General features: G+C 62.9%; 58 protein-coding genes and 2 other annotated features (1 of these 60 cut by a window edge). Of the genes, 20 read left to right on the top strand and 38 right to left on the bottom strand.

All coding sequences use genetic code 11. From position 1 onward, the window contains the following. The 11 genes from E0E41_RS16585 to hemW all read right to left on the bottom strand — a co-directional run. Positions 1-82: the beginning of an efflux RND transporter periplasmic adaptor subunit gene (locus tag E0E41_RS16585; RefSeq protein WP_130871007.1), read on the bottom strand. Its footprint begins 1,904 nt before the window's first position; the window shows 82 of its 1,986 coding nt (coding positions 1-82); it begins with the start codon at positions 80-82; the stop codon falls past the left edge of the window. 261 nt (positions 83-343) lie between these two features. Continuing rightward, a complete protein-coding gene (locus E0E41_RS16580; RefSeq protein WP_242623858.1) occupies positions 344-1,147 on the bottom strand; it encodes an IS3 family transposase in 804 nt (267 codons plus the stop codon). A gap of 50 nt (positions 1,148-1,197) precedes the next feature. Next, complete coding sequence (locus tag E0E41_RS16575; RefSeq protein WP_130871005.1) at positions 1,198-1,512, bottom strand: imidazolonepropionase; 315 nt, start codon at positions 1,510-1,512, stop codon at positions 1,198-1,200. 126 nt (positions 1,513-1,638) lie between these two features. After that, on the bottom strand, positions 1,639-3,366 hold the full coding sequence (locus tag E0E41_RS16570; protein ID WP_130871004.1) for a phospho-sugar mutase: 1,728 nt from the start codon (positions 3,364-3,366) through the stop codon (positions 1,639-1,641). Positions 3,367-3,496: 130 nt separating this feature from the next. Further along, a complete protein-coding gene (gene rlmH / locus E0E41_RS16565) occupies positions 3,497-3,985 on the bottom strand; it encodes a 23S rRNA (pseudouridine(1915)-N(3))-methyltransferase RlmH (protein WP_130871003.1) in 489 nt (162 codons plus the stop codon). Then, positions 3,982-4,770 (bottom strand): MBL fold metallo-hydrolase, encoded by a 789-nt coding sequence (locus E0E41_RS16560; protein WP_130871002.1) that lies wholly within the window; start codon positions 4,768-4,770, stop codon positions 3,982-3,984. Before E0E41_RS16560 ends, rlmH begins: the two co-directional genes overlap by 4 nt. Positions 4,771-4,839: 69 nt before the next feature. Further along, complete coding sequence (locus tag E0E41_RS16555) at positions 4,840-6,132, bottom strand: UDP-N-acetylglucosamine 1-carboxyvinyltransferase (RefSeq protein ID WP_130871001.1); 1,293 nt, start codon at positions 6,130-6,132, stop codon at positions 4,840-4,842. A gap of 274 nt (positions 6,133-6,406) precedes the next feature. Continuing rightward, positions 6,407-7,393: a lipoate--protein ligase gene (locus tag E0E41_RS16550; protein ID WP_130871000.1), complete on the bottom strand. Its 987-nt coding sequence runs from the start codon at positions 7,391-7,393 to the stop codon at positions 6,407-6,409. 5 nt (positions 7,394-7,398) lie between these two features. After that, entirely contained in the window at positions 7,399-7,749 is a 351-nt protein-coding gene (locus E0E41_RS16545) for an arsenate reductase family protein (protein WP_130870999.1), read from the bottom strand. A 30-nt stretch (positions 7,750-7,779) separates the two neighbouring features. Next, positions 7,780-10,791, bottom strand: a complete 3,012-nt coding sequence (locus E0E41_RS16540) for a phosphodiester glycosidase family protein (protein WP_130870998.1) — start codon at positions 10,789-10,791, stop codon at positions 7,780-7,782. 133 nt (positions 10,792-10,924) lie between these two features. After that, entirely contained in the window at positions 10,925-12,133 is a 1,209-nt protein-coding gene (gene hemW, locus E0E41_RS16535; protein ID WP_130870997.1) for a radical SAM family heme chaperone HemW, read from the bottom strand. Positions 12,134-12,269: 136 nt separating this feature from the next. Between hemW and E0E41_RS16530 the strand changes: the two genes are divergently transcribed. Further along, positions 12,270-13,172, top strand: a complete 903-nt coding sequence (locus tag E0E41_RS16530; RefSeq protein WP_130870996.1) for an RluA family pseudouridine synthase — start codon at positions 12,270-12,272, stop codon at positions 13,170-13,172. 1 nt (position 13,173) lies between these two features. Here E0E41_RS16530 and E0E41_RS16525 read toward each other — a convergent pair whose 3' ends face one another. The 3 genes from E0E41_RS16525 to mutY all read right to left on the bottom strand — a co-directional run bounded on the left by E0E41_RS16525 (position 13,174) and on the right by mutY (position 15,728). Then, the gene (locus E0E41_RS16525) at positions 13,174-14,049 is read right to left on the bottom strand and encodes a radical SAM protein (protein ID WP_130870995.1); all 876 of its coding nucleotides are present in this window, start codon (positions 14,047-14,049) and stop codon (positions 13,174-13,176) included. Positions 14,050-14,121: 72 nt separating this feature from the next. Beyond that, positions 14,122-14,694 carry a thymidine kinase gene (locus E0E41_RS16520; protein ID WP_130870994.1) on the bottom strand — a complete coding sequence of 191 codons (573 nt, stop codon included), beginning with the start codon at positions 14,692-14,694 and terminating at the stop codon, positions 14,122-14,124. Then, complete coding sequence (gene mutY / locus E0E41_RS16515) at positions 14,664-15,728, bottom strand: A/G-specific adenine glycosylase (RefSeq protein ID WP_130870993.1); 1,065 nt, start codon at positions 15,726-15,728, stop codon at positions 14,664-14,666. The genes E0E41_RS16520 and mutY overlap by 31 nt, the downstream gene beginning before the upstream one ends. A gap of 177 nt (positions 15,729-15,905) precedes the next feature. Between mutY and E0E41_RS16510 the strand changes: the two genes are divergently transcribed. Further along, positions 15,906-17,831: an FUSC family protein gene (locus tag E0E41_RS16510; protein ID WP_242623857.1), complete on the top strand. Its 1,926-nt coding sequence runs from the start codon at positions 15,906-15,908 to the stop codon at positions 17,829-17,831. A 31-nt stretch (positions 17,832-17,862) separates the two neighbouring features. Here E0E41_RS16510 and E0E41_RS16505 read toward each other — a convergent pair whose 3' ends face one another. Beyond that, complete coding sequence (locus tag E0E41_RS16505) at positions 17,863-18,114, bottom strand: TIGR03905 family TSCPD domain-containing protein (RefSeq protein ID WP_130870992.1); 252 nt, start codon at positions 18,112-18,114, stop codon at positions 17,863-17,865. A 136-nt stretch (positions 18,115-18,250) separates the two neighbouring features. On the opposite strand from E0E41_RS16505, the gene E0E41_RS16500 reads away from it, so the two are divergent. Further along, positions 18,251-18,826, top strand: a complete 576-nt coding sequence (locus tag E0E41_RS16500) for a TetR-like C-terminal domain-containing protein (RefSeq protein ID WP_242623856.1) — start codon at positions 18,251-18,253, stop codon at positions 18,824-18,826. A gap of 61 nt (positions 18,827-18,887) precedes the next feature. Here the strand turns inward: E0E41_RS16500 and spo0A are convergent, their stop codons facing one another. The 3 genes from spo0A to spoIVB form a co-directional block, all read right to left on the bottom strand. Further along, positions 18,888-19,664, bottom strand: a complete 777-nt coding sequence (gene spo0A, locus E0E41_RS16495; RefSeq protein WP_368020031.1) for a sporulation transcription factor Spo0A — start codon at positions 19,662-19,664, stop codon at positions 18,888-18,890. A gap of 227 nt (positions 19,665-19,891) precedes the next feature. After that, positions 19,892-20,596, bottom strand: a complete 705-nt coding sequence (pnuC, locus tag E0E41_RS16490) for a nicotinamide riboside transporter PnuC (protein WP_130870990.1) — start codon at positions 20,594-20,596, stop codon at positions 19,892-19,894. Positions 20,597-20,795: 199 nt separating this feature from the next. After that, positions 20,796-21,830 carry a SpoIVB peptidase gene (spoIVB, locus tag E0E41_RS16485; RefSeq protein WP_130870989.1) on the bottom strand — a complete coding sequence of 345 codons (1,035 nt, stop codon included), beginning with the start codon at positions 21,828-21,830 and terminating at the stop codon, positions 20,796-20,798. A 243-nt stretch (positions 21,831-22,073) separates the two neighbouring features. Between spoIVB and E0E41_RS16480 the strand changes: the two genes are divergently transcribed. Next, positions 22,074-22,577, top strand: a complete 504-nt coding sequence (locus tag E0E41_RS16480) for a DUF6512 family protein (RefSeq protein ID WP_130870988.1) — start codon at positions 22,074-22,076, stop codon at positions 22,575-22,577. 94 nt (positions 22,578-22,671) lie between these two features. Here the strand turns inward: E0E41_RS16480 and E0E41_RS16475 are convergent, their stop codons facing one another. Further along, positions 22,672-23,448, bottom strand: a complete 777-nt coding sequence (locus tag E0E41_RS16475) for a hypothetical protein (RefSeq protein WP_130870987.1) — start codon at positions 23,446-23,448, stop codon at positions 22,672-22,674. Positions 23,449-23,644: 196 nt separating this feature from the next. Here E0E41_RS16475 and E0E41_RS16470 point away from each other — a divergent pair, with 196 nt between their 5' ends. From E0E41_RS16470 to E0E41_RS16445, 6 genes are all read left to right on the top strand, one after another. Next, positions 23,645-24,673 carry an FAD:protein FMN transferase gene (locus tag E0E41_RS16470; RefSeq protein WP_130870986.1) on the top strand — a complete coding sequence of 343 codons (1,029 nt, stop codon included), beginning with the start codon at positions 23,645-23,647 and terminating at the stop codon, positions 24,671-24,673. Then, positions 24,648-25,055 (top strand): NusG domain II-containing protein, encoded by a 408-nt coding sequence (locus tag E0E41_RS16465; protein WP_130870985.1) that lies wholly within the window; start codon positions 24,648-24,650, stop codon positions 25,053-25,055. The genes E0E41_RS16470 and E0E41_RS16465 overlap by 26 nt, the downstream gene beginning before the upstream one ends. 51 nt (positions 25,056-25,106) lie before the next feature. Continuing rightward, on the top strand, positions 25,107-25,622 hold the full coding sequence (locus E0E41_RS16460; protein ID WP_130870984.1) for a Gx transporter family protein: 516 nt from the start codon (positions 25,107-25,109) through the stop codon (positions 25,620-25,622). Between the two features lie 85 nt (positions 25,623-25,707). Then, a complete protein-coding gene (locus E0E41_RS16455; RefSeq protein WP_130870983.1) occupies positions 25,708-26,970 on the top strand; it encodes a polysaccharide deacetylase family protein in 1,263 nt (420 codons plus the stop codon). Between the two features lie 92 nt (positions 26,971-27,062). Continuing rightward, the gene (cdd, locus tag E0E41_RS16450) at positions 27,063-27,458 is read left to right on the top strand and encodes a cytidine deaminase (protein WP_130870982.1); all 396 of its coding nucleotides are present in this window, start codon (positions 27,063-27,065) and stop codon (positions 27,456-27,458) included. A 3-nt stretch (positions 27,459-27,461) separates the two neighbouring features. Further along, positions 27,462-28,616: a DUF362 domain-containing protein gene (locus tag E0E41_RS16445; protein WP_130870981.1), complete on the top strand. Its 1,155-nt coding sequence runs from the start codon at positions 27,462-27,464 to the stop codon at positions 28,614-28,616. Between the two features lie 41 nt (positions 28,617-28,657). Here E0E41_RS16445 and E0E41_RS16440 read toward each other — a convergent pair whose 3' ends face one another. The 9 genes from E0E41_RS16440 to pyrB all read right to left on the bottom strand — a co-directional run bounded on the left by E0E41_RS16440 (position 28,658) and on the right by pyrB (position 37,093). Next, positions 28,658-29,047 carry a serine proteinase gene (locus E0E41_RS16440; RefSeq protein WP_130870980.1) on the bottom strand — a complete coding sequence of 130 codons (390 nt, stop codon included), beginning with the start codon at positions 29,045-29,047 and terminating at the stop codon, positions 28,658-28,660. Between the two features lie 98 nt (positions 29,048-29,145). Next, the gene (locus E0E41_RS16435; RefSeq protein ID WP_130870979.1) at positions 29,146-29,559 is read right to left on the bottom strand and encodes a GtrA family protein; all 414 of its coding nucleotides are present in this window, start codon (positions 29,557-29,559) and stop codon (positions 29,146-29,148) included. Beyond that, positions 29,543-30,508, bottom strand: a complete 966-nt coding sequence (locus E0E41_RS16430) for a glycosyltransferase family 2 protein (RefSeq protein ID WP_130870978.1) — start codon at positions 30,506-30,508, stop codon at positions 29,543-29,545. Before E0E41_RS16430 ends, E0E41_RS16435 begins: the two co-directional genes overlap by 17 nt. A 102-nt stretch (positions 30,509-30,610) precedes the next feature. Then, entirely contained in the window at positions 30,611-31,321 is a 711-nt protein-coding gene (locus E0E41_RS16425; RefSeq protein WP_130870977.1) for a sigma-70 family RNA polymerase sigma factor, read from the bottom strand. Continuing rightward, on the bottom strand, positions 31,318-31,761 hold the full coding sequence (spoIIAB, locus tag E0E41_RS16420; RefSeq protein WP_130870976.1) for an anti-sigma F factor: 444 nt from the start codon (positions 31,759-31,761) through the stop codon (positions 31,318-31,320). Before spoIIAB ends, E0E41_RS16425 begins: the two co-directional genes overlap by 4 nt. A 15-nt stretch (positions 31,762-31,776) precedes the next feature. After that, a complete protein-coding gene (locus E0E41_RS16415; RefSeq protein ID WP_130870975.1) occupies positions 31,777-32,082 on the bottom strand; it encodes an STAS domain-containing protein in 306 nt (101 codons plus the stop codon). 110 nt (positions 32,083-32,192) lie between these two features. Further along, positions 32,193-32,933, bottom strand: a complete 741-nt coding sequence (locus tag E0E41_RS16410) for a hypothetical protein (RefSeq protein WP_242623854.1) — start codon at positions 32,931-32,933, stop codon at positions 32,193-32,195. A 159-nt stretch (positions 32,934-33,092) separates the two neighbouring features. Next, the gene (locus E0E41_RS16405; protein WP_130870973.1) at positions 33,093-35,729 is read right to left on the bottom strand and encodes a valine--tRNA ligase; all 2,637 of its coding nucleotides are present in this window, start codon (positions 35,727-35,729) and stop codon (positions 33,093-33,095) included. A 49-nt stretch (positions 35,730-35,778) separates the two neighbouring features. Further along, positions 35,779-35,990 (bottom strand) — a binding site (T-box leader). A 44-nt stretch (positions 35,991-36,034) separates the two neighbouring features. Beyond that, entirely contained in the window at positions 36,035-37,093 is a 1,059-nt protein-coding gene (pyrB, locus tag E0E41_RS16400) for an aspartate carbamoyltransferase (protein ID WP_130870972.1), read from the bottom strand. A 196-nt stretch (positions 37,094-37,289) separates the two neighbouring features. On the opposite strand from pyrB, the gene E0E41_RS16395 reads away from it, so the two are divergent. Continuing rightward, a complete protein-coding gene (locus E0E41_RS16395) occupies positions 37,290-37,832 on the top strand; it encodes a putative ABC transporter permease (RefSeq protein ID WP_130870971.1) in 543 nt (180 codons plus the stop codon). A gap of 41 nt (positions 37,833-37,873) precedes the next feature. Here the strand turns inward: E0E41_RS16395 and E0E41_RS16390 are convergent, their stop codons facing one another. Further along, a complete protein-coding gene (locus tag E0E41_RS16390; RefSeq protein WP_130870970.1) occupies positions 37,874-38,086 on the bottom strand; it encodes a hypothetical protein in 213 nt (70 codons plus the stop codon). Positions 38,087-38,210: 124 nt separating this feature from the next. Here E0E41_RS16390 and E0E41_RS16385 point away from each other — a divergent pair, with 124 nt between their 5' ends. From E0E41_RS16385 to E0E41_RS16375, 3 genes are read left to right on the top strand one after another with little or no spacing between them, the layout of a single operon-like run. Then, entirely contained in the window at positions 38,211-38,729 is a 519-nt protein-coding gene (locus tag E0E41_RS16385; protein WP_130870969.1) for a gamma carbonic anhydrase family protein, read from the top strand. Positions 38,730-38,742: 13 nt separating this feature from the next. Next, complete coding sequence (locus tag E0E41_RS16380) at positions 38,743-39,594, top strand: hypothetical protein (RefSeq protein ID WP_130870968.1); 852 nt, start codon at positions 38,743-38,745, stop codon at positions 39,592-39,594. Positions 39,595-39,652: 58 nt separating this feature from the next. Next, positions 39,653-39,823 (top strand): DUF1540 domain-containing protein, encoded by a 171-nt coding sequence (locus E0E41_RS16375; RefSeq protein ID WP_130870967.1) that lies wholly within the window; start codon positions 39,653-39,655, stop codon positions 39,821-39,823. 60 nt (positions 39,824-39,883) lie between these two features. On the opposite strand, the gene E0E41_RS16370 is transcribed toward E0E41_RS16375, so the two are convergent. Genes E0E41_RS16370 through rsxC form a run of 6 tightly spaced genes read right to left on the bottom strand, consistent with a single transcriptional unit; the run spans position 39,884 to position 45,040 of the window. After that, positions 39,884-40,807 (bottom strand): RnfABCDGE type electron transport complex subunit B, encoded by a 924-nt coding sequence (locus tag E0E41_RS16370; RefSeq protein ID WP_130870966.1) that lies wholly within the window; start codon positions 40,805-40,807, stop codon positions 39,884-39,886. Between the two features lie 15 nt (positions 40,808-40,822). Then, on the bottom strand, positions 40,823-41,413 hold the full coding sequence (rsxA, locus tag E0E41_RS16365; RefSeq protein ID WP_130870965.1) for an electron transport complex subunit RsxA: 591 nt from the start codon (positions 41,411-41,413) through the stop codon (positions 40,823-40,825). After that, positions 41,413-42,060, bottom strand: a complete 648-nt coding sequence (gene rsxE / locus E0E41_RS16360; protein WP_130870964.1) for an electron transport complex subunit RsxE — start codon at positions 42,058-42,060, stop codon at positions 41,413-41,415. The genes rsxA and rsxE overlap by 1 nt, the downstream gene beginning before the upstream one ends. Before the next feature lie 14 nt (positions 42,061-42,074). Further along, entirely contained in the window at positions 42,075-42,632 is a 558-nt protein-coding gene (locus E0E41_RS16355; RefSeq protein ID WP_130870963.1) for an RnfABCDGE type electron transport complex subunit G, read from the bottom strand. 3 nt (positions 42,633-42,635) lie between these two features. Continuing rightward, entirely contained in the window at positions 42,636-43,697 is a 1,062-nt protein-coding gene (locus E0E41_RS16350) for an RnfABCDGE type electron transport complex subunit D (protein WP_130870962.1), read from the bottom strand. Then, positions 43,694-45,040, bottom strand: coding sequence for an electron transport complex subunit RsxC (rsxC, locus tag E0E41_RS16345; protein WP_130870961.1), 1,347 nt, complete (start codon positions 45,038-45,040; stop codon positions 43,694-43,696). Before rsxC ends, E0E41_RS16350 begins: the two co-directional genes overlap by 4 nt. 367 nt (positions 45,041-45,407) lie before the next feature. Continuing rightward, positions 45,408-45,629, top strand: a binding site (T-box leader). A 52-nt stretch (positions 45,630-45,681) separates the two neighbouring features. Between rsxC and ilvB the strand changes: the two genes are divergently transcribed. From ilvB to ilvD, 6 genes are all read left to right on the top strand, one after another. After that, positions 45,682-47,391, top strand: coding sequence for a biosynthetic-type acetolactate synthase large subunit (ilvB, locus tag E0E41_RS16340; protein ID WP_130870960.1), 1,710 nt, complete (start codon positions 45,682-45,684; stop codon positions 47,389-47,391). Positions 47,392-47,406: 15 nt separating this feature from the next. Next, a complete protein-coding gene (ilvN, locus tag E0E41_RS16335) occupies positions 47,407-47,964 on the top strand; it encodes an acetolactate synthase small subunit (RefSeq protein WP_130870959.1) in 558 nt (185 codons plus the stop codon). 113 nt (positions 47,965-48,077) lie between these two features. Beyond that, positions 48,078-49,097 carry a ketol-acid reductoisomerase gene (ilvC, locus tag E0E41_RS16330; RefSeq protein ID WP_130870958.1) on the top strand — a complete coding sequence of 340 codons (1,020 nt, stop codon included), beginning with the start codon at positions 48,078-48,080 and terminating at the stop codon, positions 49,095-49,097. Positions 49,098-49,235: 138 nt separating this feature from the next. Further along, on the top strand, positions 49,236-49,688 hold the full coding sequence (locus tag E0E41_RS16325; protein ID WP_130870957.1) for a hypothetical protein: 453 nt from the start codon (positions 49,236-49,238) through the stop codon (positions 49,686-49,688). Positions 49,689-49,704: 16 nt separating this feature from the next. Continuing rightward, the gene (locus tag E0E41_RS16320) at positions 49,705-50,115 is read left to right on the top strand and encodes a DUF3997 domain-containing protein (RefSeq protein WP_130870956.1); all 411 of its coding nucleotides are present in this window, start codon (positions 49,705-49,707) and stop codon (positions 50,113-50,115) included. Between the two features lie 140 nt (positions 50,116-50,255). Further along, a complete protein-coding gene (gene ilvD, locus E0E41_RS16315; RefSeq protein ID WP_130870955.1) occupies positions 50,256-51,917 on the top strand; it encodes a dihydroxy-acid dehydratase in 1,662 nt (553 codons plus the stop codon). A 53-nt stretch (positions 51,918-51,970) separates the two neighbouring features. Here ilvD and E0E41_RS16310 read toward each other — a convergent pair whose 3' ends face one another. Genes E0E41_RS16310 through E0E41_RS16300 form a run of 3 tightly spaced genes read right to left on the bottom strand, consistent with a single transcriptional unit; the run spans position 51,971 to position 55,189 of the window. Next, complete coding sequence (locus tag E0E41_RS16310) at positions 51,971-52,840, bottom strand: DUF975 family protein (RefSeq protein WP_130870954.1); 870 nt, start codon at positions 52,838-52,840, stop codon at positions 51,971-51,973. Positions 52,841-52,884: 44 nt separating this feature from the next. Then, a complete protein-coding gene (locus E0E41_RS19190) occupies positions 52,885-54,519 on the bottom strand; it encodes a sensor histidine kinase (protein ID WP_130870953.1) in 1,635 nt (544 codons plus the stop codon). Position 54,520: 1 nt separating this feature from the next. Next, positions 54,521-55,189 (bottom strand): response regulator transcription factor, encoded by a 669-nt coding sequence (locus tag E0E41_RS16300; RefSeq protein ID WP_130870952.1) that lies wholly within the window; start codon positions 55,187-55,189, stop codon positions 54,521-54,523. Between the last annotated feature and the right edge of the window lie 476 nt (positions 55,190-55,665).

Genomic DNA, 55,665 nt, shown 5'->3' with positions numbered 1-55,665 from the left:
TCTTGGGCCCCTTGGGGACAGCGGGCGTGCTGCCGCCGGCCTGCGGGACCTGCTCCATCACGGGCGTCTGCTGTTGAGCCATGTCGATATCCTCCTTGTTTTACAATGACCTCAGCTTGATTTTATCACAGTGGGCACCGGTTAGATTTACAAACCAATGACAAGTTCTTAAGGAAACCTTAAATTTTTTTGCCTGCCCTTTAGACGGGCAATCTCGGCAAAAAGTTTCCAATCTCACCCAAAAATGTTTCCACACGATCTGACAAAAAGCCCCCGCCGCATTTGAACTGCCCCAGATTGTGCGGACAGTACAAAAAAGAGCCCTGGTAGGAAAGATGAAGTTTTAGGAGGAGAGGCGTCGCGCAAGCGGCGCCTCTCCAGTTTTCAACTGGATGCGCTCATGCTTGTAAAACTGGATGTAACGGTCAATCATCTCGTTAGCCTCAGAGAAAGAGGCAGGTTTGTGTCGGTAAATACATTCTGTTTTGAGGATAGAGAAAAAATTCTCTGCCATGGCATTGTCATAAGGGTTTCCGCATCTTGACATAGACGGCGTAATGCCGTATGTTTGAGTCAGCTCAAAATATGCTTGTGAGGCGTACTGAGCACCCTGGTCGCTGTGGAGTTGCAGCTCCGCAGCGACCTTCTTTTTCTCTCGCCTCATGGCAAGATGAATGGTGTCCAGAACCAGATTCACCGTTTGTTCCGTTCCGGTTTTGTAGGCCACAATGCTGTTGTCATAGAGATCCCGGATCATGGACAGGTATAGTACGCCCTGGTTGGTGTGGATATAGGAGATGTCCGTTACCCATTTGCTGTTGGGCTTGTCCGCATAAAACTGCCGGTTGAGAAGATTTTTGTACCTGTGAACCTGCTGCCCCATTTGCTGCCATTTCCTGCGGCGGCGGATTTCAGACAGCAGATCGTACTTTTTCATAATTCGCAGCACAGTTTTGGGATTACAGAAAATATTCTGACTTTTCAGCCATATCCACATCCGCCGGTACCCGTAGGTACGCAAGGTGCGTTCCCGCTGCCGTGCAATCATTTCCGCAAGAGTGGCATCCTTTTCTGGTCTGCCCAGGCGATAGACAAAGGCGTAGTAGCCGCTTCTGGATACTACAAAGAATTTACACATGACTGCCACTGGATGCTCGGTTCTGTGACGATATATGACATGGTATTTTACCCTTGCCCTCACTTCCTTCCTGTGAAGCACAGAAAATCCTGCAGCAGCTTATTCTCCATACGAAGCCGCTGGATTTCATAGGCCTGCTCTGACACAATGTCTCTTGGTGCGACGCCTTTCCTCGGCCGTCCTTTGGGCCGCGGGAGAATGCCGGCTTCCAACTTGCGTTCTTTTCTTCGCTCACGCTTAAGCAGCCTTTTTACCACCTGTTTATCCTGAAAGCCGTAGTATTCTGCAACTTCCCGCTGGGTTTTCCCCTCTGCTATCATTGCCTTGATTTCAGGCAGAAGTACTTGAACGTGTGTGTAATTTCGTTTTCCCATGACAAGACCCCCTGATGTAGTCTATTTTCCTACATCAGGGGGTCTTTTGTCACTGTCCGTTTTTACTGGACCTGTTCAATTCTGTGATGCGGCGGGGGCTTTCTTTCCTTTTTCTCGTTTGATCCGTTACTTTTTCAGGCTCTCCGCCCAGGCGGCATACTTGGCCACCTTCTCGTCGCACTCGGACTTGGAGGCGCCGTTGGCCAGGATGTAGACCTTGACCTTGGGCTCGGTGCCGGAGGGCCGGACGATGAGGCTGGTGCCGTCGGCCATCTCGTAGCGCAGCACGTTGGAGCCGGAGAGCTCCATGGTGCCCTTGCTGCCGTCCGCCACGGTGACCACAGAGCCGTCCTGATAATCCTTCTGCTGAAGCACGCCCACGCCGGCGATCTCCACCGGGGGCTTGGACCGCAGATTGGCCATCAGGTCCGCCATCTTCTTCAGGCCGTCCAGGCCGGGCATCACCAGGTTCAGGGTCTTCTCGCCGTAGAAGCCGTACTTCTCATAGCACTTCTGGAGGGCGTCGTACAGGGTCATGCCCTGTCCGGCGTACCAAGCCGCCATCTCGGTGAGGGCCAGGGAGGCAGTGACGGCGTCCTTGTCCCGGACATAGTCGCCCAGCATATAGCCGTAGCTCTCCTCGTAGGCGAAGATCACCTTGCCCTCCCCGGCGTTCTCCAGCTTGTCCTTCTTCTCCGCCAGGAACTTGAAGCCGGTGAAGGTATCATAGCACTTCAGGCCGTTGGTCTCGGCCACCTTACGGGCCATCTCGGTGGTGACGATGGTCTTGAGGGCCACGGGATTGGCGGGCATCTTGCCGGTGCGGTTCTTGGCGCCGATCAGGTAGTCCAGCAGCAGCACGCCGGTCTGGTTGCCCGAAATGGTGATGTACTCGCCCTGATCGTTGCGCACCATGATGCCCACACGGTCGGCGTCGGGGTCGGAGCCCAGGATGAAGTCGGCTCCCTCCTTCTTGGCCAGGTCCACCGCCAGATAGAAGCCCTCGGGGTTCTCCGGGTTGGGAGAGACCACAGTGGGGAAGTTGCCGTCCACCACCATCTGCTCGGGCACGCAGATCACGTGCTTCATGCCCAGACGCCTGAGGGCCTCGGGGATCAGCTTGTAGCCGGTGCCGTGGAAGGGGGTGTACACCATCTTGAAGGTGTCGGCCACCTTCTCCACGGCGGCCTCGTCATTGACCTGGCCCATCACGTTGGCCAGGAACTTCTCGTCGGTCTCCGCCCCCATCAGGGTGATCATGCCGCTCTTCAGAGCCTCGTCATAGTCCATCCGCTGGATGGAGTCGAACATGTCCAGCTCCTCCATCTTCTTGGCGATGGCGGAGGCGTGGTGGGGGGGCAGCTGCGCGCCGTCCTGCCAGTAGACCTTATAGCCGTTGTACTCCTTGGGATTGTGGCTGGCGGTGACATTGACGCCGGCGATGCAGTGGTACTCCCGCACGGCGAAGGACACCTCGGGGGTGGGGCGCAGGGATTCAAACAGGCGCACCTTGATGCCGTTGCCCGCCATGACGCAGGCGGTCTCCTTAGCGAAGGCGTCGGAGTTGTTGCGGCAGTCAAAGCACACCGCCACGCCCCGCTCCATGGCTTCTGGCCCCTCGGCCTTGATGACCTCGGCAAAGGCCTGGGTGGCGTGCCGGATCACATGAATATTCATCTGGTGCAGGCCCACACACATGGTGCCCCGCAGACCGGCGGTACCGAACTCCAGGGGGGCGAAGAAGCGGCTCTCGATCTCCTTCTCGTCGCCGGAGATGGAGCGGAGCTCGTCCTTTTCCGCCTCGCTGAGGGCGGGACTGTTGAGCCATTTTTCATATACGTCACGATAGGACATGGGAATTACCTCCAATACCTCAATTTCACAGATCAGCGCATTGCTGCTTTGGTTATTATAGCACAAAGCCTCCCGCATATCCACCCTGTCTTCCGGCATTTCGCAGGCAACTGTGAAATTTTCCCTGTTTTTACTTGTGGTACCCGGAGCCCTCCTGGATCTTGAAGCAGCGGTAGATCTGCTCCAGCAGCATGACCCTGGCCAGGTGGTGGGGGAAGGTCATGGGGGACATGGACAGCTTCAGCTTGGCCTGGGCCTTGAGGGAGGGGTGCATGCCATAGGAGGAGCCGATGAGAAAGACCAGGCTGCCGGTACCCCCTGCCGACCACTGCTCCAGCCTGGCCGCCAGCTTCTCGCTGGAGAGGAGGGTCCCCTCCACACACAGGGCGATGACCGCCGCCCCTTTGGGGATCTTACCCCGGACGGCCTGGGCCTCCTTCTCCAGGGCGGCATCGATCTGGGCCTGGGAGGGGTTCTGGGGCAGCCGCTCCTCGGGCAGTTCGGTGAGCTGGAGCTTGCAGTAGGCGCCCAGCCGCTTGACGTACTCCGCCGCGGCGTCGGTGTAGAACTTCTCCTTCAGCTTGCCCACGCAGATGATATGTACGCCGATCCCCTTCATATGTAATACCGCTCCCCGATCTCCGCCCGGGGCGCCACCGCCAGGGTCACGTCCCGGCCGATCTGAGCGCCCCGCCCCTCCAGGGTGGAGCGCACCACGTCATAGGCCCGCTGGGGGGTGTTGTTTTCCCGGGAAAGGTGGGCCAACACCACGGTGCGGGCGCCCCCCTCCACCGCCTGCCACACCAGCTCGGCTCCATCCTCGTTGGACAGGTGGCCGTGGTCCCCCAGAATGCGGCTCTTCAAAAAGTAGGGGTAGGGCCCGGACTGGAGCCACTCCACATCGTGGTTGGCCTCGGCCACCAGCAGCTCCGCACCCCGGATGCCGTCGGACACCGCCGGGGTCACCTGGCCCAGGTCGGTGACCACCGCCGCCTTCCTGCCGCCGGCGCTGAGGGCGTAGCCGTTGCTCTCGGCGGCATCGTGGGAGGTGGGAAAGGTCTCCACGTCGATGCCTCCCAGGGAAAAGCTGTCCCCCGGCGTAAAGGTGTGAAGCAGGTCCTCCAGGAAGGGGATCCGGTAGCTCAGCTGCCGGGCGGTGCCCCGGCTGGCGTACACCGGCACCGCCAGCTGCTTGGTCATGGTGGCCAGACCGGCGATGTGGTCGGTGTGCTCATGGGTCACCAGCACGCCGGCCAGCTCTTTGGGGTCTACCCCCAGGGCTTTCAGAGAATTGGTGATCCGCCGGCAGGAGATGCCCGCATCCACCAGGATATGGGTGGCCCCGTCGCTCACCAGCAGGCAGTTGCCGCTGGAGCCGCTGGCCAGGGTACATAGTTCCAGCACAAGATCGCTCCTTTTTACGCAAAACAGGCGGGGGAAAGGCCCCCGCCTGAAGCATGTCATTCAGATGAATCAGCCCACCTGGGCCTGTTTGTCCTCATCGGGGGTGACTACCACCCGGATGTCCGCCCCCACGCCGGAGAGCTTGCGGACGATATCCTCATAGCCCCGCTCGATGTGGTGGATGCAGCCGATCTCGGTGGTGCCGCGGGCGGCCAGCCCGGCGATGACCATGGCGGCCCCGGCCCGCAGGTCGCAGGCCTGGATGCGGGCACCGGTCAGGTGGTCCACGCCCTCAATGACGGCGATCTTGCCGTCCACCTGGATCTGGGCGCCCATCCGCCGGAACTCATCCACATAGCGGTAGCGGTTGTCCCACACGCCCTCGGTGAGCACGCTGGTGCCCTCCGCCAGGCAGAGCACGGCGGCAATCTGGGGCTGCATGTCCGTGGGGAAGCCGGGATAGGGCAGGGTCTTGACGTTGGTGCGGGTCAGCTTGCCGGTGCGGCGCACCAGAACGGCGTCGTCCCGCTCCTCCACCTCCACGCCCATCTCCAGCAGCTTGGCGGTGATGCACTCCAGATGCTTGGGGATCACGTTCTTGATCAGGACCTCTCCCCCGGCGGCGGCCACGGCGGCCATGTAGGTGCCTGCCTCGATCTGGTCGGGGATGATGGAGTAGGTGCCGCCGGTCAGGCGGTCCACGCCCCGGATCTTGATGACGTCGGTGCCGGCGCCCATGATATCGGCCCCCATGGAGTTGAGGAAGTTGGCCAGATCCACGATATGGGGCTCCTTGGCGGCGTTCTCAATGACGGTCAGGCCGTCGGCCAGCACGGCGGCCAGCATGATGTTCATAGTGGCGCCAACAGACACGATATCCAGATAGATGTGGGTGCCCTGCATCCGGCCCTTTTCCGCCCGGGCATGGATAAAGCCGCCCCGGACGTCCACCTCGGCCCCCATAGCCACAAAGCCCTTGATGTGCTGGTCGATGGGACGACCGCCGAAATCGCAGCCGCCCGGAGGGGGCACCTCAGCAGAGCCGAACCGGCCCAGCAGTGCGCCAATCAGATAATAAGAGGCCCGGATCTTGCGGGCCAGCTCCTCCGGCACCCGGGCATTGCGGATGTGGGAGCAATCCACGTCCACCGTGGTGCGGTTGACGGTGCGCACATCGGCGCCCAGCTCCTGGAGGATGTTGAGGATCAGCGTCACATCGCTGATCTGGGGAATATTTTCAATGCGGCAGCTACCGTCCACCAGCAGGGCGGCGGGAATGATAGCGACAGCGGCGTTTTTCGCGCCGCTGATGTCGATCTCACCGTACAGCGGTTTACCGCCGTGAATCACATACTTTGTCAAAGCAACAACCCTCTATTCCTTCCGCCGGAAGGGATTCCGACCTTCCGGGGTATCCAAGGGCCGGCCAGCAGGCGGCCCGGTAAACACATAACGGATCGGCACACGAAAGTTCAGTGCGCTCCTATACGCGTACATTATAACACAGATCTTTGTAAAATCAAACCTAATTCTTTCTCCGCTTTTTCTACCCTCAGCCTTTCCGTTTTTTATGCGTTTTATACAGATGAGGACGGGGCGCAGAGCCTGCGCCCCGTCCTCCCTGATCGGAATTTTTTTACTGGAGCAGCAGCCGGCAGAAGCTCTCCACGTCCATGCCCCGGAAGCAGCGCTCCAGCGCCGTATCCGCCAGCCGGCGGCGCAGGGCCTCCTCCTCCAGCGGACAGCCCAACAGCTGTTCCGCCAGCTTCTCCGGCTCCTCCATGCTGAAGTAGTCGCCGTAAAAGTGCAGGGTCCTGATAGCCCCCCGCTCCACATCCATGTGGACCTCCAGCTGCCCGCAGCCCTCGATCCGCCGTTTCTTGATGATCTGGCAGGGGGGCGAAGCGCCGAAGTTCCAGTCCCAGGTGCTGTAAAGGGTTGCCCGCAGGCGCTCCGTCTCCGCCTTCTGCTCCTCAGTCAGCTCCAGCCGCTCCATGGGATACATCTCCCACAGGGCCTGCCGCAGCCGGGCCAGAAACTCCGGCGTGGGCAGGTCCTCCTTCACATAGGGCCGCACATTGGTGACCCGGCTGCGCACCGACTGGAGGCCCTTGGAGGTGATCTTGTCCTCCGGCACCCGCAGGGCCCGGCCCACCACGCTCAGATCGGAGTCGTAGAGGATGGTGCCGTGGTGCATCACCCGGCCGTGCTTCACATACTGGGAATTGCCCGAAAATTTCTTGCCGTCTATGGTCATGTCGTTGCGGCCGCTGATCTCAGCGGTCACCCCCAGGCCGGCCAGGGCCGCCGCCACCGGCCGGCAGAAGGCGGAAAAGTCCATCCCCGCCCCCTCATGGGGGGCGATGAAGGTAAAGTTCACATTGCCCAGGTCGTGGTACACCGCGCCGCCGCCGGACAGCCGCCGGGCCACCCGGATCTGATGCTCCTCCACGTAGGCCATGTTGACCTCCTGGAGGGTGTTCTGGTGCTTGCCCACCACGATGGTGTTGTCGTTCTGCCAGAGCATGCAGCAGGTCTCCTGCTGGCCCGGGCCGTCAAAGACCACCTGCTCCAGGGCCAGGTTGTAGTAGGGGTCGGTGCTGGTGCTTTCCAGATAGAGCATGGCGCTTACCCCAGTTTTTCCGCCCACTCCGCCTCGCGGAAGCCCGTCAGGACGAAATCGTCCCCCACCAGGAGGGGCCGCTTGACCAGCATGCCGTCGGTGGCCAGCAGGGCGATCTGCTCCTCCTCGCTCATGCCGGGCAGCTTGTCCTTCAGGCCCAGGGCCTTGTACTGCAGGCCGCTGGTATTGAAGAACCGCTTCAGGGGCAGGCCGCTGAGCTGATGCCACTGCCGCAGCTCCTCCGCGGTGGGCCGCTCCTCCTTGATGTTCCGCACCTGGACCTGGATACCTTTGTCCTCCAGCCAGGCCAGGGCTTTTTTACAGGTACTGCACTTGGGATAGCAGAGAGCCAGCATAAAAATCTCCTCTTTCTATGTTATTTGGTCTCACAGCATGGCGTAGAGCAGCTTGGCCACTTCGCCCCGGGTCAGCAAACCGGTGGGACGGATCTGGCCGTTACTGCCGGCCACCACGCCCTGGCCCACCAGGACCTTGGTGTATTCCGCAGCCCAGCCGGGTACCTGGGCGGCGTCGGTAAAGGCACTCAGGTCCGCCTGGGCGTAGCCCTTGGCCTGGGTGCGGCCCAGCAGGGTGATGGCCTCCGCCCGGGTGATGGTGGCGGTGGGGTTGGACATCAGGCCGCCGGCGCTCTCCGCGCCCTGGAGCAGGCCCAGGCTGTACATGGCCTTGATCTCATTGAGGGCCCAGCTGGGGATCTTGTCCTTGTCGGCAAAGGGCAGCTCCACCCCGCTGTACTGGGTCAGGTCCAGGTCCATCCAGTGGGCCACCATGGCAAAGAATTCCGCCCGGGTGATGTTCCGGTTGGGCTGGTACTGGGGCACGTCGCCGCCGGTGCCCTGAGAGATCCCCTGGTCGTAGAGGAAGGTGGCGTAGGGCTCGGCCCAGTGGCCGGTCATGTCCCCGAAGGGGGAGGTCCGCTGGGTGGACGGAGTCATGTCGGCGGAGGCCCGGGCCAGGTTGCCGCTGGCGTCGCTCACCGTGACGGTGGCCCGGTGGTAGCTGTTGTCGGCGGCGGGCAGGGTCGCGGTCAGGGTGCCGGCACTCTCGTTCCAGGTGAACTGGACGGCCGTACCGTCATAGGTCACGGACACATTGCCCTGGGCAATGGTCTGATCCACGTCGTCCTTCACCGTGGCGGTGAGCTGGGTGCCGCTGCGCTTGACGGTGACGGTGGGGGCGGCGGTATCCGCTACCTTCTCATTGGCGGTCACCATCTGGTCCAGCCAGACGGTGCCGTTCTGCTTGTCCTCACCTCCGCCGTAGACCACTGACAGCTCGGTGATGGAGCTGACGCCGTCGGGCAGCTGGACCATCACATACTTCCAGCCGGTGAAGTCCAGAGCGGTGAGCAGGAACTGCCCGGCGTTCTGGCCGTCGGCAGTGGCCATCAGGGTGTTGCCCGATCCGTCGCCGTACACCCACATACCGATCCAGCTCTCGCCGGAGGGGATGGTCAGGTTGGTGGTCAGAGAGGCTGCGCCGGTGGCTCCCGCCTGATAGGTGAGCTTCAGGCTCTGCTTCCCGTTGTGGACGTGGTCCAGCCCGGTCTCCGCCTGGGCGGAGGCGGTGGCGGTGGAGGCAAAGCCGCTCAGGCTCCCCTCAAAGCTCTCCAGGGTCTTGATGTGTCCCGCCACGCTCACCGGGATGGTCACCGACTTTCCGCCGGCGGAGACCACGATGCTGCCGCTGCCGCTCTTGGCGCTGGCGGTAAACAGGCCGTTCTGATCAACGGTGCCCACATCCCCCTGGACCGTCCAGGTAAAGCAGGTGTCCTGGGCCGTCAGGGACAGCTTGCGGTAGACCGCGCTGGCCTTCAGGTTCACCTGTCCGCCGGGGTTCAGGTTGAGGGACTTCACGGACGCGCCGGTGGATTCGTTGGTGATGCTGATGGAGTCCGGGGTCTTGACGGTGGTCAGGTAGGCGGTGCCGGAATAGGTGCCGTCGCTGGCGGTGACCTGGGAGAAGCCGCTCTCCGTTCCGGCGGTGTACAGTCCGCTTTCACTGACGGTGCCGCCGCCGCTGGTCACCGACCAGCTCACCGGATTGCCTGTGGTGGTGTAATAGGAGGTATCCAGTCCGGCGGCAGACAGCTGGACCTGGGCGCCGGAGAGGAGCATCTGGTCGCTGGGTGTCACATAGTAGCCCGCCAGCTGGCCGGTGGGCTGGAGAGTGGTGGTGAGGAAGATGGCGGTGCTGTTGGACCGCTGGGTGCCGTCGGAGGGCTTGTTCACCACCTGCATGCCGTTCTTGTCCGGATAGGTGACGCCGATGGTGGTGGAGCCGCCGCCGTCCATGCTGATGGCGTCCACACACCCCAGCTCCACCAGACGCTTGGCCACCTGGGTGAGGTTGGCCCCCACGCTGTAGCCGGGCTGGCTGCCGTCCATGGCGTAGAACACCAGAGTGCCGTCAGCCTTGATGCCGATGGCGGAGCAGGCGGTGCGGGAGGCGTCCAGGCCGGAGGCCACCTGACCGTTGGTGACGATCTTGTACACACCGCCCAGGGCCTCGGTGGCGGTGTTCCACCGCTCATCGGCGGCGGTGATGGAGAGGGTGACTGTGTCTCCCGCCTTCAGAGCCCGGAGGGCGGCCAGAGTATTGGCGTCATCCGAGGCGTTCATGGTGAGCACCGCCTTCCCCTCAGGAATGGCGATGGGCCCGGTGGATTCCAGCACCTGGTCCACGGTGTAGGTCACCGTCTTGCCGATGGTGGGCTCCAGGGCGGAGGTTCCGGTGCCGTCATCCACAGGGGTGAGCACCACGTCCACACCGGCCTGGGTGTTCTGGGTGGTGGAGGCAAAGTCGGAGGTGAGCAGGGTCAGCCCGCCCACGCCGTTCTTATTGACCTGCCGCACCTTATTGATGGCGCCGGTCAGGGGATAGCTCTTCCCGCCGAAGGTCACCTGGGTGGTCAGGCCGGTCTGGGCAATAAAGGCGCTGCCGTCGGTCTGGAAACCGATAGCCCAGGAGGTGGTGTAGTAGGGCGTGGCCCGCACCGCGCCGTTGGTGACCACCAGGCCGGTGGTGGCGCCGGTGGCCACCACATACCAGTCGCCGTTCAGGCCGGACACCACCCGCTTGCCCTGGCTCTCCAGGGTCTGGGCCATGCCGGACAGGGTGGCCTTGGAGAGGATCTTGTTCCCGTAGGCCACCGTGGGCACCACATTCTCATTGGGTGCATAGCTGACGTAGTACTCAGTACGCAGGTCGGAATAGGTGTCGCTCCAAAAAATATTCTTTCCCATGGTGGTTCCCTGGGAGATGGGCACGCTGCTCTTATGTACGTCCCAGCCCAGGGCGTTGGAGGCAGCTGCCGCCGTTACCGTCATCACCAGGGCCAACCCCAAGGCCGTGCCCCGCCGAACTATTTTCTTCATCGCGTTCCTCCTAAGTCGTATGCAGAAAGGTCCAATCTGCGCATTATGTTAACACAAAAGCCCCCGCTTGTAAACAAGCGGGGGCTATATCCCGAGAAATCGACAAAACCTTTTCGTCTGCGCGCAAAACGGGTCAGCGCTCCTGTTCCGACCCCGGCCTGCCCTGCTTGAGCCGGGGCAGGGTCTTTTCCAGGGTGGCTTCCTCCTGGATGGCCAGCAGCTCCCCAATGAGCTGGTTGGACACCAGAAAACCCTTGGGGGTCAGGTTCCAGCGCCGGTCGTGGCGCTCCGTCCAGCCCTGGCGCTCGTACTCCTCCAGCTTCTGCTCGATGGGGTCGAAGTTCATAAAGAACTCCCGCCGGTACTCCCACTCCTCAATGCCCCGGGTGGTGCGCAGCCGGAGCATCAGGTACTCGCTGCCCCGCTCCCGCTGGGGGATCAGGTCGGACTCGTCAATGACCGCGCCGCCTCCCAGCACACCGGAGATATACTTGTCCAGATCCCGGACAAAGGAGTACCGCCGTCCGCCGAAGTCGGAGTGGGCCCCCGGCCCGAATCCGATATAGGGCCGGCCCATCCAGTACTTCAGGTTATGCCGGGACTGGAAGCCCGGCTTGGCGAAGTTGGAAATCTCATACTGCTTGTATCCGGCCTTGGCCAGCCGGTCCACCATCCACAGGTACATATCCGCCTGGGCGTCGTCATCGGGCAGCTTCTCCCCCCGGATCACCCGGTCGTCCAGGGGGGTGCCCGGCTCCACCTTCAGGCCGTAGCAGCTCAGGTGCTCCGGCTCCAGGGCCAGCACCTGCTCCACCGTGTCCTGCCAGCCAGCCATGTCCTGCTGGGGCAGGCCGTAAATCAGGTCCAGGCTCAGGTTCTTGAATTTGGCCGCCCGGACGGCCTTCACCGCCTCCTTCACCTGCTCAAAATCGTGGGGCCGGTGGAGGCTGCGCAGTTCGCAGGGGTGGGCGGACTGGACCCCCAGGGAGATCCGGTTGGCTCCCGCCTTCCGCAGGGTCTGGAGCATCTTGAGATTCACACTGTCCGGGTTGCACTCCACAGTGATCTCGGCGTCCTTGGCCAGATCGAAGCGCTTGGCGATGGTGCGCAGCAGCTCTCTCAGCCGCTTTTCCCCAAAATAACTGGGGGTACCGCCGCCGAAGTACACCGTGTCCACCTGATTGCCTCTGGTCAGAGGTCCGGTCTCCTTCATATGGGCGATCAGCGCCTTCAGGTAGTCGTCCATCCTGTCCTCTCGTCCGGCCAGGGAGTAAAAGTCGCAGTAGTCGCACTTACTGCGGCAGAAGGGGATGTGGACATATACGCCCAGTTTTTCCGCCATGGAAGCACCTCGATTCGCTGGAGCGGGCCGCGAGAGCGGCCCCTATCGTATAAGAGTTATTATACTACAAAATCCGCCGTTTGAAAAGCGGCACGGGCCATGCTATACTGGAAAAAAAGAGAAAGAGGGCGCGCCTATGGAGACGCAGGCCCCCCGCCGCCTGAGGCTCACCGTCACGCCGGAGCTGGCCGGGGAGAAAATCGACACTCTGCTCCGCCAGGAGCTCCACCTGTCGGGCACGGTGATCCGCCGGGTCAAATGGGTGGAGGACGGCATCCTGCTGGATGGGGTGCGGGCCATCACCGGCCAGCGGGCGGCGGCGGGCCAGGTGCTGTCGGTGCTGGTGTCCGACCCGGAGCCCAGGCTGGACATGATCCCCACCCCCGGGCCTCTGGATATCGTCTATGAGGACGGGGACATCCTGGTGGTCAGCAAGGCCCCCGGCCTGTCCGTCCACCCGGGACCGGGCCACTACGATGACACCCTGTGCAACCACATCGCCTGGTATTACCGGCAGTCCGGCCTTGCGGCGGACATCCACCTGGTCCACCGGCTGGACCGGGGCACCTCGGGGCTGATGGTGGTGGCCAAGCACCCCCACGCCCAGGAGCGGCTGAAATTGCAGCTCCACACCCCCGCCTTCCGCCGGATCTACCTGGCGGTGTGCGACGGGGTACCCCAGCCGTCGGAGGGAACGGTGGACGCCCCCATCGGGCAGGTGCCCGGCTCCCTCATCGCCCGGCAGGTGGACCCGGCCGGCCAGTGGGCCCGCACCAGATACCGGGTGCTGCACACCGTCAACGGCCGCAGCCTGGTGGAGCTGGAGCTGGACAGCGGCCGCACCCATCAGATCCGGGTCCATATGGCCTATCTGGGCTGCCCCCTCACCGGTGATTTTCTCTACGGCACGGAGGACAAGAGCCTCATCACCCGGCCCGCCCTCCACTCCGCCCGGCTCCACCTGACCCAGCCGGTCACCGGCGAGGCTCTGGAGTGGGAGAGCCCGCTGCCGGAGGACATGGCGGCCCTGCTGGTCTGAACTATACCCCCGTCAGGTCGAAGGGCGGGATGTAGTCCGCCTGAGCGGCCTCCACCCCCTGGGCAAAGCCCTCCAGCCCCAGGTCGGCCATATACTGCTCCGCCGCCCGGGCCTCCGAGGGGCGCACCCGCCGGTTGATCTCCGGGAATTCGCTCGCCCGTCCCCAGGGGATGTACTGGCTCATGAGGGAGAAGAGCACCGTCCCCGGCTCAAACTGCTCCCTGACCCAGTCCATCACCCGCTTGGCCTCCGCCAGCCTGCCGGGGAGGAGCAGGTGGCGGACGATGACCCCCCGCTTCAGCAGGCCGTTTTCATCATATTCGCAGGGCCCGGTCTGCCGCACCATCTCCAGAATGGCGGCCCGGGCCACTTCCGGGTAGTCCTCCGCCCCGGAGTACCGCTTTGCGTACTCCGGGGTGACGTACTTGCAGTCGGGCAGGTAGATCTGCACCTTGCCCTCCATGGCCCGGAGGATCTCCACCCGCTCGTAGCCGCCGGTGTTCCACACCACCGGCACCGGCAGCGGGTCCTTCAGCGCCTGGAGCACCACGTGGGCATAGTGGGTGGGATTGACCAGGTTGATGTTGTGGGCTCCCTGGTCAATGAGCGCAAAAAAGATCTCCCGCAGCCGGGAGACCGAAATGGCCTTGCCAAAGTCCCGGTGGCTGATCTGCTCATTCTGGCAGAACACGCACCCCAGGGAACAGCCGGAGAAAAATACCGTACCCGAGCCGTTTGTCCCGGAGACAGGCGGCTCTTCCCATTTGTGGAGGGCCGCCCGGGCCACCACCGGCACCTCAGGCATCCGGCACAGGCCGCGGCCCTCCGTCTCAGTCCGCAGCGCCCCGCACTGCCGGGGGCAGAGATTACAGATCATACCCGTTGTTCCTTTCCTGATACTCAGCGGCGGGAGCGTTACTGAGGCAAGCCCCCGCCGTCTGCGGCATATTTACTTCTTCGGCCCCAGATTGCCCTCTTTCCAGTGCTTCCGGCACAGGCCGATATACCGGTCGTTGGCCCCCAGCACCACCTGCTCGCCCTCCTTCAGCACGTGTCCGTTCTCGTCGAAGCGGGCGTTGCACAGGGCCTTCTTGCCGCACCAGCAGATGGTCTTGACCTCTTCGATCACGTCGGCGGAGGCCAGCAGCTCCGCCGAGCCGGGGAACAGCTCCCCCTTGAAGTCGGCCCGCAGGCCGTAGCAGATCACCGGGATGTTCCAGTCGTCCACCAGGTCGGTGAGGTAGCGCACCTCCTCCCGGCTGAGGAACTGGGCCTCGTCCACAATGATGCAGGCGTAGGGCTTCAGCTCCCGGGGGGTCATCTCCATCAGATCGGAAAAATAGATGCAGTCATGGCTCAGGCCCGCCCGGGAGGCCACAAACCGGGCCCCGTCCCGCTGGTCGATGGCGGGCTTCACCAGCAGGGCATCCTGTCCCCGCTCCTCATAGTTGTAGCGCACCATCAGGGCGTTGGCCGTCTTGCTGGAGCCCATCACACCATATCGAAAATAGAGCTTTGCCATCCTTCTTCTCCTCCTAACCGCCCCTCCACCGCGTTCTGAAATGCCTGAAACGCGTTGGGCACGGCGTATTCCCGTTCCAATTCCGCCCGGCCGGCCCACACCCAGCCCTCCGGCAGTTTTTCTCCTGCGGCGCCCACGATCACCGACCGCATCCGCCACTCGATGTGGGTGAAGATGTGCTTGCCAGACGGGCCGTTCTCCAGATATGCCGCCTCCACCGGGCAGGGCGCGGGGGACAGCTCATTGGGGTACTCCCACAGCCCGGCCAGCAGCCCCTTCTTCCCCCGCCGCCGCAGAGCCACCTTGTTCTGATAAAAGATGAGAAATACCGTCCGCTCCTCCACCCGCCGCTCCTTCTTGGCGGCCTTGACGGGCAGCTCCCCGGTGCGGTCGGTCAGGTGGGCCGCGCAGAATTCCCTGGCGGGACACCGGGGACACAGAGGCGCCCCGTTGGGCAGGCAGACGGTGGCGCCCAGCTCCATCAGCGCCTGGTTGAAGTCACCGGGCGCCCCGGCGGGCATGACCTTTTTCAGGGCCTCCCCCACGGCGGTCTTGGTCTGGGGCCTGGTGATATCCCGCTCATCCCCGGTGACCCGGCTCACCACCCGCAGCACGTTGCCGTCCACCGCCGGGACCGGGAGGCCGAAGGCGATGGAGGCGATGGCGCCGGCGGTATAATCCCCCACGCCGCAGAGGGCGCGGATCTCCTCATAGGTATCCGGAAAAACGCCGCCGTGCTCCTCCATGATCTGCCGGGCGGCCTTCTGCAGATTGCGGGCCCGGTTGTAATAGCCCAGTCCCTGCCACAGCTTGAGCAGCCTGTCCTCCTCCACCCGGGCCAGATCGGCCACCGTGGGCAGCTCCGCCAGAAAGCGGCGGTAGTAGTCCAGCACCGCCGCCACCCTGGTCTGCTGTAGCATGATCTCGCTGACCCACACGTGGTAGGGGGTGGGGTCGCTGCGCCAGGGCAGCACCCGGGCGTTTTCACGGTACCACCGGATCAGCGGCACCGGCAAGCGGTCAAGGGGTTCCAATATGCCATTCCTCCGTCTCAGGTTCCATGGTAAGTGACATTATATAATGTCTCCCGCCGTTTTTCAATGGAGGAAAATTTTTGGCGGCGCTTGTACTTTGCTGCGCTGTTCCGCTATAATAAAAAGTAAAGTATCTGTAAAATCGCGGCTGATCGGGCCGCGGCAGGAGGGATCCGGATGGCCGCCCTATCCACGCTCCGGGGGTTTCCTTCTCTTTTCCGCAGCCGTTTGAAGGAAGCCCTGCCTACCATACTCTTCTATATGATCCAGTTCGTGCTGGTCACGCTCATCTTCGGCCAGCGCAGTGTGATGGTGGTATCCTGCTCCACCACCCTGTTCCAGATCCGCCGCAAGCAGTACAACACAGGGATCGACTACGCGCGGATGTTTTTTGTGTCTCTGCTGCTCTGCCTCCTGGCCTACGTTGCCACCCGGAATGTGGTGCTCTGCATAGTGCTCAATATGGCGGTCCCGGTATTTCTTGTGTTTTGGAAGAGCAGCCAGTTCGCGCCCAAGGGCTATCTGGGCTTTGCCATGGCCTTTGTGTTCCTGGAACTGCGTCCCCCCACTCCGGAGGAATTTCCCACCCAGTTCCTGGCCGCGGTATTCTGCTTTGCCATGCTGATCCCGGCTCTGGCGCTGTATGCCCGCATCTTCCGGCGGGTGCCGGACCCCGTCTCCCAGATCGACGCCTCCCTGGTGCGGCTGTCCCAGCTGCTGGAGCTGCTGGCCCGGGACGGCAATGACGCCGCCGTCCGCAAGGAGCTATACGACACCGCCCAAAAATTTCACCGGCTGGGCTATGACCGGCGGCATCTGTTCCACCTGCCGGACAAGCAGAAGCGGTACTACCACCTGTTCGCCCTGCTGTTCCAGCGGGCTTCCTATCTGGTGACTGACGAGGCCGCCTGGCAGGAGGCCAGGGAGACCCCCGCCTTCCCGGAGGTGATGGACAAACTGTCCGGCCTGGTCCGCCGCCTCCACGAGGCGGGCAGCCACGCCGATCTGGAAGCCCTGGCCGGTGAAATCCAGGGCCTGCTGGATCATAGCATCCTGCCCCAGGGGCGGCTGCGCATCTTTGCCCGCAGCGTGATGCATATGCTCCTGCTCCTATGCCGGGAACCCCTCTCCCCCAGCCGCCGTTCCTCCTTCCGCGCCCACGCCTGGCGGGACTGGTGGACCGGCTTCCGCCAGCGCCTGTCGCCGGACAGCTTCGAGTTCCGCTTCGCCCTGCGTCTGGCGGTGGTGCTGACGGTGAGCTGTACCGTCAGCTTCCTCTGGGAGTTTGAGCACACCTACTGGTTCCCCCTCCACGCCTTCCTGCTGCTCCAGCCCAGCTATGAGGAGAGCACCCACCGGATGGTCACCCGGCCCATCGGCACCGCCATCGGCTGCGTGCTGGTCCATCTGGTGTATCCCTATCTGCCCGGCCTGCCGGGGGTCTTCGTCTTTTCCCTGGTGATGATCGCCCTGATGTACTGCTGCACGCCGGGCACCTGGGTCCACCCCATCTTCTCCACCTCCTTCGCCCTCACCATGGCCACCCTGACGGTGGAGGAGACCGAGGCCATCCAGCTGCGTCTGCTCTACCTGGCTATGGCTGTGGCTCTGGTGCTGGTGGTCAACCGCTTCCTGCTGCCCAGCCGGAAGGACCTGCAATTCCGCCGCAACCTCCGCGCCCTGTTCTACCTCCAGTCGGTGTACTGGGGCGTGGTACAGCGCAGCCTGCGGGAGCCGGTGGAGCCCGCCCTGTACAGCGAGCTGCTGTCCCAGTTCCACATGGTGTATCACGAGGTGTCCGCCTACATCGCCCAGCTTCCGCCGGAAGAGGGGGCGTCCTACCGCACCTTGCAGCTGACCTTGTGGAACATGTTCTCTGAGTTGGAGCAGGTGGAGTGTCTCATCCAGACCGGCGCTCTCTCCCCATCGGAGTACCCACCGCTGGACGAGCTGGCCAACCAGATCCGCACCCGCCTGGCTCCGCCCCAGGCCGGTCTGGCCCAGCTCAGTGAGGACAGCCTGACCCAGAGCGAACTGAAAGGGATGGTGGAGCGGTATCTGCAAAACGCCCGGCTGCTCCTCACCTGTCTGCCAAAGGCATAAAAGAACGGGACGCCGTCGGCGTCCCGTTCTTTTATGCCTTTACCTGCGCCTTGAGGGCCTGAGCCAGCTGATCCGGGCAGGAGGTGTTTTTGAAGCCGCACCGGATCCCATCCAGCCGCTTGATCACTTCCGCTACCGGCATGCCTTCCACCAGCCGGGAGATCCCCTGGAGGTTCCCGCTGCATCCGCCCGTCACCTTCAGACTGCGGACAATCCCGTCCTCCACCTGGATATTCATGCGCTGGGAGCAGACCCCTCTGGGTCGGAATTCAATCTCTGTCATGCTTTGGCCGCCTTTCTTCTCTGTTCGGCTTATCATAGCACATTTCCCGTGGGATTGCAATTTCTCCAGATTGTGTGCTATAATGTTCTCTAGAGCGTTTTCTCCACCCGCTCCATCCACCCATGCCGCCGAGGAGGTGAGACCATTGGCCCCCAGTACCAAGCTGGCTTTGGCAAATTCGCTGAAGAAACTGCTGCAGAAGAAATTCCTGGATGATATCACGGTAAAAGAGATCGTGGAAGACTGTGAGGTAAACCGCCAGACCTTCTATTATCATTTCCAGGATATCTATGACCTGCTGCGCTGGTTCCTGGACCACGAGACGGAACAGGCCCTCCAAGGTGCCCGCGACTGGCATGAGGGGCTGATGCTGGCCTTCCGCTACGTACAGGAAAATCACCTGACCATCTATCATGTGTTCCGCTCCAGCGGGCGGGACCACCTGGACTGTCAGTTCTTCTCCCTGTCCCGCTCCCTCATCACCACGCTGCTGACCCGCTACGCCGGCGACGTGGCTCTTTCGGAGTCCGACCGGGAGTTTTTGACCAACTTTTACATGTATGCCATCTCAGGCATCCTGATGCGCTGGATCTCGGAGGATATGAAAGACCCTCCGGAAATCATGGCCGACCGGCTGAGCCGTCTGCTGGAGCCTGAGATCCGCCGGGCGGCGGAGCGTTTCGCTTCCCCCGCTTCCGAGCCGGTGAGCTGACCCCTTTCAACACCATCAGATCCCCTGCGGCAGAGCTGATCGCTCCCGCAGGGGATCTTTTTTACTTCTCCTTCTGCTGGAGCTGGAGCCGGTCGGCGATCATGGCGATGAACTCCGAATTGGTGGGCTTGCCCTTGGCGTTGGAGACGGTATAGCCGAAATACTTCTGCAGGGTCTCCAGATCGCCCCGGTCCCAGGCCACCTCGATGGCATGGCGGATGGCACGCTCCACTCTGGAGGCGGTGGTACCGAACCGCTTGGCCACCTCCGGATACAGGATCTTGGTCACCGCATTGATGACGTCCATATCCTTCACCGCGATCAGGATGGATTCCCGCAGATATTGGTAGCCCTTGATGTGGGCGGGCACGCCGATCTCGTGGATGATGGAGGTGACCGTGCTCTCCAGATTCCGGTCCTGGAGCCCCGGCTGCTCCCCAGGCACACCGGCGGCTCCGCCGTTTGCCAGCTGGCGCACCCGCTCGATCACCGCTGTCAGGTTGCAGGGCTTTATGATATAGTAGTCCGCCCCTCTGGCTGCCGCCAGCTCCGCCACATTGCCCCGCACAAAGCTGGACAGCACCAGCACCCTGGGCCGGGACGGCAGCTCCGCCAGCTTTTGCAGCACCTCCAGCCCGTCCATCCGGGCCAGCACCAGGTCCATCACCACTACGTCCGGAGCCTCCTGCTCCGCCAGACGGACCGCCTCGGGGCCGTCCCCCGTCTCGCCCGCCACTTCCATATCGGCTTCCTCCGCCAGGCCTGCCGCAAGGATACGGCGAAATTCCTCGTTGGCGTCCGCCACCAAAATCCGCTTTCTGGTTTCCAATCTTGACACCCTTTCCGCAGGTTCCCCTGCTCTGCGTTTGCTGCCTGGCCAAGGCTTCTTACCGGTCGTCTATAATTTACCATAATCAGACAGACAGCGCAAGGGTTTTGCTGGAAATTTATGGCTATTTCTCTTCGACTTGTTTCGACTTATCCGGAGGAAAACCGCTCTTTTTCTCCACGGTTCCGCCTGTTTTCCCTCTTTATTGCATTCCATCTCCTGGAAATTACGGAAGTCTACGCATGGCTATGTTCCAGAACGGCAGCCTGGCTCCGTTTCAGTCTGAGCCAGTTCCGGTATCCGTAAAGATCATTGACCAAAAACACAGCGAAGCAGATGACTACGGAGCTGTACCCCGGATCCTTCCGGGCGGCGATCAGCCACAGGGCGATCAGGACAACATCATTGGCGGCGTAGCCGATGGCGTAAAACGGGCTGCGCCGCATGGTCAGGTAGGCCGCCGCAAAGCTGGTAAAGACCGACAGGGTGCTGAGCCAGAGCACCTGGGTATGGCAGGCCCGCAGGATGAAATAGAACACCACGGTCACCGCCAGGCTCAGCACCGCCAGGAAAAGGTACTCCCGGGCGGGCAGACGGTTGACCCTGACCTCCTTCACCCCCTGCCGGACCGGGTTCCTGGCCCAGGAGACCACGGAGGCGGCGGCAATGGGGGCGGTCATGCCCAGATAGGTGATCATCTCCCCGTAGTAGGCGGTGGACCAGGAGATCACACCGTAGAGCAGGCTGAATACCACGGTCAGGACCTGTCCCCACACATTGCCCTTGGCATTCAGGATCAGGAAGGTGGCGCCGATCAGGGAGGCCAGCAGGGTCAGGCCGCCTCCGGAGGGAAAAAGCAGATAGGCCGCCGTGATCGCTGTCACGGAGGCCAGCCACAGGCCCTTTTCAAATCCGGTAAAATAGGCATTCCCTTTTTCCATAACAATAAACCCCTAAAAAACAGCGCATCTTTATTTACGACTTCTAAGACCTAACGCCGTAAACAAAAATGCGCACGCATTTTACTACTCGGTAGCAGTATCCCTATGAAATTGCAGGGGAAATTTTATCGCAAAAGGGTCGCCATGTCAAGGAAATTTTAACCTGACGAAAAGGCGGGGGAAATCCCCCGCCTTTTTATCAGGCCCGCTCCATCATATTTTCGATGAAAATGCCATAGCCCTGGGTGGGATCGTTGACCAGTACATGGGTCACCGCGCCCACCAGCTTGCCGTCCTGGAGGATGGGGGAACCCGACATCCCCTGCACAATACCTCCTGTGGCGTCCAGCAGACGGCTGTCGGTGACTTTCAGCATCAGGTTGCGAGTATCCTGGTCATTTTCGGGAAAAATACGGGTGATCTCCACCTCGTACTCCTCCGTGGCGTCCCCCGCCACGTTGGAACGGATCACCGCCTTGCCGGTGTGCACCTCATCCCGGCCGGCCACCTCCACCGGTTGGGACGCCTGGAAGAAATCGCTGTCGCTGAGGGTGCCGAACACGCCGCCGGGCGTATTGGCATACAGGGTGCCCAGATCACGGTCCACCTGGAAGGCCCCCTTCAGCTCACCCGGCTCCCCCTTCTGGCCCTTCTTCACGTCGGCCACGTCGGAATAGAGGATGGAGCCGGACTGGAGGGGCATCAGCTGGGCGGTATCCACATCGTTGATCCCGTGGCCCAGAGCGCCGAACACGCCGGTCTCCGGGTCCCAGTAGGTGACCGTCCCGATCCCCGCCATGGAGTCCCTGATCCAGGCCCCCAGCTTATACTGGCCGTCGCTGCTGCACTGGACCGCCTGGGCGGTGAACTGGATGGGCTCGTCCTCCCGCAGGGCCCGGATGCTCATGGTCTGGCCTCCTACCTCCTGGAGCACAGACTGCACATCCTCAATGGTATCCACCTCCTCCCGGTTGATGTGGGTGATGATGTCGCCCTCCTTCAGCCCGCAGTCACGGGCCGGGGCGGAGCGGCCCTGAGCGGAGGTCACTTCGGAAAATCCTACCACCATCACGCCGTCGGAAAACAGCTTGATCCCCACCGCCCGTCCGATGGGAATGACGGTGCGGGCCGACTCCGCGGCCCTGGCGGGCTGCGTCAGTGCCAGCGACGTGAAGATCAGCGCCGCCGCCAGGGCCGCGGCCACCCAGGGCCGGACTTTTTGTTCCTCTTTCATACTACCGGCATCTCCTTTCCGCACAGAAAATCAGCGTCGATTGACGCTGTTGTTAATATGGCCGGAAAAGCCGCCGCCTTTTCTGCCAATGAAACGCTTCTTTGGCTTGGAAAACACCGCCAGGTCAGGCGGTGCGGACTTTTCCCGTTTTATGCAGGAACTTGCTGCCGCCGGCGGTATTTTTTGCATCATTTTCCGCTGACGGGCATATGCTGTGCCGAACAGTAAAAGGGGGTTGTCGCCATGTCCCGCCTGTCCCGTCCTGTCCTGCTGGCTTTTGCCGCCGCTGTGGTGGCCGGAGCCTGCCTGCATTTCCTGTACGACCTGTTTCCCTGCGCGGTTACCGCCCTGTTTGCCCCCGTGTCGGAGAGCCTCTGGGAGCATGGAAAGCTGCTGTACTGGCCCAGCCTGGTCACCGGCCTGGTACTCCGGGACCGGCCGGGAGCCCGTGCCTTCTCCCTGCTGCTGGGCACGGCGGCCATGCTGGCCGTGGGCTGGCTGTACCATATCCCGCTGGGCGGGGAGAGCCTGCTGTTTGACATCGTCCTCTACATCCTGGCCATGGGGATCTGCCTGCTCCTGCCCTACTTTCTGGACGGCGCCTTCTGGCAGAAGCAGCAGGGTCTCTTCCTCCTGCTGGGAGCGGCACTGGGCGCCGCCCTCCTGGTCTTTACCTTCCTGCCGCCGGCCGGCATCCTGTTTACCGACCTGTCCGGCGTCAACACCTGGAGCACCTACCCCTACTGACAGAAGCAGCCCCGCCGAGAACCGGCGGGGCTGCTTTTTGCAAAAAAACGCGGCGCTGCTTCCGCAGCGCCGCGCGCAAACCGTTTTTGAACTGTCACATCAGGCGCACGGTGTGGTACACCGCCAGGATCAGCAGCCAGGCCACCAGCACACCGTACAGCACAGTGAGTCCGCCCAGTACCACCGCGGCGATGGCCACCACGGCCACCAGGGCGCAGGTGACATACAGCAGGGCATAGTTGGCGTTCTTGGGCAGGATCTCGGCGGGCTTGCCCTTTACGGTCAGCATGCCCTGGTGCTTCTGCAGCACCCGGAACACCACCACGGCCGCCACCAGGATCACCGCCAGCACCGCAGCGTAGGCGTAGCCCACAGTCATGCCTCCGTTGATCCGGGGCAGCAGCTTGACCCCCAGCAGGCCCAGGGCGCTGAGCACCGCGGAACAGAAGAACTCCCGCTGATAGAGGTAGTAGATCAGGGCCAGCACCGCCACCGAGGGGACCGCCACATAGAGAAACTTGACGCCGCTGTTGTCAAAGATCCGGACCACCACCGCGCACACCGCCAGGGCCAGCACCACCAGGGTCAGGCCGCCGGTCAGCCGCACCAGCCGTCCGGACTTCCGGGCCGCCAGCCAGAGGACCAGCATCACCACGAAGCAGATGGGCAGAATAATGGCCAGCTTGGGAAATACGTCCTCCCGCAGGGCAACGGCCAGGTCAATCTGATCCACCGTATAGTTGACATATACTTTATTCAGCAAAAGCAGCAGCATCTCCAGAAGAACGGAGGCCACGATCCACCAGAGGACTTTATTGAGGATCTCGTCCTCCTGCTTCGCGCGCTGTGCCTGCTTTTCTTTTTTATCCATGCATCCATCTCCTGTGCGCGGCGTCCACCGCCAGTTTCCTGGGATAATTGATCTCTGTGAAATCATCAATCTCGTATAGTTTACCAGAATTCGCGCCATATTGCAAGTCAAGAATCCTTACCCTCTTTTCCGGGGGGAGAAAATGTGGTAAAATGTCGTCTGACCATCGACAGTCTTTTTATAACAGGAGTATACCATGAAACGTGTAATCGCTTCCCTTCTCATCCCGGTTTTTTTGCTGCTCCCCGGCTGCGGCGTTCAGGAGGCCCAGGAGCAGTTTTTCTCCATGGACACCGTCATGTCCATCACGGTCTACGGCAAAGGGGCCGCTGAGGCCGCCGCAGCAGCCCGGCAGGAGGTGGAGATGCTGAACGATCAGCTCTCCCGCACCGACGAGAACAGTCTGATCTCCCAGCTCAACGCCCACGCCGGGGACGGCACGGCGGTCCCCATGGATGCGGACACGCTGGAGCTGCTCTCCTTCTCCAAATCGGTGGCCCAGCTGCTGCCCGGCGACTTTGACATCACCATTGCCCCGGTAATGGACGCCTGGGGCTTCACCGGTGAGGACCGGCATGTGCCCGACGACGACACTCTGGCCGCCGCCATGGCCCTGGTAGACAGCAACAAGCTGCTCATTGACGAGACCGCCGGCACCGCCCAGCTCAGCGAGGCGGGCATGGCGGTGGATCTGGGGGCCGTGGCCAAGGGCTACGCCGCAGCCAAGGCGGAGGCGGTGCTGCGGGAGCAGGGGGTCACCTCCGCTCTGCTGGACCTGGGCCGCAACATCACCGCCGTAGGCCCCAAGACCAACGGCGACCCCTGGCGGGTCGGAGTAGCCGACCCGGAGGACGACAGCCAGTACCTGTGTATCCTCTCTCTGGAGGATCAGACCGCCTCCACCTCCGGCGGCTATGAGCGCTGGTTCGAGGAGAACGGGGTGCGCTACCACCACATCATCGACCCCAAAACCGGCTACCCCGCCGACTCCGGCCTGCTGTCGGTAACGGTGATCTCCTCCAACCACCTGCTGGCCGACGCCCTGTCCACATCCCTGTTTGTGGCCGGGCCGGAGGAGGCCCTGGAGTTCTGGAAAAGCCGGGACGACTTTGAGCTGGTGCTGTGCACCGACCAGAAGCAGCTCATCGTAACGGAGGGCCTGGAGGCCGGATTCGAGTTCCGGGGAGAGGAGCTGGGCTATGACTACCAGATCGCCCGCCGCTGAACGGCGGCGCCCCACGCTGTGGGACCTGCTGGTGGCGATCCTGGTGGCCGCCGCCGCCGTGGCGCTGCTTTTGGCACTCCGGCAGGAAAGCGGAAACTTTTTGACGGCCACTGTCGTCTTAGATGGTGAAACCATCGCACAGTACGACCTGACCACCCTGACCGAGCCGGTGACCCTGGAGGTGGACGGGGCGTCCTATCCTCTGACCATCCAGGCGGAGCCCGGCCGCATCCGCATTCTGGAGAGCAGCTGCCCCGGCCAGGACTGCGTCCACACCGGCTGGGCCGATCAAGCGGGTCAGCAGATCATCTGCCTGCCCAACCGGCTGGTCATCTCCCTGGAGGGCGGCACGACCGAAGATATTGACGCTGTGACAGGCTGAAAGTTCCCGCATTCCGGCCGGATTTTTCCAAATAATCGGAGGTGACCCTTCTTGTCCACATCCCTGCGGCGGCTGACCCGCTGCGCGGTCCTCACCGCCCTGGCCCTGGCCCTCTCGGTGGCGGAGGGACTGGTGCCCCTGACGGTGATCTTTCCCCTGCCCGGCCTGCGGCTGGGTCTGGCCAACCTGGTGACGGTATACGCCCTGTGCCGCATGTCCGGCCGGGACGCCCTGCTCATTCTCATCGCCCGGTGCCTGCTGGGCTCCCTGCTGGGAGGCAACCTGATGGCCCTGGCCTTCTCCCTCACCGGCGGTCTGCTGGCCCTGGCCGTCATGGCTCTGCTGCTGCGCTTCAGCTGCCTGTCCCTGTTCGGCGTGTCCATCGGCGGCGCCGCCGCCCACAACACCGGGCAGATCCTGGCCGCCATGGTGGTGCTGGGGGGACGAGCCCCGCTGGTCTACCTGCCGCCCCTGCTGTTCTGCTCCCTGGTCACCGGAGCGGTCACCGGCGGCGTGTCCATCCTGCTGGTCCATCGGGTCCCCGCTCTGGGCGACATAAAATCTTAAGGATTTGTCACCGCTTTGTAGTTGCTTTTATCGTACTGTGTCGTAAGATGGTGCCTAGACAGAAAGATGCAGGAGGTATATCCCTATGAATGGTATGTTCAAGCGGGCTGCCGCACTGGGGCTGGCAGCAGTTCTGATGCTCCCCCTGGCCGCCTGCGGCAAGGGTTCCGATACAGGCCCCAACAGCTCCCCGGCGGTGGAGGCCTCTCCCACGCCGGAACCTACCCCCACGCCCACCCCTGATCCCTACGACGCGGTGCGCAATTACTGGAGCGAGGACCAGCTCACCCAGGCCTGGGGCCCCGATCAGGTGGTGGAGCACCTGTTCTTCCACCCGGTCATCGCCTATCCGGAGTACACCTTCTCCAGCGCCATCTCCGCCGACCGGCAGAAGGGCCTGGACGACTGGATGGTCACCGCCGACGAGTTCAAGAAGATCATCCAGAGCGTGTACGACAAGGGCTACATTCTGGTGAACATGGGAGACGTGTGGAGCGAGGTCACCGACGAGAACGGCGTCACCCGGATGCAGCGCAACACCCTGATGCTCCCCGAGGGGAAAAAGCCCCTGGTCATCTCCTTTGACGATGTGAACTACTACGAATATATGCTGGAGGAGGGCTTCACCTCCAAGCTGGTGCTGGGAGACGACGGCCAGATCTGGGCCGAGACCCGGGACCCGGTCACCGGGGAGGTCTCCCTGACCCAGGATCTGGACGCTACCCCCATACTGGACAAGTTCGTGCTGGAGCACCCCGACTTCTCCCTCAACGGGGCCAAGGCCATCTACTCCCTCACCGGGTATGAGGGTATCTTCGGCTACCGCACCCAGAACGACATCGACATCGCCGCCGACGACCCGGCCCGGCCCGCCTTCGACGCCAAGCGTCAGGCGGAGATCGAGGCGGTGAAGCCCATCATCGCCCGGCTGAAGGAGACCGGCTGGACCTTCGGCTCCCACACCTGGGGCCACATCCGGCTGGACAGCCGGCCCCTGGAGTCGGTCCAGCGGGACACCGTCCGCTGGGCGGAGGAGGTGGGCAGCCTGGTGGGTCCCACCAACATCCTGTTCTACCCCCACGGCGCCCGGCCCGACGGGGACGACTGGCACAAGACCGGCCCGGTGTTCCAGTACCTCCAGAGCCAGGGCTTCCGCATCTTTGCCAGCGTGGGCATCAACTCCTTCTCCTATATCAAGGATGACATCTCCGCCGTCATCTGCGACCGGCTCCACCCCGACGGCACCACCCTGCGCAACGGCAAGGCCCTGAAGTGGTACGAACAGTTCTACGACGCCCGGGACATCATCGACCTGGACGTGCGGCCCAAGCTGGGTACCACCTGGTAACGCGGGACCGCATTGCAAACAGGCACCTTCTTGTGGTACAATGGATTTCCATCCATTGTACCACTTTTTTATTCTCAGGAGGTGTGTCCGAAATGACCGATCAGGAACTGGTTGAGCTGGCCTTTACCATGCTGGAGCGCTCCTACGTCCCCTACTCCCACTTCCCCGTGGGCGCCGCCCTGGAGTGTGCCGACGGCACCATATTCACCGGCTGCAATGTGGAGAACGCCGCCTACGGCTCCACCATCTGCGCCGAGCGCACCGCCCTGGTGAAGGCGGTGAGCGAGGGCCACCGGGATGACTTCGTCCGCCTGGCGGTGGTGGGCAACTCCACCGAGCCCTGCTGGCCCTGCGGGCCCTGCCGCCAGATGCTGTACGAATTCGCCCCCGACCTCACCGTGCTGGTGGCGCAGAAGGACCACAGCTTCGTGAAGCTGTCCCTGAAAGAGCTGCTGCCCCACGGCTTCGGCCCCAAGTCCCTGGACTGAACCATGGAGGGAAATCGGGTCTATGTGGCCTCCTGCCCCGGCTACGACGGAGCGGAGGAGGCTTTGCGGAATCTGCTGGCCAGGCTGGGCGGTATGGAGCGCTTTGTAAAACCGGGGGAGCGCATCCTGCTGAAGGTCAACCTGCTCCGCCCAGCCGCCCCGGAGTCGGCGGTGTGCACCCACCCGGCGGTGGTGGAGGCGGCGGCCAGGCTGGTGAAGGAGGCCGGGGGGCAGGCGGTCATCACCGACAGCCCCGGCGGGGCGCTCCAGAAGGAGTCCACCCTCCGGCACCTGTACGAAAAGACGGGCATGACCCAGGCCGCCGCCCGCTCGGGGGCGGAGCTGAGCTACGACGTGTCCACCCGGCTGGTGTCCCTCCCCCAGGGAAAGGCCATCCACCAGGCGGAGGTCATCTCCCCCGCGGCGGAGGCCGACGGGGTGTTCGACCTGTGCAAGATGAAAACCCACGTGCTCATGGGCATGACCGGAGCGGTAAAGAACAGCTTCGGCATCATCCCCGGCCTGTCCAAGGTGGGCTTCCACGGCAGCCACCCGGATCGGACGGACTTTGCCGACGTGGTGCTGGACCTCACCGGCTTCCTGGCGCCCCGGCTGTCCATTATGGACGGCATCCTGGCCATGGAGGGCGAGGGGCCCGGCGCGTCGGGCACCCCCAGGCAGGTGGGGCTGCTGCTGGCGGCGGAAAATCCCCTGGCCCTGGACGTGACGGCGGCGGAGATCATGGGGCTGCCCCGGGATTCCAACCCTCTCCTGCTGGCCGCCCAGCGGCGGGGGCTCACCCCCAACCGGGCGGAGGATGTGGCCCTCATCGGCGGCAGCTGGGAGGAGCTGCGCATCCCGGACTACCGGTTCCCCGCCAACGTGCGGCGGGATCTGATGGAGTTTCTGGGCCCCCTGGCCGGTCCGGCCAAGAAGCTGTGCAAGGCCCTGCTCTCCCAGACCCCCCAGATCCGCACTGACCGCTGCGTGGGCTGCGGCATCTGTCAAAAGTCCTGTCCCGGCAAGGCCATCACCCTGGAGGGAGGCAAGGCCAGAATCCACACCGGTTCCTGCATCCGCTGCTACTGCTGCCACGAGCTCTGTCCCCAGAAGGCGGTGGAGCTGAAGCGCGGCCCCCTGGGCAGGCTGCTGAAATAGGCATAAAAAAAGACCGCTGCGCCGCAGCGGTCTTTTTCTGTTTACTCCTGAGGGGGAACGTCCTCACTGCCGGAAGGCGCGTCACCGGCCACCGGCTCCTCGGGGGGCACGTTGGTCTCCACGTAGGTGGCGGCCTCAGCGTCGCTGATGTTGCCCTCCTGCTTGATGGCGGCGATGCGGTTCTTGTTCTCCTCAATATTGATCTTGGCGGAAGTGATCCGCTCGCACAGGGCCACATAGGCGGGCTCCGCCGCCATGCCCCGCTCGGCATAGTACAGCTTGCCGATCTCAATGTAGGCCTTGCGGATGGCGTCCTCCTCGCTGGCGTTGTTCAGGCTCAGCCTGGTGATCTCAGCCAGCTGCTTGGACTTGGCCACACCGGCCCGGCCCAGGTCAATGGCGCGGTCCTTCAGTTCGTCAAAAAAAGCCATATGCTTAACCTCCTTACGGCTCGTCGCTGGAATACTGGCCCTATTTTACCCCGTTCCAGTCGGAGACGCAAGGGCGTGGGAAGAGATTTCATGCAAATTTAATCCTTTTTGCCCCGTTTCTGAAAGGCAAAGAACCGCTGGCCGAAATAGTTGAGGACGGTGTACAGCGCCATGCCGCCCAGCTTGGTCAGCCGCTCCTGCCAGATGGGGGAGATGGCCGTGCGGCCCAGCACCCACTCCGCAATGGGCTGCGCCAGGGCGTAGGCCACCACGTAGCAGACCGCCACGTTGATGGCAAACTTCACCGCCGAGCGCAGGAAGGTCTCCTCGCTGTGGAAGGTAAAGTGCCGGTTGAGGAAGAAGCTCATCACCGCCCCGGCCACGTAGGCGATGGCGGTGGAGGGCCAGTAGCCCAGCCCCTCCAGCAGGAACATGAGCACCATGGACAGCAGGGTGTTGCCCACGCCCACCAGCAGGAACTTGGGGATGCTCTTATCAATCAGCCTTGCCATTTCTGTCCTCCAGTACCTCCCGGATCAGGAAGCGGGGGCGCTCCTTGGTCTCCAGGTAGATCTTGCCGATGTACTCGCCGATGACCCCCAGGGACAGCAGGATCAGGCCGCCGATGGCCCACACCGAGCAGATCAGGCTGGCCCAGCCCAGGATGGTCTCCCCCATGGCCCAGCGGACGACGGAGTAGATCAGCATGAGGATGCTGATGAGGAACACCACAAAGCCCAGGGCGGTGATCATGCGGATGGGCTTCACCGACAGGGAGGTGATGCCCTCCATGGCGAAGGACAGCATCTTTTTGAGGGGATATTTGCTCTCACCGGCGAACCGCTCCCCCCGCTCGTACTCCACCGTGCCGGTGCGGTAGCCGATCATGGGCACGATGCCCCGGAGGAACAGGTTGACCTCCTTGAACTGGGCCAGGCCCTCCAGGGCCCGCCTGGACATGAGCCGGTAGTCAGCGTGGTTGAACACCGTCTCCGCCCCCATGGCGTTCATCAGCTTATAAAACCCCTCGGCGGTGAACCGCTTGAAGAAGGTATCCTTCTTCCGGGAGGAGCGGACGCCGTACACGATGTCACACCCGGCGTAGTACTCCTCTACCATGGCGTCCACCGCGTCGATGTCGTCCTGCAGGTCGGCGTCCATGGAGATGGCCATGTCGCACCGCTCCTTGGCGGTCATCAGCCCCGCCAGCAGGGCGTTCTGGTGGCCCCGGTTCCGGGTCAGGTCCGCCCCGGAAAACAGGGGACACTGCCCGTGGAGCTGGGAGATGATCTCCCAGGTCTTGTCCTTGGAACCGTCGTTGACGAAGAGCACCCGGCTGTCCGGGGAGATCTTTCCCGCCGCCATCAGCCCCTCCAGCTTCTCCTTCAGACGCCGGGAGGTCTCGGGCAGCACTTCCTCCTCGTTGTAGCAGGGAACGACGATGTAAAGAATATCAGCCATTTTTTCAACTTCCTTGCCTTTATTCTGGTGTTGCCATTATACCCTCTTTGGACGTAAAAAGCTACCGCCCCGTTCCCTGTTTTCAAAATCTTAAGAATTGCTTCACTCCTCCAGCTTCCGCCGCAGCCGCTCCATGGTGCGCCGCTCGATGCGGGACACCTGCACCTGGCTCACCCCCAGCACCCGGGCGGTCTGCTCCTGGGTCATGCCCCGGTAGTACCGCAGCAGGATCACCTGCTTCTCCCGGTCAGGCAGGCTGCCCACCGCCGCCCGGAGGGCCTCCCGCTCCACGATGCCCTCCTCCATGCCGTCGGTGCCCAGCACGCTCTCCAGGGTCAGACCGTCCCCCGTCTCCATCTGGAGGGAGGCCACCGGCAGGTTGGCCTCCTCGGCGGCGGCGATCTCCTCCGGCTCCAGGCCGGTCTCCGCCCCCAGCTCCGACAGGGTGGGCTCCCGGCCCAGCCGGGCGGACAGCCTGTCCCGGGCGGTACGGATGGCCCCCGCCCGCTCCTTCAGCCCCCGGCTCACCTTCACCGCTCCGTCGTCCCGGAGAAACCGCCGGATCTCCCCGGCGATCTTGGGCACGGCGTAGGTGGAGAACTGGCAGCCGAAGGCGGGGTCAAATCCCCGCACCGCCTTGAGAAACCCCAGGCAGCCCAGCTGATACAGGTCCTCCGGCTCCACCCCCCGGCCGTAGTACCGGCGGACGATGGACCAGATCAGCCCGCCGTTCTCCTCAATGAGCCTGGTGCAGGCCTCGTTGTCGCCCCGGCGGGCATCCTCCAGCAGCTGGGGGGTGTCGGCCACCCTCACCCCGCCGCCCCCGCCCGGCGGGAGATCCTGCGGCGCATGGTGACCACCGTGCCCTTGCCGGGGACGGAGCGCACCTTCAGCTTGTCCATAAAGCTCTCCATGATGGTGAAGCCCATGCCGCTGCGCTCGGCGCCGCCGGTGGTGTACATGGGCTGGCGGGCCTGCTCCACATTGGGGATGCCCACACCCCTGTCCTTCACCTGGATCTCCAGGGTGTTGTCCTCAAACAGGCGCAGGCGCATGGTCACCGGCCCCAGGGTGTCCGGGTAGGCGTGGACGATGCAGTTGGTCACCGCCTCGCTCACCGCCGTGCGGATGTCGTTCACCTCGTCCAGGGTGGGGTCCAGCTGGGCGGCAAAGCAGGCCGCCGTGGTGCGGGCAAAGCCCTCGTTGGCGGACCGGCTGAGAAAGGTCACAACGGCCTCATTCATCGGTTTCATTATGTAAATTCCTCCTTATTCCAATTCCATCAGCTTGTCCAGGCCGGCCGCCCGCAGCACCTTGGCCGCCTGCTGGGGCACGTGGACCACCCGCAGCGTCCCGTCCAGCTCCTTCATCCGGCGGCTGGCCCGCAGCAGAACGGCGATGCCTGAGCTGTCCATGAAGCTGACCCCGCCCAGATCCAGGGTCAGACGGCGGGGCAGCTCCAGGTCGATCTGCCGGTCCAGCTCCGCCAGAATTTCCCTGGCCCTGTGGTGGTCCAGTTCTCCGTCAAGGACGGCATATAAGGTCCGCCCCTCACCGGTGCAGGTGATTGCCATAGCTTGTCCATCCTTTCCTCGCCCGCAAAAGGGCAAAAAAACATCGCAGCATACCGGATTCGGTATACTGCGATGTTAGCACACGGTCTATTATTAATTTGTCGAAGGGACTAACGCACCAGGGAAAAATCGGTAAAAATCCACCGGTCTCCCACTTTTTCGTAAGGGAACTCATAGGTCTCGCTGCCGGTCACCGCACCGTTCTGATCCGGGTCCACGACCTCCACCGTGACCTGCACCACCAGGCGGTTGGGGTTGTCCGCCCGCATGACCTGGGTATATTCGGCGCCCCGGTAAATGTCGGTGCCCCGGCCGCCGTCCTGCACGTAGAGCACGTTGTTGATGTCGATATACTGGGTGCCGTCATAGGGCAGCAGGGTGTCCACCAGGGCGTCGGAAAAGAGGCTCTTCAGATAGCCCCGCAGAGCGGACAGGCTGCTGATGCCGGTATAATCCACCCGGTAGTACACCACGCCGTCCACCTCCCGGCTGTCCTCCGGATCAAAGGGCATGGGCGAAACCTGGAACCAGGAAAAGGCCTCCTGGGCCTGCCGGTAGGCCTCCAGCACCTCCTCATCCGTGGGGCCCTCCGCCACGGGAGCCGGAGTGTCGGACACCGCCGGTTCGGGTGTGGGACTGGACGTGGGCGAAATCTCCGGGTCGGGGTCGGCAGAGGGGGATACGCGCTCCGTCTCCACCGGCCGGACGGAGGGAGTAGGTTCTTCACTGGCCGGGGGCGTGGGACTCTGCCCCGGCTGAGCCGTTCCGGTCACATCCCCGGTGCCGCAGGAGCCGGTGCAGCCCGCCAGCAGCAGAAACAGCGCCAGCAGGGGAATCCATTTCTTTTTCAAGGCAGCCCGCCTCCTTTTCCCATAACGCGGCATTTTCTAGTATTTTAGCTGAATCCCGCGAAAAGTACAACCACTACCGTGTTACAAAGAGTGACAATATGGACACGAAAACGCCGCCATCCGAAGGCAATGGCGGCGTTTCGCAGTTTTTCGGCTGTTTTATCCGTTCAAAGCGGCGGCAGATTCTTCCAGTTTTGCCAGCAGAGCCTTCAGCTTGCCGGCCCGCTCCCGCTCGGCCTCCACCACCTGGGCGGGGGCCTTGTTCACGAAGCCGGGGTTATTCAGCTTGGTCTCCAGCTTGTCCAGCTCCTTGCGGTTCTTGTCCAGCTCCTTGGCGATGCGGGCCTTCTCCTTCTCCAGGTCCACCAGCTCGGCCAGAGGCAGGTACAGACGGGCGGCGTGGGTGGTGACTACCACCATGCCCTGGGTATCCACCGCGTCGGTGGCCTCCACGATCTTCACGTCACTGGCGTAGGCCAGCCGCTTCAGGAAGGGGATGCCCTGGTGGAACACGGCCTGCTCCAGGGTGGAGATGGTGAGCTGTGCCTTCTTGGAGGGGGGCACGTTCATCTCGGCTCTGCGGGCCCGGATGGCCCGGATGGCGTCCATGATCAGCTCCATGGCCTTCTCCTCCTCGGGGAAGTCCAGGTTGGCATGGTGCTCCGGCCACTTCTGGAGCATCAGGTAATCGCCCTCGTGGGGCAGGGCCTGCCAGATCTCCTCGGTGATGAAGGGCATGAAGGGGTGGAGCAGCTTGAGGATCTCGGTGAGCACATAGCACAGCACCTGCTGGGCCCGCACCTTGGAGTCCTCGTCCTCGCCCTGGAGGCGGGTCTTGGTCAGCTCGATATACCAGTCGCAGTAGGAGTCCCAGATGAAGTCGTACACCTTCTGGGCCGCCACGCCCAGCTCGTACCGCTCCATGTTGTCAGTGATCTCGGGGATGACGCTGTTCAGCTTGGACAGGATCCACTTGTCCTCCAGCTCCAGCTTGTCGGGCAGCTCACACTTGTCGATGGTCAGGTTCATCATCAGGAAGCGGCTGGCGTTCCAGATCTTGTTGGCAAAGTTGCGCATGGCCTCGCACCGCTCGGTATAGAAGCGCATGTCGTTTCCGGGGGAGTTTCCGGTGACCAGGTTGAACCGCAGGGCGTCGGCGCCGTACTGGTTGGCCATCTCCAGGGGGTCGATGCCGTTGCCCAGGGATTTGCTCATCTTGCGGCCCTTGTCGTCCCGCACCAGGCCGTGGATGAACACGGTGTGGAAGGGGGGCTTGCCGGTGTGCTCACAGCCGGAGAAGATCATGCGGGCCACCCAGAAGAAGATGATGTCATAGCCGGTGACCAGCACGTCGGTGGGATAGAAGTACTTGTAGTCCTCGGTCTCCTCGGGCCAGCCCAGGGTGGAGAAGGGCCACAGGGCGGAGGAGAACCAGGTGTCCAGCACGTCCTCCTCCTGAACGATGTTTTTGGAGTGGCAGTGCTCGCACTCGGTGGGATCGGTCTCGGACACGGTGATGTGGCCGCACTCCTGGCAGGTCCAGGCGGGGATCTGGTGGCCCCACCACAGCTGGCGGGAGATGCACCAGTCATGGACGTTCTCCATCCAGTTGGTATAGGTCTTGGAGAAGCGGTCGGGGACGAACTTGACCTCCCCGTCGTTCACCACCCGCAGGGCCTCCTTGGCCAGGGGGGCCATCTTCACGAACCACTGGGCGGAGATCAGGGGCTCCACGTCGTTGTGGCAGCGGTAGCAGGTGCCCACGTTGTGCTGGTGGGGCTCCACCTTCACCAGGTAGCCCTGCTCCTCCAGGTCGGCCACGATGGCCTTCCGGGCCTCATAGCGGTCCATGCCGGAGTACTTGCCGTACCCCTCCACGATGCGGCCGTTGTCGTCCAGCACCCGGATGGTGTCCAGGTGCTGCCGCAGGCCCACCTCAAAGTCGTTGGGGTCGTGGGCGGGGGTCATCTTCACGCAGCCGGTGCCGAACTCCATGTCCACATAGTCGTCGGCCACAATGGGCATCTCCCGGCCCACCAGGGGCAGGATGCACTTCTTGCCCACGATGTCCTTGTACCGGTCGTCGTTGGGGTTGACGGCCACGCCGGTGTCGCCCAGCATGGTCTCGGGCCGGGTGGTGGCCACGATGACGTAGCGGTCCTTCTCCCCCTGGATGGGGTAGCGGATGTGCCAGAAATTGCCCGGCTTGTCCTGATACTCCACCTCGGCGTCGGACAGGGCGGTGACGCAGTGGGGGCACCAGTTGATGATACGGGAGCCCTTGTAGATCAGGCCCTTCTTGTACAGGGAGACGAACACATGGCGGACGGCCTTGGACAGGCCCTCGTCCATGGTGAACCGGGAGCGGCTCCAGTCACAGGAGGCGCCCAGCTTCTTCTGCTGCTCCACGATGCGGTTGCCGTACTTGTTCTTCCAGTCCCACACCCGCTCCAGGAATTTCTCCCGGCCCAGGTCGTAGCGGGTCAGGCCCTCGTTCTTCCGCAGCTCCTCCTCCACCTTGATCTGGGTGGCGATGCCGGCGTGGTCGGTGCCGGGCACCCACAGGGCGGCATAGCCCTGCATCCGCTTGAAGCGGGTCAGGATATCCTGGAGGGTGGAGTCCATGGCATGGCCCATATGGAGCTGGCCGGTGACGTTGGGGGGCGGCATGACGATGGTGAAGGGCTTTTTGTCGGGGTCACGGTGGCCCACAAAGCAGCCGTTCTTCTCCCACATCTCGTAGATGCGGCCCTCCACCTCCTGGGGTTCATAGACCTTGGGAAGCTCTTTCTTCATCTGATACACTCCTTTTCGGGGCAAAACAAAAGGTTCGCCCCAAGCCTTTGCTCAGGGCGAACCGAACTCAGTCCGCGGTACCACCTGAATTTCCCTTGCGGGACACTCATTGCCTCTGTAACGGGAGGATTCCGCCGCCTCTTACTCCATTCAGAAACGGGACTCCGGGACGACCTTCCCCGCGCCTTCGGAGAGCCTTGCACCACACCGGCTCCTCTCTGTACCTTTTGCGCAGGTACTCCTTCCCTTCTCAGCCTTTGGGACATAGTATATGCATTTTTCGGGCAAATGTCAAGCCCGTCCGCTTACCGCAGCTCCTTGTCGCAGTAGGCGCAGCAGTCCACGCCGCCGTTCTGCTTCACCAGAGGGGGCAGATAGTGCTCGGTCTGGGTGATGCAGTTGGGGTTGGAGCACACCGGCTTGGTGCCGATCTCCACCGGGTCGGGCTTCTTGCGCTCCTGGTTGGCCAGGTCGGTGAGCAGGGCCATCCGGGCGTACATGCCGTACCGGGCCTGCTCAAAGTACACCGCACGGGGATCGTCGTCTACATCAATGGAGATCTCGTCCACACGGGGCAGGGGATGCATCACCAGCAGATCCTTCCGGGCCCGGTCCAGCTTCCGGCGGGTGAGGACGTACACGCCCTTGCACCGCTCATACTCCAGGGGGTCCACAAAGCGCTCCCGCTGGATGCGGGTCATATAGAGCACGTCCAGCTGAGGCATGACGGTCTCCAGGCCGGTGACCTCCACGAACCACAGGTCGTTCTCCTTCATGAAGGAGCGGATATACTCGGGCACTGCCAGCTCACGGGGGGCGATGAGGTAGAACTTGACCCCCTTGAACTTGGCCAGGGCCTTGATGAGGGAGTGGACGGTACGGCCGTTCTTCAGATCGCCGCACAGGCCCACGGACAGGCCGTCCACACCGCCCCGCAGGCGGGTGATGGTGGTCAGGTCAGCGGTGGTCTGGGTGGGATGCATGTGGCCGCCGTCGCCGGCGTTGATCACCGGCACGTCGGAGTAGAGGGAAGCGGCCTTGGCGGCGCCCTCCTTGGGATTGCGCATGACCACCACGTCGGCGTAGCCGGACACCATCTTGATGGTGTCCTTCAGGGTCTCGCCCTTGGCGGTGGAGGTGGATTTGGGATCGGCAAAGCCGAACACCGAGCCGCCTACCCGCAGCATGGCGGTCTGGAAGGAAAAATTGGTACGGGTGGAGGGTTCATAGAACAGGCTGGCCATAACCCGCCCCCGGCAGGCGTCCATAAAATCGGCGGGGTGGTCCATAATATCACTGCACCGCTGGTACAGGGACTCCCACTCCGCCCTCGTCAGGTCTCCAAAGTCGATCAGATGCCGCATGACGCTTCATTACCCCTTTTGAATTTTTTCTATCGTATCATATTTCCCCACCTTCCGGCAAGAGCAGAATGGACAAATTTCCGTGCTTTTTCCCCCTGCCCATTGGTGGGTCCAGGAGACAATGATCCCTGCTAAAAACTGCATCGCATGTTTTCCCCTTTCCGGCCCATGCTAAGGCAGAAAAGGGGGCGGTCACATGGCCTGGTTCTGGTATTTTTTCATCTACAGCTTTTTGGGGTTCCTGTTGGAAGTGGTGTATGTGCGCATCCGCAGGGAGGGCAAACGGGACCGCAAGTGCCGGCTGATCCTGCCGGTCTGTCCGGTATATGGTCTGGGGGCTCTGGCCATTCTGCTGATGCCGGAGGTCGTCCGGCAGCACCCGCTGCTTCTCTTCCCCGCCGCCGCCCTGGCCTGCACCGGGGTGGAATACTTTACCGGCCTCTTTTATGAAAAGGTGTTTCGGGTGGCTTTCTGGGATTACTCTCACCTGCCCCTGAACCTGAGCGGGCGGGTGTGCCCCCTGTTCAGCCTGTTCTGGGGCTCACTGGCGGTTCTGGTGCTGGGGGTCCTCCACCCCCGGGTGACCCTGCTGGTTTCCTTCCTTCCGGCCTGGCTTCTGCCGCCGGTACTGGCTCTGTGGGGCCTGGACACCCTGCTCACCGCGCTGGTCCTCCGGCGGACGGAGGACACCAACGCCCTGCGCTGGTATGTCCGGCCCGCACACCGGAAGGCCGCTTGAGTCAATCCGGGGCAGGAGAAATCTCTCCTGCCCCGCTTTGCTCAGGCCCGGCGCAGCTCGTTCAGGGTCTCGTCGATCTTCTTCTGGGGTACATACGCCTGGGCCACCGACAGGATCTGTTCCAATGTAATGGTGCGGGCGGCCCCCATCATGGGGTGCTTCATTACCATGGGAAACCGGCGCTGGAGCACCGCCCGGGCACCCGGGTGGTCCAGCAGTTCGCCTACGGTGATCTTGTTGTGTTTCAGATCCATTGTGCTCACCTCCTCCCTATCCTATGCCGGGCACACCCAGATTTGACTTGCCAGCCCGGAGGGCACCCGCTATAATGAAGGGTATACCTGTCGATTTTTTCAGAAAAGGAGTGTGAAGGTTCCTGTGATCCATTCATATCAGGACAAATCCCCCGTCTGTGCCCCCACCGCCCGGGCTGCGGACAACGCCACCGTGCTGGGCAATGTGACCCTGGAGGCAGAGGCCAATGTCTGGTTCGGCGCGGTACTGCGGGGTGACGAGAGTTCCATCCATGTGGGTGAGGGCTCCAATGTACAGGATAACGCGGTGATCCACTGCGACCCCACCTATCCCGTATCCATCGGCAAGGATGTGACCATCGGCCACGGCGCCATCATTCACGGCTGCACCATCGAGGACCGCTGCCTCATCGGCATGGGCGCTATCCTGCTCAACGGCTGTGTCATCGGGGCGGGCAGTCTGGTGGCCGCCGGCGCCCTGGTCACCCAGAATGCCGTGGTCCCGCCGGGCAGCCTGGTAATGGGCTCCCCCGCCAAGGTAACCCGCCCCCTCCGGCCGGAGGAGGCCGCCGAAAACCTCCACTCTGCGGAGATCTACCGGCGCCTGTCCGCCCAGGAGCTGCCCCCGGCGGCAGGGGGGTAAGAGGAGGTGCCGCGTGAAGCAAAAGATTGATCGTTCCGAGCGCCGCAAACGGTTTCGGGACCAGGTCCGGGAAAATCCCAAGCTGGCCGCCGTCTACTTCATCCTGCGGCTGCTGGTTATCCTTATGCTTGTTGCCCAGTTCTTCAACGGCAACTTTGAAAACGTGTTCCTGTGCGTGCTCACCCTGTTTCTCTTTACGCTGCCCAGCTTTCTGGAGCGAAAGATCCGTATCGACATTCCCAACACGCTGGAGATCATCATCCTGCTGTTCATCTTCGCCGCGGAGATTCTGGGGGAGATCCGGGCCTACTACATCCAGTTCCCCTACTGGGACACCATGCTCCACACCATCAACGGCTTTCTGTGCGCCGCCATCGGCTTCTCGCTGCTGGACATTCTCAACCGGGATGAGCGGCTTACCTTCAGCCTGTCGCCCGTTTACTTGGCTCTGGTGGCCTTCTGCTTCTCCATGACCATCGGGGTGCTGTGGGAGTTCTTTGAGTGCACCATGGACCAGCTCTTCCTGCTGGACATGCAGAAGGACACCATCGTCCACTCCATCGGCTCGGTGATGCTGGATCCCACCGGCGGCAACCATCCGGTGGCCATCCACGACATCACCGATGTGATCGTGGTCACCGGCGACGGCACACAGCACCCCCTGGGTCTGGGGGGCTATCTGGATATCGGCATTCTGGACACCATGATGGACCTGTTCGTAAACTTCATCGGCGCGGTGGTCTTTTCCACCATCGGCTACTTCTATGTGAAAAACCGGGGCAAGGGCAAATTTGCCCGCCGGTTCATCCCCCAGGTTCTCCCCCCGGAGGAGCCTGAAAAGCAGGCGGAAAAAAAGGAGGAATAATCCGCTCCCTTCCGTGCCATACTACTGGCGTACCACGGAAACAAGGAGGAATTATTCCATGAATCAGACCCCTAACAACAGCATCAAGTGCTCCGTGTCCAACTGCGCCCACCACTGCCAGGGCCAGAACTACTGCACCCTGAATGAGATCAAGGTGGGCTGCTGCGAGCCCAACGCCACCAACTGCGCCTCCACCGAGTGCGCCTCCTTCCAGCTGGGCCAGCACTGAGCACCAGGGCAAAAAAATCAGGACCTGCAAGCTTGCAGGTCCTGATTTTTTTGCGTTCTCTTACTCCTTGGGCTCAGCGGGGGTCTCGGCCTTGGGGGCCTCGGCCTTGGGAGCCTCAGCCGCAGGAGCGGCGGGCTTGGCGGCGGCAGGAGCCGCCTTGGGCGCCGCGGGCTTCACCACGGGCACCTTGCCATCCACGGTGATCAGCTTGCGGGGGCACTTCTGGGCGCAGATCCCGCAGCCGATGCACTTCTCGTAGTCGATGACAGCCAGGTTGTTGACCATGGTGATGGCTTCCTTGGGGCAGTTCTTGGCGCACAGGGAGCAGCCGATGCAACCGTTGTCGCACACCTTCCGGGCGTCCACACCCTTATCGTGGGAGGAGCAGGGGATGGTGACGTGACGCTTGGTCTTGTAGGGCTCCAGGGCGATGATGTGCCGGGGGCACACGTCCACACACTTGCTGCAGGCCTTGCACTTCTCCTCGTCTACCTTGGCCACGCCGTCAATGACGTGGATGGCGTCGAAGGGGCACACTTTCTCACAGGAGCCCAGGCCCAGGCAGCCGTAGGAGCAGCTCAGGTCGCCGCCGCCGGGCAGCTTGGAGGCTGCCACACAGTCGTGGAGACCCACATACTTGTACTGCTTGTAGTTCTGACCGCAGCCGGTGCAGTGCACCTGGGCGATCTGCTTCACGGTAGCGCCGGCGGACACGCCCATGATCTCACCGATCTGAGCGGCCACAGCCTCGCCGCCGGCGGCGCAGGCGTTGACAGGAGCGATGCCCTTGGCCACGGCAGCGGCGTAGCCGGAGCAGCCGGGGTAGCCGCAGCCGCCGCAGTTGGCGCCGGGCAGGCAGGCCAGCACAGCCTCTTCCTTGGGGTCCACCTCAACGGCGAACACCTTGGCGGCGATGGCCAGCACCAGGCCGAAGATGGCGCCCAGCGCAGCCAGGACCACAACGGCAAAAATAACTGTATTCATACTCTTCCGCCTCCCTTAACCAAAGACCTTCAGGCCGGAGAAGCCCAGGAAGGCCAGGGCCACCAGACCGGCGGCCATCAGGGCGATGGGGAAGCCCTCAAAGGCCTTGGGGCACTCGGAGAACTCCATCCGCTCCCGGATGCTGGCGAAGATCACGATGACCAGCAGGAAGCCGATACCGCCGGTGATGCCGTACACCACGCTGGTGATGAAATCATAGCTGTTCTGGGTGTTCTGCAGCACCACGCCCAGCACCGCGCAGTTGGTGGTGATCAGGGGCAGGTACACGCCCAGGGCCTCGTACAGGGAGGGCATGGACTTCTTCAGGAACATCTCGATAAACTGCACCAGGGCGGCGATGACCAGAATGTAGGTCACGGTCTGCATGAAGGTCAGGCCCAGGGGCACCAGGATGAAGGCGTTGATGGGCCAGCAGATGGCAGAGGCCAGGCCCATGACGAAGATAACGGCCATGCCCATGCCGGAGGCGGTCTCCACCTTCTTGGAGACGCCCATGAAGGGGCAGATGCCCAGGAACTGGGCCACGATGAAGTTATTGACCAGGATGGCGCCCAGGGCCACGGTAAACAGTTGTGCCCAATCCATTACTTGGCCACCTCCTCAGTCTTTTTCTCAGTCTTCTTCGGCTTGTTCAGGAAATACTGCATGGCGGCGATGAAGCAGGCCAGGGTGATGAAGCCGCCCACCGGCAGGATCATGCCCAGAGCGGGGATGCCCTCGGGGATGATGCGGATGCCGTTGCCGCCGTTCAGGATGCCGCCGCCGAAGGTGCCGTTGCCCAGGAACTCACGGACCACACACATGATGATCAGGACCACGGTGTAGCCCAGGCCCTGGAAAATGCCGTCCAGAGCGGAGGCAACCACGCCGTTCTTGTAGGCGAAGGACTCGGCGCGGCCCAGGATGATACAGTTCACCACGATCAACGGGATGAACAGGCCCAGACTGGAGGACAGAGAGGGCAGGAAGGCCTGCAGGCACAGGTCAACGATGGTAACGAAGCCGGCGATGACCACGATGAAGCAGGCGATCCGGATGTTGTTGGGGATGATCTTGCGCAGGACGGAAATAATGATGTTGGCCAGGGTCAGGATCACCAGCACGGACACGCCCATACCAATGCCGTTGAACAGCGTGGTGGTGATGGCCATGGTGGAGCACATACCCAGCAGCTGGACGGTAACGGGGTTCTGGAAGAACATACCGTCCATGAATTGCTTTTTCACGTTCATTTTTCGCTACCTCCTTAGCCCATGCTGGCCGCGGCGGCGATGGCGCTGGTAACGGCCTCAGACACGCCGCGGGAGGTGATGGTGGCGCCGGTGATGGCGTTGATGTCGCCGCCGTCCTTGGTCACCTTGACCTCGCCGGTCTTGCCCACGAACTGGGCCTGCCAGTCAGCCTTACCGGCGTTGGAGCCCAGGCCGGAGGTCTCGCCGGTCTTGACGATGGAAATACCGGTGCAGGCGCCGTCGGGGCCTACGCCCACCATCACGGTCAGGTTGCCGCTGAAGGAGGTGGCGGGCTTCACCTGCACCACGTAGCCGGCGTCGCCGGCCTTGTAGATATCCTCCACCGTGGCATCGCCGCCGGTGTACTGATCGGTGACCTTCTCATAGCTGTCGGAAGGCAGCACCTTGGCCATGGCCTCTTGGGTGGTCTTTTCGTTGTTGGCCGCAATGTAGGGGGCGGTGACATGGTCCGTCAGGCCCAGCAGCAGAGCGGTGATGGCGCAGATGGCAAAGAGCACGATGACCAGAGTGGCCATCCCAGGCTCTTTCTTCTTGGTAACAGTTTCGCTCATGGTTTAGCCCTCCTTCCCGGCTTTCTTGGCCGCCTTGGCGGCAGCCCTCATTTCCTTGGTCACGCCGTAACGGTTGGGCTTGCCCACCTTGTCGATGAGCCACACGCAGCAGTTCATGATCAGGATGGAGTAGCTCACGCCCTCGGGATAGCCGCCGAAGTAGCGGATGAACACGGTCAGCAGGCCGCAGCCGATGCCGAAGATGATCTCGCCCTTCTTGGTGACGGGGCTGGTGACATAGTCGGTGGCCATGAAGAAGGCGCCCAGGAACAGGCCGCCGGAGAACAGCTGATAGGCCATCCAGGTCAGGCGGTCGGCGTCGCCCTTGGGGAAGATAAAGGTAAGTACAGCCACGGTGGCGATGTAGGCCACGGGGATGCGGGCCCGGATCACGCCCCGGGCAATGAGGTACAGGCCGCCCGCCAGCAGAGCCAGGGCGGAGATCTCACCGATACAGCCGCCCACATTGCCCACGAAAGCATCCAGGATGGAGGCGTCGGGCAGCAGGCCCTTGTGCATGAAGTCGGCACCCAGAGGAGTGGCGCCGGTCACCACGTCGGCGCCGGTCATGGTGACGGAGCCGGAGAGCAGACCGGCCCACTTGTCAGTGCCGATGCCGGGCACGATCCAGGTGGTCATGGCCACGGGGTAGCACAGCATCAGGAAGGCACGGCCGCCCAGGGCGGGGTTCATGAAGTTCTGGCCCAGGCCGCCGAACAGCTGCTTGACCACCACGATGGCGAAGAAGTCGCCGATGATCAGCATCCAGTAGGGCAGGGTGGGCGCGCACACGAAGGCCAGCAGCACACCGGTAACGGCGGCGGACAGGTCTCCGTTGGAGCAGGATTTGTGCATCAGCTTGCGGTAGGCCCACTCGAAGAACTCGCAGGCCACCACGGAAATGATGGTGGCGACCAGGGCACGGGGGCCGAAGAACACCACACCGAACACCAGAGCGGGCACCAGGGCGATCAGCACGTCCCGCATCAGGTTCTGGGTATCAATGGGGGAGGCCACGTGGGGAGACGAAGCCACCGTCAGATTCAGCTTTTTCTCTTCGTTCATGCTTTGGCCGCCTCCTTTGCCGCTTTCTCTTTGGCCGCCAGGTTGCGCAGCTCACCCTTGGTCACGCGGAAGGACTGGACCAGGTGGATGCGGGCGGGGCAGATGTAGTTGCAGGAACCGCACTCGATGCAGTCCATGACGTTGAGCGCCTCCGCCTCTTTCCACATGCCCTTCTCGGCGTACAGATGCATGTACACAGGGGTCAGGTGCATGGGGCAGACGTTGACGCAGCGGGCGCAGCGCAGGCAGACCTCTTCCTCCACAACGGGAGCGGCCTCGTGCTTGGTGAGGCAGAGCACCGCGTTGGTGCCCTTGATGCAGGTCACGTCCAGGTTGTACTGGGCGATACCCATCATGGGGCCGCCGGTGAGGACGCGGTCAGGCTCTTCCTTGAAGCCCTTGGCCTCGTCGATCAGGTACTGGAAGGAGGTGCCCAGGGGAACCAGCAGGTTCTTGGGCTCCTGGATGGCGTCGCCGGTGACAGTGATCACACGGTGGGTCACAGGCTTGCCGGACACCACGGCGTCATACACCGCGGCGGCAGTGCCCACGTTGAACACCGCGCAGCCCACATGGGCGGGCAGTCCTCCGGGAGGCACCTCCCGACCGGTGATCCGCTGGATCAGCTGCTTCTCAGCGCCCTGGGGGTACCGGGTGCGCAGGCTCTCCACGATCACGTCGCCCTTGCCGCCCACCAGAGCCTTCAGATGCTCAATGGCATCCTCCTTGTTGGCCTCCACGCCGATGGTGGCGCTCTTCAGGCCGAAGGCCTGCATCAGGATGCGGGCGCCGCCGATGACCCGCTCGCCCTGCTCCAGCATGAGGCGGTGGTCAGCGGTGATGTAGGGCTCACACTCGGCGCCGTTGAGGATGATGGTGTCCACCTTGCCGATGCCCGAGCTGATCTTCGCATGGGTGGGGAATCCGGCGCCGCCCATACCGGTGATGCCGGCTTCCTTCACGATGTTGACGATCTCGTCGGTGCTCAGCTTGGAGTAGTCAGGATGGGGCTCAAGCTCGCTCCCCCAGGTATCCTGGAAGTCGTTCTCGATCACCACCGACATCATCTTGCCGCCGCCCACATAGGGACGGGGCTCGATGGCCTTCACCTCGCCGGACACAGAGGCGTGGATGGGGGCACCCAGACCGGCAACCTCGCCGATCTTCTGGCCCACCTTGACATGGTCGCCCACCGCAACGATGGGCTTGCAGGGGGCGCCGATGTGCATGGACATGGCGATGACCACCTGCTTGGGAGGCGCGCTCAGCTGCGCTATCTCCTTGTGGCGTGCCAGCTCCTTCCGGTCATGGGGGTGCACGCCGCCGTAAAAGCTTTGCTTCATAGGTCCACCTCGCAAATCTGACCCACACACGGGTCATTTTTCTGAGTCGTTTGACCGGTATTTCAAACAGAATAATCATATCGCAATCACTCGAAATTGTCTAGCCAAATCTAACATTTTTCTGTCTTTTTTATTTAAACTTTCTAGTTTTATTTTTAATTTAACCTTTTAAAGCCATAAAAAGCCGCCCATATGCGCTAGACTGTGAAGTTTACTTTTTGACGTGATCGGAGATTTTTTCTCCCCCGCCGCTCACTTTACTTGTTTAAAATGGAGAAGTTCAAAAACTGAACGGGATTGGATTGACAAACAGGTTGGGGAACGCTATCATATTTTGTAAATCTACATTTCGTGTATGTCACGAAGGCCAAAGGCAATGACCGGGACAGTACGGACGGTACACAAGCGCAGAGAGGGAGCGGCTGGTGTAAGCTCCCGTGAGGCCGTTCCGGAAGGTCACCCGGGAGCAGCCCCGCCGAACAGATGGGTAGGCGGGGACGGTCCCCCTCCGTTATCGGGGCAAGAGCGCGCGGGCCAGGCCCGCGAAGTTAGGTGGTACCACGGAGCGCATGGCGGCTTCGCCCTAGAAGGGACGAAGCCGCCATGTTTTTTATCCCATCCAAAGGAGGTCTATCCAACCCATGAGAATGAAAACAGCCCAGATCCTGATGGAGTGCCTGCTGGAACAGGGGGTGGACACCGTATTCGGCTACCCCGGCGGTACTATATTAAATGTATATGACGAGTTTGAGCTCCACGGCTATAAGGAGAAGATCCGCCACATCCTCACCGCCCACGAGCAGGGCGCCTCTCACGCCGCCGACGGCTACGCCCGTGCCACCGGCAAGGTGGGCGTGTGCTTCGCCACCTCCGGCCCCGGCGCCACCAACCTGACCACCGGCATCGCCACCGCCTACTACGATTCCTCCCCCGTGGTGTTCATCACCTGCAACGTCAGCGAGAACCTGATCGGCAAGGACTCCTTCCAGGAGGTGGATATCACCGGCATCACCATGCCCATCACCAAGTGCAACTACCTGGTGAAGGACCCCAACCAGCTGGCCGACGTGATCCGGGAGGCCTTTGCCATCGCCCGGTCCGGCCGGCCCGGCCCGGTACTGGTGGACATCGCCAAGAACGTCACCGCCGCTGAGGCCGACTATGAGCGGCTTCCCCTGTCCGAGCACGCCAACCACGGCCGGCTGGGCGCCATGCTCCGCCGGGCCAGCCACGACCTGAAGGCCCCCGAGCCCGACGCCGGCGACATCCAGACCCTGCTGGACATGATCGAGGAAGCCCGCCGGCCCCTGGTGCTGGTAGGCGGCGGCGTGATCCGCTCCAAGGGCGCGGTGCCCGAGTTCCGCAAGTTCATCGAGACCCTCAACGCCCCGGTGGCCTCCACCATCATGGGCGGCGGCGCCTGCCCGGGCAACCACCCCCTGTTCACCGGCATGATCGGCATGCACGGCTCCCACGCCTCCAACTACGCCAGCGACCAGTGCGACCTGCTCATCGCCATCGGCTGCCGGTTCTCCGACCGGGTGGCCACCGATCCCGCCACCTTCGCCCCCAACGCCAAGATCGTCCACATCGACATCGACCGGGCGGAGATCGACAAGAACGTGGTCACCGACCACCACATCATCGGCGACGCCCGCCGGGTGCTGGAGCTGCTCAACGCCAAGCTGCCCGCCCACGACTACCCCGAGTGGAAGGAGTGGGTCTTTTCCCAGAAGGAGGTCCCCCTGAAGAAGGACAGCATCCTCCACCCCCACGAGATCCTGGAAACCATCCAGGCCGTCACCGACGGGGACGCCATCATCGCCACCGACGTGGGCCAGCACCAGATGTGGTGCGCCCAGTACTACCACTTCTCCCGCCCCGGCCAGTTCATCACCTCCGGCGGCTTCGGCACCATGGGCTTCGGCCTGGGGGCCGCCATGGGCGCCGCCGTGGGCAACCCGGGCAAGGTGGTGGTCCAGTGCACCGGCGACGGCTGCTTCCGCATGAACTGCCATGAGCTGTGCACCGTGGAGCACTACAACATCCCGGTGATCACCGTCATCTTCAACAACCGCACCCTGGGCATGGTCCGCCAGTGGCAGAACCTGATCTACAACAAGCGGTTCTCCCAGACCGACCTGGACCGGGGCCCCGACTTCGTCAAGCTGGCGGAGGCCTACGGCATCCAGGGTGAGCGCGCCGCCACCCAGCCGGAATTTGAGGCCGCCTTCCGCCGGGCGGTGGCCTCCGGCAAGCCCTACGTGATCGAGTGCGCCATCGACAAGGACGCCATGGTCCATCCCATGGTCTCCGCCGGTACTCCGGTCACCGACTTCATCTTGGATTAAAGGAGGGCGTGGAACATGAATGAACCCAATGTCACCCGCCGCACCCTCTCGGTGCTGGTGGAAAACTCCGCCGGCGTGCTGAGCCAGGTCTCCCGGCTGTTCTCCCGGAAGGGCTACAACATCGAGTCCCTGGCCGTGGGCACCACCGACGACCCTGCCGTGTCCCGTATCACCATCGAGGTCATGGCCGACGCGCCCATGATCGAGCAGATCATGAACCAGCTGCGCAAGCAGTTCCCCGTCTACTCCGTGCAGGAGCTGCTGCCTGAGCGGTCCATCCGCCGGGAACTGGTCATGTTCAAGGTGAAGGCCGAGACCCATGACATCCGCAACGAGGTCATCCAGATCGCCAACATCTTCCGGGCTTCCATCATCGACGTGTCCCTCAAGTCCCTCACCCTGGCCCTCATCGGCGACGAGACCAAGGCCGAGGCCATGCAGAAGCTGCTGGAGGCCTTCGGCATCCTGGAGCTGGTACGCACCGGCATGGTGGCCCTGGAGAGAGGCGCCTATACCATTGGGGACGAGACGAAAGAGCAAGCAGAATTTAATCTGGGGAAAAACTTCCTGTGAGTTCACCGGGAAATCTTTTTTGAGATTGTATCACACTTATCATTCTTTTCTGCCCCGCTGTGCTATCATCGGGGACAAAGATCCACAGCTTATGATAAAGGAGTGCAAAGAGTATGGCTAAGATGTATTATGAGAAGGACTGTGACCTGTCCTACCTGAACGGTAAGAAGATCGCGATTATCGGCTACGGCTCCCAGGGCCACGCCCACGCCCTCAACCTGAAGGATTCCGGCTGCGACGTCTGCGTCGGCCTGCGTGAGGGCTCCAAGAACTGGGCCAACGCCGAGAAGGCCGGCCTCACCGTCAAGACCATCCCCGAGGCCGCCAAGTGGGGCGACATCGTGATGATCCTCATCAACGACGAGGTCCAGGCCGACGTCTATAAGAAGGACATCGCCCCCTACATGACCGAAGGCAAGGCTCTGGCTTTCGCCCACGGCTTCAACATCCGCTATCAGCAGATCGTTCCTCCCGCCGGCGTGGACGTGTTCATGGCCGCCCCCAAGGGTCCCGGCCACACCGTCCGTTCCACCTACGTCAACGGCAAGGGCGTGCCCTGCCTGGTGGCCGTGGAGCAGAACGCCACCGGCAACGCCTATAAGATCGCTCTGGCCTACATCGCCGGTATCGGCGGCGCCCGGGCCGGCGTGATGGAGACCACCTTCCACGACGAGACCGAGACCGACCTGTTCGGCGAGCAGTGCGTGCTGTGCGGCGGCGTTGTGGACCTGATGAAGTGCGGCTTCGAGACCCTGGTGGAAGCCGGCTACGAGCCCGAGAACGCTTACTTCGAGTGCATCCACGAGATGAAGCTGATCGTGGACCTGATCAACAAGGGCGGCGTGGCTGCCATGAACTACTCCATCTCCGACACCGCTGAGTACGGCGAGTATGTCTCCGGTCCCCGCGTCCTCCCCTACGAGGAGACCAAGAAGAACATGCGCAAGGTGCTGGACGACATCCAGGACGGCACCTTCGCCGGCAAGTGGATCGCCGAGAACAAGAACGGCCGCACCTTCTTCAACTCCAAGCGTGCCAACCTAAAGAAGCACCAGATGGAGATCGTGGGCGAGGAGCTGCGCAAGAACATGATCTGGGGCGGCGACAAGGATCTGGACACCGCTTCCAACTGATTACACATCGTACATGCACAGGGCCCCGGAGCTGTCCGGGGCCCTTACATTTTTCTTAAAATATTGTTTTTCAATAAAATTTAATTGATTTATAATATGTTCTGTGCTATCCTGTAGGGCAGAAAGGGGGCTCTGCCCATGCTGAAACGACTGCTGCTGCTCCTGCCGGTGCTTCTGCTGGCGTCCTGTACCGCCTCGCCGGTCAAAGAGGTATCCCAGGCTCTGGACCTATCCCTGCCGGAGGGAGACGTCATCACCGACATCGACACCCACGGGGGGTTTCACGGGGACGGAACCTCCTGTGTCGTCCTGGCCTTCACCCCGGAGAACGGAGCAATGCTGGCGGAGGAGCTGGCCGGGCGGGCTGATTGGCAGGCCCTGCCTCTGGATGATCTGTCCGCCAGCGTGCTGGACTCTATTCTCTCTCAGCTGGCCGACGACGGACTGAGCTACACGGTCCCTACCCAAGGCTGGTACTGGTATCAGGACCGCTCCCCGGCCGGACACAGCCTGGATTTCCCACTCAACTGCACCCTGGCCGTCTACGATCCCCAGAGCTGTCAGCTGGCCTATTTTTGTCTGGACTGCTGATGGAAGGAGGTTTTTTATGAAAAAACATTCTCTGCTCCTGGTTCTCCCGGCCCTGCTGGCGGCAGTGCTTTTCTGCTCCTGCGCGGGGGCGGGCGACTGGGCCTTCACCGGCCTGCCGGGAAACTATGAAATCTGGCGGCTCAACGCCAGTGAGATCGCCCTTGTGGAGCGCACCGGCGACAACATCGCCGACTCTGTGGTGGGGCCCTACGTCTGCGCCGTGGCCTGGAACGAGGACTATATCCTGGCCCGGCAAAAGCCGGAGCGGAACAGTCCGGAGGAAGAGAGCGTCTGCTACCTGGTGACGGTGTCCTCCGGAACGGTGGACGGGCCCTATACAGAAGCCGAACTTCAGGTTCAGCTGGACAGGCTGCACATTCCCCTGACCGACGGGGACTGGGTGGATGTCCTGCAGCTGAAGCCCTGACCGGTACCCGCTGTTTTTGGGAGATTGTATCATAGCTATCATTCTTTTCTCCCGGCACTGCGCTATAATAAGAGCAAACTTGACATTCCGGTTTTCTTCCGATAGGATGAAACAGACAGAAACCGCAAGGAGGGTTTGCCATGCGCAGCGACAATGTAACAAAAGGGGTGGAGCGTGCCCCCAACCGCTCCCTGTTTTACGCTCTGGGCTACACCAAGGAGGAGCTGGAGCGCCCCCTCATCGGAGTGGTATGCTCCTACAATGAGATCGTGCCCGGACATATGAACCTGGACAAGATCGCTGAGGCCGTCAAGGCCGGCGTTCGGGCCGCCGGAGGCACTCCGGTGGAGTTTCCCGCCATCGCCGTGTGCGACGGCATCGCCATGGGCCACATCGGCATGAAATACTCCCTGGTGACCCGGGACCTGATCGCCGATTCCACCGAGGCCATGGCCATGGCCCATCAGTTCGACGGCCTGGTGATGATCCCCAACTGTGACAAGAACGTGCCCGGCCTGCTGATGGCCGCCGCCCGTGTCAACATCCCCACCATCTTCTGCTCCGGCGGTCCCATGCTGGCCGGCCGCCTGGCCGACGGCCGCCGCTCCTGCCTGAGCCACATGTTCGAGGCGGTGGGCGCCTACAAGGCGGGCAAGCTGGACGAGGAGGGCGTGGAGGACTATGAGGTCAACGCCTGCCCCACCTGCGGCTCCTGCTCCGGCATGTACACCGCCAACTCCATGAACTGCCTCACCGAGGCCATCGGCATGGGCCTGCGGGGCAACGGCACCATCCCCGCCGTGTGGTCCGCCCGGCTGCGGCTGGCCAAGCATGCCGGTATGCAGATCATGGAGCTGGTGAAGAAGGGCATCAAGCCCCGGGACATCATGACCCCCGCCGCCTTCCACAACGCCGAGACGGTGGACATGGCCCTGGGCTGCTCCACCAACACCATGCTCCACCTGCCCGCCATCGCCCACGAGTGCGGCATCGAGCTGGATCTGGACATGTCCAACGAGATTTCCTCCAAGACCCCCAACCTGTGCCACCTGGCCCCTGCCGGGGACACCTACATGGAGGACCTGGAGGGCGCCGGCGGCGTGTACGCCGTCATGAAGGAGCTGACCAAGAAGAACCTGCTGGACACCAGCGTGCTCACCTGCACCGGCAAGACCCTGGGCGAGAACCTGGAGGGTGTGGTCAACCGGAACCCGGAGCTGATCCGGCCCATCGAGAACCCCTACTCCCAGGACGGCGGCATCGCGGTGCTCAAGGGCAACCTGGCCCCCGAGGGCTGCGTGGTGAAGCGCTCCGCCGTGGCCCCCGAGATGATGACCCACACCGGCCCCGCCCGGGTGTTCGACAGCGAGGATGAGGCTATCGCCGCCATCTATGAGGGCAAGATCGTCTCCGGCGACGTGGTGGTCATCCGGTACGAGGGCCCCAAGGGCGGCCCCGGCATGCGGGAGATGCTCAACCCCACCTCCGCCATCTGCGGCATGGGCCTGGGCGAGAGCGTGGCCCTCATCACCGACGGCCGGTTCTCCGGCGCCACCCGGGGCGCCTCCATCGGCCACGTCTGCCCCGAGGCCGCTCAGGGCGGCCCCATCGCCTTCGTGGAGGAGGGGGACATCATCTCCATCGACATTCCCAGCTGCTCCATCACCCTGAACGTGGATGAGGCCACCCTGGCTGAGCGCCGTGCCAAGTGGGTGTGCCCCGAGCCCAAGGTCAAGACCGGCTATCTGGCCCGGTACGCCAAGCTGGTCACCTCCGCCGCCAGAGGCGCCGTTCTGGAATAAGACAAGCAAAAACACCGGCCTGCCGCAGATGCGGCAGGCCGGTGTTTGTTTGCTCAGAAGTTCGGCTTGTTGTCGTCGTAGGGGCTCTGATAGGAGGAGCCCTGGTAGCCGGAGTCCTGGAAGCCGGGCTGGTCATTGGGGAAGGACCCGTATACCACCCAGTGGTAGAAGTTTGCCTCGCTGGCCCAGGCGTAGGGGCCCACCCACAGGCTCAGGATACCCAGGGTAAACGCGGAGAGGATCCACCACCAGAAGAAGGAGAAGTCCAGGCAGAACATCTCCAGCTTGTGGCCCCGCATGGCCTGCTTGCTGGCGGTAATGGAGGCCAGCGCCCCCATGTCGGGACGATCCAGCAGGAAGTAGGTGGCCAGGCGGTAGCGGTAGGAGATGGCCACATCCACCACCGTGCCGGCCAGAAGCAGCAGGACACCCAGGAACACCAGGCCGGAGCTCTCCACCGCAGCCCCAACGGTGAGTACCACGATACCGGGCAGCATAAGCAGCAGGCCCCACAGGCTGGTAAACAGAGCGGTCAGGAAGCTGACCAGCAGGGCCTTGCCCAGGTGGGAGAAGCCCTCCAGCAGGGTGCGGTAGCCCGGTCCCGTCCGCCGGGCCAGCCCCAGAGCATAGGCGGTATATCCGAACTGCATCACCCACTGGTAGAGGGTGATCAGCAGCTCCATCAGCAGATAGACACCCACCCGCTGGGGTGTAAAGATGTAATGCAGAACTCGTTGGGGATCCTCCCCATCTATCAGGTACCAGTATGCCAGCGAAAAGGGGTTGGATACAAAATACATGATAACGCTGGTCAGCACGCCGGTAAGCAGGATGTATACCAGTGTCACCAGCATGGGGTGGGGATAGGCCCCACGCATGGCCAGTCTGGCCCGGTACTTCGCCTCCGGTCGGTTAAATTTCATAAAGATCCCTCACAATCTGATTCTCGTGAGGGTATCATACCACATCACTGGGCGCTTTGCAAGCTGGGGAGCGACACCCGGAATATAACGCCGCCCGCCCGGTTGGAGGCGGAACACTCCCCTCCGTGGGCCTTCATGGCCGCCTTCACGATGGCCAGGCCCAGGCCGGTGCCGCCGGTATCCCGGCTGCGGCTCTGGTCGCTCCGGTAGAAGGGCTGCCAGATCCGGCGCAGCTCCCGCTCCGGGATGTTGTCCCCGTCGTTGTCCACCGTCAGCACCGCCCACCGGCCCTCCTTGCCTACCTTCACGGTAATGGCCCCGCCGGGGGTGCAGTGGCGCAGGGCGTTGGAGGCCAGGTTGGCCGCCGCGCTCTCCAGCCGGGCCCGGTCCCCCTCCGTCCACACCGGGGACAGGTCCAGCTTCAGGGTGATCCTCTTCCGCTCCAGGGGCAGGGCCAGCCGGTCAAAGACCTCTTTCACCAGGGCGGACAGCTCCACCGGCTCCCGGTTCAGGGCCTCCCCCCGCTCCAGCCGGGCCAGGTCCAGCAGGGCGGCGGTGAGGGCGGCCATCCGGTCGGTCTCGGAGAGCACCACGTCCAGGTACTCCTCCCGCTTGGCCGGATCGATGTCCTCCCTCAGGGATTCGGCGTGGGCCCGAAGGATGGCCAGGGGGGTCTTCAGCTCATGGGCCGCCGCCCGGGTGAAGGCCCGCTCCCGCCGGATGGTCCGGTACTCCAGCCAGGCCGTCAGGACGGCCAGAGCTGCCGCCGCCCCCAGGGTCAGCAGGATCACAGGGCCCAGACCGGCCAGGGCGTAGAGGGAGGGCAGGCGATAGCTGACAGCCATCGCCCGAAAGGCAGTCTTGTACAGATAGGCGTTGGAGCTGTCACGGTCCTCCGGCAAGATGACCGTGGGCATATACTCTTTCGCCCATCCCGGATTGGCCGCTTCCAGATCGTCTACCTCCGCCTCCATCTCCCGGTACTGCTCCAGCCGCTTCTCCGGCCCGCCCCTGCCCGTCAGGGGGGAGGAGAATTCCACCCAGCCGATCCGGCAGGTCTCCGGCTCCCGGCCGGGAAAGAGGTCGATGTCCGCGTCCGCCAGCACCACCTGCTCCTCCCCCAGCTGGAGAGTCAGCTTTCGGACATAGAACACATTGTCCTCCAGCCAGCCCACCGCCTCCGATTCGCTGCCGATGGTGACCTCCCTCCCGATGCGCTCCTGGTAGTACCCCGTTCCCCGGCGGTTCAGGAGCCGGGCGGCTGCCACCAGCTGCTCGTCCGTCATGGTCTGGTCCAGGAGCATATGGCAGGAGATAGCTTCGGACGGATTGTCCTCGCTGTACAGTGTGGCGGCCGCCGTCAGCAGCTGGCTCTGGCCCAGCCGCTGGCCGTCGTCATCGTACAGGCGGGCAAAGCCCTGCCCGCCGTAAGCCTTCAGGTCCTCACAGCCGCTGACCGTCAGCCAGCAGGAGATCCAGTCCTTTTGTTCTGAACTCCAGCTGAAGGAGGTCTGCCCCATCAGAATGCTGTTGGAAAGCCGGTATTGCTGCGTCAGCGCATCCTGCTGGGCCCACCGGCAGTTGATCCAGAGCAGAGGGGCCATCACCGCCCCCCACAGCAGCAGAAAGATCGCCAGTTTCCCTGCCAGACACTTGAAAAACAGCCGCTTCTCCGCCATGTCAGCCGCCCTCCATTCGATAACCCGCCTTGAACACCGTCTTGATCTGGCTCCCCGCCGGGCCCAACGCGGCCCGCAGGCGCTTGATGCCTACGTCCACCGCCCGCTCGCCGCCGTCAAAGTCGATGCCCCACACCTTGTCCAGCAGCTGCCCCCGACTGAGCACCTGGCCCTGATTGCGCATCAGGCAGAGCAGCAGGGCATAGTCCCGGGGAGAGAGCTCCACCGCCGCCCCGGCCACGGTACACCGCCGCAGGACGGGTTCCAGGGTGATGGCCCCGCAGGTGAGTTTCTCGCCGTCCTCTCCCCGGCTGCGGCGGATCAGGGCTTTCGTCTTGGCCAGCAGCACCGCAAGGGAGAAAGGCTTGGTCACATAGTCGTCCGCCCCCAGCTCGTAGCCCCGGAGCATGTCCCGCTCCTCCCCCAGGGCGGTGAGGAACAGGATGGGCACCCGGCTGTGGGCCCGCACGGTCCGGCACACCGCGAAGCCGTCGGCCTCCGGCATGAGCACGTCCAGCAGCACCGCATCGTAGTCCCGCTGCCGCAGCAGCTCCAGGGCCTCCGCCCCGTCCTTCGCCAGGTCGCAGGCCACCCCGTGGGCCTGAAAATAATCCCGGACGATGGTGCGCATCCGTTCCTCGTCCTCGGCCAGCAGCACCCGCTCCTCCATTTCCCTTCCCTCCCTTCGCTCTCAGGATAGCACTCAGTTGTGTCGGTTTGATGTCACGGAGAAAAAAACGTCCCGGAGGAAAGACCCCTCCGGGACGCATGTCATGCTGTTACCGGCGTCCGGCACCGCCGCCGCGGAAGCCGCCGCCTCCACGGAAACCGCCGCCGCCGCGGAAACCTCCTCCGCCGCCGCGGAAACCACCGCCGCGGAAAGAACTGCCACCCCGTCCGGCACCGCCGCCGCGGAAGGCCCCGCCGCTGTGGAAGCCGCCGCCGCCCATGGGCGGCGGCGGCTTCCACAGCGGCGGGGCCTTCCGCGGCGGCGGGGGCGGGCGGGGGGGGGGGTCTTTTCGCGGCGGGGGGGTTCCGGGGGGGGGGGGGGGGGTTCCGGGCGGGGGGGGGGTGTGTGGGGGGGGGGGGGGTGCGCGGGGGGGGGGTGGGCGGGGGCGCGAGGGTCGGCGGGGGCTGTTTTCGCAG

The organism is Intestinimonas massiliensis (ex Afouda et al. 2020) (genome assembly GCF_900626285.1).
Lineage (GTDB): Bacteria > Bacillota > Clostridia > Oscillospirales > Oscillospiraceae > Flavonifractor > Flavonifractor massiliensis_A.
Note: the sequence above shows the minus strand (reverse complement) of the source record. Positions and strands in the feature narration are given on the sequence as shown.

Excerpts from the sequence above, each read along its gene's own strand:
- E0E41_RS16575 (WP_130871005.1), bottom strand. The coding sequence starts at position 1,512 with ATGGGAAAACGAAATTACACACACGTTCAAGTACTTCTGCCTGAAATC.
- E0E41_RS16570 (WP_130871004.1), bottom strand. The coding sequence starts at position 3,366 with ATGTCCTATCGTGACGTATATGAAAAATGGCTCAACAGTCCCGCCCTC.
- rlmH (WP_130871003.1), bottom strand. The coding sequence starts at position 3,985 with ATGAAGGGGATCGGCGTACATATCATCTGCGTGGGCAAGCTGAAGGAG.
- E0E41_RS16550 (WP_130871000.1), bottom strand. The coding sequence starts at position 7,393 with ATGCTCTATCTGGAAAGCACCAGCACCGACCCCTACTACAACCTGGCC.
- E0E41_RS16545 (WP_130870999.1), bottom strand. The coding sequence starts at position 7,749 with ATGCTGGCTCTCTGCTATCCCAAGTGCAGTACCTGTAAAAAAGCCCTG.
- E0E41_RS16540 (WP_130870998.1), bottom strand. The coding sequence starts at position 10,791 with ATGAAGAAAATAGTTCGGCGGGGCACGGCCTTGGGGTTGGCCCTGGTG.
- hemW (WP_130870997.1), bottom strand. The coding sequence starts at position 12,133 with ATGGCGGAAAAACTGGGCGTATATGTCCACATCCCCTTCTGCCGCAGT.
- E0E41_RS16530 (WP_130870996.1), top strand. The coding sequence starts at position 12,270 with ATGGAGACGCAGGCCCCCCGCCGCCTGAGGCTCACCGTCACGCCGGAG.
- E0E41_RS16525 (WP_130870995.1), bottom strand. The coding sequence starts at position 14,049 with ATGATCTGTAATCTCTGCCCCCGGCAGTGCGGGGCGCTGCGGACTGAG.
- E0E41_RS16520 (WP_130870994.1), bottom strand. The coding sequence starts at position 14,694 with ATGGCAAAGCTCTATTTTCGATATGGTGTGATGGGCTCCAGCAAGACG.
- E0E41_RS16510 (WP_242623857.1), top strand. The coding sequence starts at position 15,906 with ATGGCCGCCCTATCCACGCTCCGGGGGTTTCCTTCTCTTTTCCGCAGC.
- E0E41_RS16505 (WP_130870992.1), bottom strand. The coding sequence starts at position 18,114 with ATGACAGAGATTGAATTCCGACCCAGAGGGGTCTGCTCCCAGCGCATG.
- pnuC (WP_130870990.1), bottom strand. The coding sequence starts at position 20,596 with ATGGAAAAAGGGAATGCCTATTTTACCGGATTTGAAAAGGGCCTGTGG.
- spoIVB (WP_130870989.1), bottom strand. The coding sequence starts at position 21,830 with ATGAAAGAGGAACAAAAAGTCCGGCCCTGGGTGGCCGCGGCCCTGGCG.
- E0E41_RS16480 (WP_130870988.1), top strand. The coding sequence starts at position 22,074 with ATGTCCCGCCTGTCCCGTCCTGTCCTGCTGGCTTTTGCCGCCGCTGTG.
- E0E41_RS16475 (WP_130870987.1), bottom strand. The coding sequence starts at position 23,448 with ATGGATAAAAAAGAAAAGCAGGCACAGCGCGCGAAGCAGGAGGACGAG.
- E0E41_RS16470 (WP_130870986.1), top strand. The coding sequence starts at position 23,645 with ATGAAACGTGTAATCGCTTCCCTTCTCATCCCGGTTTTTTTGCTGCTC.
- E0E41_RS16465 (WP_130870985.1), top strand. The coding sequence starts at position 24,648 with ATGACTACCAGATCGCCCGCCGCTGAACGGCGGCGCCCCACGCTGTGG.
- E0E41_RS16455 (WP_130870983.1), top strand. The coding sequence starts at position 25,708 with ATGAATGGTATGTTCAAGCGGGCTGCCGCACTGGGGCTGGCAGCAGTT.
- cdd (WP_130870982.1), top strand. The coding sequence starts at position 27,063 with ATGACCGATCAGGAACTGGTTGAGCTGGCCTTTACCATGCTGGAGCGC.
- E0E41_RS16445 (WP_130870981.1), top strand. The coding sequence starts at position 27,462 with ATGGAGGGAAATCGGGTCTATGTGGCCTCCTGCCCCGGCTACGACGGA.
- E0E41_RS16440 (WP_130870980.1), bottom strand. The coding sequence starts at position 29,047 with ATGGCTTTTTTTGACGAACTGAAGGACCGCGCCATTGACCTGGGCCGG.
- E0E41_RS16435 (WP_130870979.1), bottom strand. The coding sequence starts at position 29,559 with ATGGCAAGGCTGATTGATAAGAGCATCCCCAAGTTCCTGCTGGTGGGC.
- E0E41_RS16430 (WP_130870978.1), bottom strand. The coding sequence starts at position 30,508 with ATGGCTGATATTCTTTACATCGTCGTTCCCTGCTACAACGAGGAGGAA.
- spoIIAB (WP_130870976.1), bottom strand. The coding sequence starts at position 31,761 with ATGAAACCGATGAATGAGGCCGTTGTGACCTTTCTCAGCCGGTCCGCC.
- E0E41_RS16415 (WP_130870975.1), bottom strand. The coding sequence starts at position 32,082 with ATGGCAATCACCTGCACCGGTGAGGGGCGGACCTTATATGCCGTCCTT.
- E0E41_RS16405 (WP_130870973.1), bottom strand. The coding sequence starts at position 35,729 with ATGAAGAAAGAGCTTCCCAAGGTCTATGAACCCCAGGAGGTGGAGGGC.
- pyrB (WP_130870972.1), bottom strand. The coding sequence starts at position 37,093 with ATGCGGCATCTGATCGACTTTGGAGACCTGACGAGGGCGGAGTGGGAG.
- E0E41_RS16395 (WP_130870971.1), top strand. The coding sequence starts at position 37,290 with ATGGCCTGGTTCTGGTATTTTTTCATCTACAGCTTTTTGGGGTTCCTG.
- E0E41_RS16390 (WP_130870970.1), bottom strand. The coding sequence starts at position 38,086 with ATGGATCTGAAACACAACAAGATCACCGTAGGCGAACTGCTGGACCAC.
- E0E41_RS16375 (WP_130870967.1), top strand. The coding sequence starts at position 39,653 with ATGAATCAGACCCCTAACAACAGCATCAAGTGCTCCGTGTCCAACTGC.
- E0E41_RS16370 (WP_130870966.1), bottom strand. The coding sequence starts at position 40,807 with ATGAATACAGTTATTTTTGCCGTTGTGGTCCTGGCTGCGCTGGGCGCC.
- rsxA (WP_130870965.1), bottom strand. The coding sequence starts at position 41,413 with ATGGATTGGGCACAACTGTTTACCGTGGCCCTGGGCGCCATCCTGGTC.
- rsxE (WP_130870964.1), bottom strand. The coding sequence starts at position 42,060 with ATGAACGTGAAAAAGCAATTCATGGACGGTATGTTCTTCCAGAACCCC.
- E0E41_RS16355 (WP_130870963.1), bottom strand. The coding sequence starts at position 42,632 with ATGAGCGAAACTGTTACCAAGAAGAAAGAGCCTGGGATGGCCACTCTG.
- E0E41_RS16350 (WP_130870962.1), bottom strand. The coding sequence starts at position 43,697 with ATGAACGAAGAGAAAAAGCTGAATCTGACGGTGGCTTCGTCTCCCCAC.
- rsxC (WP_130870961.1), bottom strand. The coding sequence starts at position 45,040 with ATGAAGCAAAGCTTTTACGGCGGCGTGCACCCCCATGACCGGAAGGAG.
- ilvB (WP_130870960.1), top strand. The coding sequence starts at position 45,682 with ATGAGAATGAAAACAGCCCAGATCCTGATGGAGTGCCTGCTGGAACAG.
- ilvN (WP_130870959.1), top strand. The coding sequence starts at position 47,407 with ATGAATGAACCCAATGTCACCCGCCGCACCCTCTCGGTGCTGGTGGAA.
- ilvC (WP_130870958.1), top strand. The coding sequence starts at position 48,078 with ATGGCTAAGATGTATTATGAGAAGGACTGTGACCTGTCCTACCTGAAC.
- E0E41_RS16325 (WP_130870957.1), top strand. The coding sequence starts at position 49,236 with ATGCTGAAACGACTGCTGCTGCTCCTGCCGGTGCTTCTGCTGGCGTCC.
- E0E41_RS16320 (WP_130870956.1), top strand. The coding sequence starts at position 49,705 with ATGAAAAAACATTCTCTGCTCCTGGTTCTCCCGGCCCTGCTGGCGGCA.
- ilvD (WP_130870955.1), top strand. The coding sequence starts at position 50,256 with ATGCGCAGCGACAATGTAACAAAAGGGGTGGAGCGTGCCCCCAACCGC.
- E0E41_RS16310 (WP_130870954.1), bottom strand. The coding sequence starts at position 52,840 with ATGAAATTTAACCGACCGGAGGCGAAGTACCGGGCCAGACTGGCCATG.
- E0E41_RS19190 (WP_130870953.1), bottom strand. The coding sequence starts at position 54,519 with ATGGCGGAGAAGCGGCTGTTTTTCAAGTGTCTGGCAGGGAAACTGGCG.
- E0E41_RS16300 (WP_130870952.1), bottom strand. The coding sequence starts at position 55,189 with ATGGAGGAGCGGGTGCTGCTGGCCGAGGACGAGGAACGGATGCGCACC.